The sequence below is a fragment of the Nonomuraea fuscirosea genome, from assembly GCF_003001935.1.
GTDB classification, from domain to species: Bacteria; Actinomycetota; Actinomycetes; order Streptosporangiales; family Streptosporangiaceae; genus Nonomuraea; species Nonomuraea fuscirosea.
Genome location: NZ_PVNG01000024.1, coordinates 54105 through 111630, shown reverse-complemented (window position 1 = coordinate 111630; position 57526 = coordinate 54105). Strand labels below are relative to the sequence as shown.

48 protein-coding genes and 3 tRNA genes (2 of these 51 only partly in view) are annotated in these 57526 nt (G+C 72.2%); 27 read left to right on the top strand and 24 right to left on the bottom strand.

The window, feature by feature from the left end; genetic code table 11:
- The 3 genes from B0I32_RS43500 to B0I32_RS56895 all read left to right on the top strand — a co-directional run.
- Nucleotides 1–985: the 3' portion of a glucoamylase family protein gene (locus tag B0I32_RS43500; protein WP_106249666.1), read on the top strand. Its footprint begins 539 nt before the window's first position; the window shows 985 of its 1524 coding nt (coding positions 540–1524); its start codon lies off the left edge, out of view; its stop codon occupies nt 983–985.
- A gap of 16 nt (nt 986–1001) precedes the next feature.
- Complete coding sequence (locus B0I32_RS43495; protein WP_106249664.1) at nt 1002–2777, top strand: GH39 family glycosyl hydrolase; 1776 nt, start codon at nt 1002–1004, stop codon at nt 2775–2777.
- 413 nt (nt 2778–3190) lie between these two features.
- Nucleotides 3191–11185 (top strand): CHAT domain-containing protein, encoded by a 7995-nt coding sequence (locus B0I32_RS56895; protein ID WP_146178522.1) that lies wholly within the window; start codon nt 3191–3193, stop codon nt 11183–11185.
- Here the strand turns inward: B0I32_RS56895 and B0I32_RS43475 are convergent.
- Complete coding sequence (locus B0I32_RS43475) at nt 11176–11625, bottom strand: hypothetical protein (protein WP_106249657.1); 450 nt, start codon at nt 11623–11625, stop codon at nt 11176–11178. The genes B0I32_RS56895 and B0I32_RS43475 overlap by 10 nt on opposite strands.
- Nucleotides 11626–11819: 194 nt before the next feature.
- Between B0I32_RS43475 and B0I32_RS43470 the strand changes: the two genes are divergently transcribed.
- Nucleotides 11820–12335 (top strand): adenylyl-sulfate kinase, encoded by a 516-nt coding sequence (locus tag B0I32_RS43470; RefSeq protein WP_106249655.1) that lies wholly within the window; start codon nt 11820–11822, stop codon nt 12333–12335.
- A gap of 10 nt (nt 12336–12345) precedes the next feature.
- Here B0I32_RS43470 and B0I32_RS43465 read toward each other — a convergent pair whose 3' ends face one another.
- The gene (locus B0I32_RS43465; RefSeq protein ID WP_106249654.1) at nt 12346–12894 is read right to left on the bottom strand and encodes a GNAT family N-acetyltransferase; all 549 of its coding nucleotides are present in this window, start codon (nt 12892–12894) and stop codon (nt 12346–12348) included.
- A 43-nt stretch (nt 12895–12937) separates the two neighbouring features.
- Nucleotides 12938–13645: a sirohydrochlorin chelatase gene (locus B0I32_RS43460; RefSeq protein WP_245956402.1), complete on the bottom strand. Its 708-nt coding sequence runs from the start codon at nt 13643–13645 to the stop codon at nt 12938–12940.
- 256 nt (nt 13646–13901) lie between these two features.
- Here B0I32_RS43460 and B0I32_RS43455 point away from each other — a divergent pair, with 256 nt between their 5' ends.
- On the top strand, nt 13902–15191 hold the full coding sequence (locus B0I32_RS43455; RefSeq protein WP_181308408.1) for an MFS transporter: 1290 nt from the start codon (nt 13902–13904) through the stop codon (nt 15189–15191).
- Here the strand turns inward: B0I32_RS43455 and B0I32_RS43450 are convergent.
- Together B0I32_RS43450 and B0I32_RS43445 are read right to left on the bottom strand one after the other, a co-directional pair.
- Nucleotides 15188–16120 (bottom strand): SPFH domain-containing protein, encoded by a 933-nt coding sequence (locus B0I32_RS43450; protein WP_106249648.1) that lies wholly within the window; start codon nt 16118–16120, stop codon nt 15188–15190. The genes B0I32_RS43455 and B0I32_RS43450 overlap by 4 nt on opposite strands.
- Nucleotides 16121–16203: 83 nt before the next feature.
- Complete coding sequence (locus tag B0I32_RS43445; protein WP_181308407.1) at nt 16204–17532, bottom strand: MFS transporter; 1329 nt, start codon at nt 17530–17532, stop codon at nt 16204–16206.
- Nucleotides 17533–17624: 92 nt separating this feature from the next.
- On the opposite strand from B0I32_RS43445, the gene B0I32_RS43440 reads away from it, so the two are divergent.
- From B0I32_RS43440 to B0I32_RS43420, 5 genes are all read left to right on the top strand, one after another.
- A complete protein-coding gene (locus tag B0I32_RS43440; protein ID WP_106249647.1) occupies nt 17625–18305 on the top strand; it encodes a GntR family transcriptional regulator in 681 nt (226 codons plus the stop codon).
- 11 nt (nt 18306–18316) lie between these two features.
- Nucleotides 18317–18679, top strand: coding sequence for a DUF2203 domain-containing protein (locus B0I32_RS43435; RefSeq protein WP_106249645.1), 363 nt, complete (start codon nt 18317–18319; stop codon nt 18677–18679).
- Between the two features lie 82 nt (nt 18680–18761).
- Nucleotides 18762–19763 (top strand): TolB-like translocation protein, encoded by a 1002-nt coding sequence (locus B0I32_RS43430; protein WP_106249644.1) that lies wholly within the window; start codon nt 18762–18764, stop codon nt 19761–19763.
- Nucleotides 19764–19768: 5 nt separating this feature from the next.
- Nucleotides 19769–20737, top strand: a complete 969-nt coding sequence (locus B0I32_RS43425) for a WD40 repeat domain-containing protein (protein ID WP_106249642.1) — start codon at nt 19769–19771, stop codon at nt 20735–20737.
- Between the two features lie 169 nt (nt 20738–20906).
- Nucleotides 20907–21452 (top strand): CGNR zinc finger domain-containing protein, encoded by a 546-nt coding sequence (locus B0I32_RS43420; RefSeq protein ID WP_342751837.1) that lies wholly within the window; start codon nt 20907–20909, stop codon nt 21450–21452.
- Nucleotides 21453–21568: 116 nt separating this feature from the next.
- On the opposite strand, the gene B0I32_RS43415 is transcribed toward B0I32_RS43420, so the two are convergent.
- Entirely contained in the window at nt 21569–22900 is a 1332-nt protein-coding gene (locus tag B0I32_RS43415; RefSeq protein WP_181308406.1) for an MFS transporter, read from the bottom strand.
- A gap of 230 nt (nt 22901–23130) precedes the next feature.
- A complete protein-coding gene (locus tag B0I32_RS43410; protein ID WP_106249639.1) occupies nt 23131–23889 on the bottom strand; it encodes a VOC family protein in 759 nt (252 codons plus the stop codon).
- Between the two features lie 179 nt (nt 23890–24068).
- On the opposite strand from B0I32_RS43410, the gene B0I32_RS43405 reads away from it, so the two are divergent.
- Complete coding sequence (locus tag B0I32_RS43405; protein ID WP_106249638.1) at nt 24069–24698, top strand: alpha-ketoglutarate-dependent dioxygenase AlkB; 630 nt, start codon at nt 24069–24071, stop codon at nt 24696–24698.
- 116 nt (nt 24699–24814) lie between these two features.
- Here B0I32_RS43405 and B0I32_RS43400 read toward each other — a convergent pair whose 3' ends face one another.
- The 4 genes from B0I32_RS43400 to B0I32_RS43385 form a co-directional block, all read right to left on the bottom strand.
- Nucleotides 24815–25870, bottom strand: coding sequence for a WD40/YVTN/BNR-like repeat-containing protein (locus tag B0I32_RS43400; protein WP_106249636.1), 1056 nt, complete (start codon nt 25868–25870; stop codon nt 24815–24817).
- Between the two features lie 10 nt (nt 25871–25880).
- Nucleotides 25881–26759, bottom strand: a complete 879-nt coding sequence (locus B0I32_RS43395; protein ID WP_106249635.1) for an alpha/beta fold hydrolase — start codon at nt 26757–26759, stop codon at nt 25881–25883.
- On the bottom strand, nt 26756–27304 hold the full coding sequence (locus B0I32_RS43390) for a GbsR/MarR family transcriptional regulator (protein ID WP_245956400.1): 549 nt from the start codon (nt 27302–27304) through the stop codon (nt 26756–26758). Before B0I32_RS43390 ends, B0I32_RS43395 begins: the two co-directional genes overlap by 4 nt.
- Nucleotides 27305–27376: 72 nt before the next feature.
- Nucleotides 27377–28228: a D-alanyl-D-alanine carboxypeptidase family protein gene (locus B0I32_RS43385; RefSeq protein ID WP_245956398.1), complete on the bottom strand. Its 852-nt coding sequence runs from the start codon at nt 28226–28228 to the stop codon at nt 27377–27379.
- A gap of 260 nt (nt 28229–28488) precedes the next feature.
- Between B0I32_RS43385 and B0I32_RS43380 the strand changes: the two genes are divergently transcribed.
- Together B0I32_RS43380 and B0I32_RS43375 are read left to right on the top strand one after the other, a co-directional pair.
- Entirely contained in the window at nt 28489–29181 is a 693-nt protein-coding gene (locus tag B0I32_RS43380; protein ID WP_106249631.1) for a DUF6348 family protein, read from the top strand.
- Between the two features lie 189 nt (nt 29182–29370).
- A complete protein-coding gene (locus B0I32_RS43375; protein ID WP_425438142.1) occupies nt 29371–30396 on the top strand; it encodes a LacI family DNA-binding transcriptional regulator in 1026 nt (341 codons plus the stop codon).
- 62 nt (nt 30397–30458) lie between these two features.
- Here B0I32_RS43375 and arfA read toward each other — a convergent pair whose 3' ends face one another.
- Entirely contained in the window at nt 30459–31949 is a 1491-nt protein-coding gene (gene arfA, locus B0I32_RS43370; RefSeq protein ID WP_106249630.1) for an arabinosylfuranosidase ArfA, read from the bottom strand.
- A 303-nt stretch (nt 31950–32252) separates the two neighbouring features.
- Between arfA and B0I32_RS43365 the strand changes: the two genes are divergently transcribed.
- The 3 genes from B0I32_RS43365 to B0I32_RS43355 are packed head-to-tail and all read left to right on the top strand — an operon-like array spanning nt 32253 to nt 35369.
- Entirely contained in the window at nt 32253–33584 is a 1332-nt protein-coding gene (locus B0I32_RS43365) for an extracellular solute-binding protein (protein ID WP_106249628.1), read from the top strand.
- A gap of 34 nt (nt 33585–33618) precedes the next feature.
- Nucleotides 33619–34539 (top strand): carbohydrate ABC transporter permease, encoded by a 921-nt coding sequence (locus B0I32_RS43360; protein WP_106249626.1) that lies wholly within the window; start codon nt 33619–33621, stop codon nt 34537–34539.
- Nucleotides 34536–35369: a carbohydrate ABC transporter permease gene (locus B0I32_RS43355; RefSeq protein ID WP_106249625.1), complete on the top strand. Its 834-nt coding sequence runs from the start codon at nt 34536–34538 to the stop codon at nt 35367–35369. The genes B0I32_RS43360 and B0I32_RS43355 overlap by 4 nt, the downstream gene beginning before the upstream one ends.
- A gap of 3 nt (nt 35370–35372) precedes the next feature.
- Here B0I32_RS43355 and B0I32_RS43350 read toward each other — a convergent pair whose 3' ends face one another.
- From B0I32_RS43350 to B0I32_RS43330, 5 genes are all read right to left on the bottom strand, one after another.
- Nucleotides 35373–36650 (bottom strand): hypothetical protein, encoded by a 1278-nt coding sequence (locus B0I32_RS43350; protein ID WP_106249623.1) that lies wholly within the window; start codon nt 36648–36650, stop codon nt 35373–35375.
- A gap of 49 nt (nt 36651–36699) precedes the next feature.
- Nucleotides 36700–36774: transfer RNA gene (locus B0I32_RS43345), tRNA-Val, on the bottom strand.
- 1 nt (nt 36775) lies between these two features.
- Nucleotides 36776–36849, bottom strand: a tRNA-Cys gene (locus B0I32_RS43340).
- A 19-nt stretch (nt 36850–36868) separates the two neighbouring features.
- Nucleotides 36869–36940, bottom strand: a tRNA-Gly gene (locus B0I32_RS43335).
- 58 nt (nt 36941–36998) lie between these two features.
- Nucleotides 36999–37634: an ACT domain-containing protein gene (locus tag B0I32_RS43330; RefSeq protein WP_106249621.1), complete on the bottom strand. Its 636-nt coding sequence runs from the start codon at nt 37632–37634 to the stop codon at nt 36999–37001.
- An 82-nt stretch (nt 37635–37716) separates the two neighbouring features.
- On the opposite strand from B0I32_RS43330, the gene dusB reads away from it, so the two are divergent.
- Nucleotides 37717–38823, top strand: a complete 1107-nt coding sequence (gene dusB / locus B0I32_RS43325) for a tRNA dihydrouridine synthase DusB (protein ID WP_245956396.1) — start codon at nt 37717–37719, stop codon at nt 38821–38823.
- 63 nt (nt 38824–38886) lie between these two features.
- Here dusB and B0I32_RS43320 read toward each other — a convergent pair whose 3' ends face one another.
- Entirely contained in the window at nt 38887–39666 is a 780-nt protein-coding gene (locus B0I32_RS43320) for a phytanoyl-CoA dioxygenase family protein (RefSeq protein WP_106249620.1), read from the bottom strand.
- Between the two features lie 41 nt (nt 39667–39707).
- On the opposite strand from B0I32_RS43320, the gene B0I32_RS43315 reads away from it, so the two are divergent.
- Nucleotides 39708–40664 (top strand): helix-turn-helix domain-containing protein, encoded by a 957-nt coding sequence (locus tag B0I32_RS43315; protein WP_219912308.1) that lies wholly within the window; start codon nt 39708–39710, stop codon nt 40662–40664.
- Between the two features lie 270 nt (nt 40665–40934).
- Nucleotides 40935–42467 (top strand): alkaline phosphatase D family protein, encoded by a 1533-nt coding sequence (locus B0I32_RS43310; protein WP_106249617.1) that lies wholly within the window; start codon nt 40935–40937, stop codon nt 42465–42467.
- 58 nt (nt 42468–42525) lie between these two features.
- Here the strand turns inward: B0I32_RS43310 and B0I32_RS43305 are convergent, their stop codons facing one another.
- Entirely contained in the window at nt 42526–43029 is a 504-nt protein-coding gene (locus tag B0I32_RS43305; protein WP_245956391.1) for a DUF2087 domain-containing protein, read from the bottom strand.
- Nucleotides 43030–43037: 8 nt separating this feature from the next.
- Here B0I32_RS43305 and B0I32_RS43300 point away from each other — a divergent pair, with 8 nt between their 5' ends.
- Nucleotides 43038–43601, top strand: a complete 564-nt coding sequence (locus tag B0I32_RS43300) for a hypothetical protein (RefSeq protein ID WP_146178521.1) — start codon at nt 43038–43040, stop codon at nt 43599–43601.
- A 230-nt stretch (nt 43602–43831) separates the two neighbouring features.
- Here B0I32_RS43300 and B0I32_RS43295 read toward each other — a convergent pair whose 3' ends face one another.
- Together B0I32_RS43295 and B0I32_RS43290 are read right to left on the bottom strand one after the other, a co-directional pair.
- Nucleotides 43832–46330: a DEAD/DEAH box helicase gene (locus tag B0I32_RS43295; protein WP_106249612.1), complete on the bottom strand. Its 2499-nt coding sequence runs from the start codon at nt 46328–46330 to the stop codon at nt 43832–43834.
- Nucleotides 46331–46455: 125 nt separating this feature from the next.
- Nucleotides 46456–47730: an acyltransferase family protein gene (locus B0I32_RS43290; protein WP_106249610.1), complete on the bottom strand. Its 1275-nt coding sequence runs from the start codon at nt 47728–47730 to the stop codon at nt 46456–46458.
- A 183-nt stretch (nt 47731–47913) separates the two neighbouring features.
- On the opposite strand from B0I32_RS43290, the gene B0I32_RS43285 reads away from it, so the two are divergent.
- Nucleotides 47914–49161 carry a sensor histidine kinase gene (locus B0I32_RS43285; RefSeq protein ID WP_106249839.1) on the top strand — a complete coding sequence of 416 codons (1248 nt, stop codon included), beginning with the start codon at nt 47914–47916 and terminating at the stop codon, nt 49159–49161.
- The gene (locus tag B0I32_RS43280; protein WP_106249608.1) at nt 49152–49799 is read left to right on the top strand and encodes a response regulator transcription factor; all 648 of its coding nucleotides are present in this window, start codon (nt 49152–49154) and stop codon (nt 49797–49799) included. Before B0I32_RS43285 ends, B0I32_RS43280 begins: the two co-directional genes overlap by 10 nt.
- Nucleotides 49800–49955: 156 nt before the next feature.
- Here B0I32_RS43280 and mihF read toward each other — a convergent pair whose 3' ends face one another.
- The 3 genes from mihF to B0I32_RS43265 form a co-directional block, all read right to left on the bottom strand.
- A complete protein-coding gene (mihF, locus tag B0I32_RS43275; RefSeq protein WP_043641121.1) occupies nt 49956–50261 on the bottom strand; it encodes an integration host factor, actinobacterial type in 306 nt (101 codons plus the stop codon).
- A gap of 103 nt (nt 50262–50364) precedes the next feature.
- Entirely contained in the window at nt 50365–50769 is a 405-nt protein-coding gene (locus tag B0I32_RS43270; protein ID WP_106249606.1) for a GlcG/HbpS family heme-binding protein, read from the bottom strand.
- Between the two features lie 108 nt (nt 50770–50877).
- On the bottom strand, nt 50878–52182 hold the full coding sequence (locus B0I32_RS43265; RefSeq protein ID WP_106249604.1) for an ROK family transcriptional regulator: 1305 nt from the start codon (nt 52180–52182) through the stop codon (nt 50878–50880).
- Between B0I32_RS43265 and B0I32_RS43260 the strand changes: the two genes are divergently transcribed.
- The 5 genes from B0I32_RS43260 to B0I32_RS43240 all read left to right on the top strand — a co-directional run.
- A complete protein-coding gene (locus B0I32_RS43260) occupies nt 52079–53494 on the top strand; it encodes an MFS transporter (RefSeq protein ID WP_281262662.1) in 1416 nt (471 codons plus the stop codon). The genes B0I32_RS43265 and B0I32_RS43260 overlap by 104 nt on opposite strands.
- 272 nt (nt 53495–53766) lie before the next feature.
- Nucleotides 53767–54831 carry a LacI family DNA-binding transcriptional regulator gene (locus B0I32_RS43255; RefSeq protein ID WP_106249600.1) on the top strand — a complete coding sequence of 355 codons (1065 nt, stop codon included), beginning with the start codon at nt 53767–53769 and terminating at the stop codon, nt 54829–54831.
- On the top strand, nt 54828–55742 hold the full coding sequence (locus tag B0I32_RS43250; RefSeq protein WP_219912307.1) for a carbohydrate ABC transporter permease: 915 nt from the start codon (nt 54828–54830) through the stop codon (nt 55740–55742). Before B0I32_RS43255 ends, B0I32_RS43250 begins: the two co-directional genes overlap by 4 nt.
- On the top strand, nt 55739–56557 hold the full coding sequence (locus tag B0I32_RS43245) for a carbohydrate ABC transporter permease (RefSeq protein ID WP_106249599.1): 819 nt from the start codon (nt 55739–55741) through the stop codon (nt 56555–56557). Before B0I32_RS43250 ends, B0I32_RS43245 begins: the two co-directional genes overlap by 4 nt.
- Before the next feature lie 10 nt (nt 56558–56567).
- Nucleotides 56568–57526: the 5' portion of an ABC transporter substrate-binding protein gene (locus B0I32_RS43240; RefSeq protein ID WP_106249597.1), read on the top strand. It continues 343 nt past the right edge of the window; the window shows 959 of its 1302 coding nt (coding positions 1–959); its start codon is at nt 56568–56570; its stop codon lies off the right edge, out of view.

The following is a 57526-nucleotide window of genomic DNA, read 5'->3' as shown; positions in this document are numbered from 1 at the left end:
CATGAACTTCCGCGCCTACTACGACCCGGCCGCCCGCCCCGACGCCGGCACCGGCCTGCTGCGCGGCGGCTTCTGGCCCGACCCGCCGGTCGAGTGCAACGTGGAGAGCGACTACGCCGGCACCGGCACCACCGTCTACTCCACCTGCCACCACTACGGCGCCCCCGCGGAGACCCGGATCGGCCAGTACGTGGGCATCGCGCTCGGCCAGCTGCCTCGCGAGAGCTACTTCGGCCCGTACCGCACCTTCCCCGACAACGGCTGCGACTTCGGCTGGCAGGAACAGAAGCCGGTCGGGTCGTGGAAGACCTACCTCGGCGTGAACGTCTGGGAGGGCACCTACGGCTACCGCGGCATGCGGTTCGTCCCCAACTGGGGCGGATCGATGTTCGAGGCGCTCATGCCCGACCTGGTCGTCCCCGAGGCCGAGTGGGCGCCGAAGAGCTGGGGCCGCAACCACCCGGTCTTCGTCCGCGCCCAGATCGAGCACGGCCTGAAGGAGGCCCGCTACGGCTACTGGGGCTTCTCCCCGTCCAACGACCCCCACGGCACCTACCGCGTCTACGGCGTCGACCCGCTCGGCATGGACGAGCCCGGCTACACCTCCGACGAGGAGGAGACCCGCGTCGACTACGGCTACGAGGGCTGCCGCCCCGCCCAGCCGCAGCCGGCGAGCTACGGGAACGGCGTGGTGACGCCGCACGCCAGCTTCCTGGCCCTCCCGTACGCCAGGAACGCCGCCCTGGCCAACCTGGCCAAGTTGCGGGCCGGCTTCGACGCCTACGGCCCCGGCGGCTTCTACGACGCGGTCGCGGTCCGCTCGGGGGCCGTGTCCAAGTGGTATCTGGCACTCGACCAGGGCATGGTCATGGGCGCCCTGGGCAACGTGCTCGCGAACGGCAACCTGCACCGCTACTTCGCCGGCTCCGGCGTGGAGCACCGGCTCCGGCCGGTGATGGCGATCGAGAATTGGGACGTGCGATGAATCGAGGCACCCGCCGATGAGTACGGCCGCGCACCGCGACTGGCAGGAACGCGTCGGACAGGCGTCCGGCGAGACGACCGTCCCCGTGCCCGCGCTGGAGGCCCCCACCGGCCTGCGCGCGGTCCCGGGGGCCGGGCACGTGACGCTCACCTGGGATCCCGTGCCCGAGGCGATCGGCTACCTCGTGCACAGGGACGGGGTGCGCGCCGTGCCGCCCGAGGTGGACGTGCCCGCGGTGCCGTCCTGCCGGTTCGTGGACACCGGCCACGGGGCGGCCGCCTACACGGTGGCCGCCGTCATCGGCGCGGACGCGACCGGGCCGTTCTCCCCGCCCGTCGAGGCCGCCCCACTGCCGGTCTCCGGCGCCGCCGCCGTCACTGTGCAGGTGGACGCGCGGCGGGTGACGCGTGAGCTGCCCCGGCCGTGGGCGTACATGGTGGGCTCTGAGCACCTGTCCCACCTGCTCAGCACCGACGAGAGCGGCGGCCGGCCCATCGGCGCGGAACTGGCCGACGCGCTGCGCCTCGTGCGCGAGCAGCTCGGCGTGCGCACGGTCAGGGCGCACGCCATCCTCGGCGACGACCTCGGCGTCTACAAGGAGGGCGAGCCGTACGACTTCTCCGGCGTGGACGCCGTCTACGACAAGGTCGTCTCGCTCGGGCTGCGGCCGATCGTGGAGCTCGGCTACATGCCCCGCGACCTGGCCGCCGACCCGTCCAGGACGGTCTTCGACTACGCGGCCGTCATCTCGCCCCCGAAGGACTTCGAGGCGTGGGGCGACCTGGTCAGGGCCCTCGTCGAGCACCTCGCCGCCCGCTACGGCATCCGCGAGCTGATCGACCACTGGGCCTTCGAGGTCTGGAACGAGCCGAACCTGTCCGTCTTCTGGTCCGGCACCCCCGAGGAGTACTTCCTGCTCTACGACGTCACCGCCGCCGCGGTGAAGAACGTCCACCCGGACCTGCGCGTCGGCGGCCCCTCCTCCGCCGCGAACGGCTGGGTCGAGGAACTGCTCGTGCACATCGCCGGATCGGGCGCGCCGCTCGACTTCGTCTCCACGCACACGTACGGGAACGCGCCGCTCGACTGGCGGCCCACGCTGGTCAGGCACGGCCACGACGTGCCCGTCTGGTGGACCGAGTGGGGGCCCACCCCGACCCACTTCCAGGGGATCGGGGACGGCGCGTTCGGGGCGGCGTTCGTGCTGCACGGCATGAAGTCGGCGGCCGGCCGCATCGAGGCGCTGTCGCACTGGGTGGCCTCGGACCACTTCGAGGAGGTGGGCCGGCCGCCCAGGCTCTTCCACGGCGGCTTCGGCCTGCTCACCGTCGGCAACCTGCGCAAGCCCCGCTTCCACGCCCTCGCCCTGGCCGAACGGCTCGGCGGCCTGGAGCTGGCGGCCGAGGCCGGGGGCGACGTGGGCGGGGTCGAGGTGTGGGCGGCCCGCCATGACGACGGCCGGGTGGGGGTGCTCGTCTGGAACGGCACCCTCAACAACGCCCAGGCGTCCGGGGCCGCCGAACTGGACCGATCGATCACGCTCACCGTCGAGGGGTTGGAGGGCTCGTACACGCTGACCCATCACCGCATCGACGCCGATCACACGAACGTGGAGGCGGCCTGGCAGGCGATGGGCGGCGGGGACTGGCCGCAGGGTGCGCAGTGGGAGGAACTGCGCGCTTGTGACGAGCTGGCCGAGCTGACCCCGCCCGCCACTGTCACCGGCCCCACGTTCACGATCACGTTCGAGTTGCCCATGCCGGGGGTGAGCTTCCTCGAACTGACCCCCTGAACCTGGCCACCTTTCACCGGCGTCCTGCGCCGGCACCTGTCACCGGCACCTGTCACCGGCACTCGTCACCGGCACTCTTCGTTGGCACTCGTGGCGGACACTCGCTGCCGAGACCCGCTGGTGGCACCCACTGCCGAGACTCACGGCCGGCGCCCACCGCCACCGCCTACCGCCGGCACCCACGGCGGGCACCCACCTCCGACACCCACGGCGGGCACCCACTTCCGACACCCACGGCGGGCACCCACCTCCGACACCCACCTCCGACACCCATCGCCAACGCCCACGGTCGGTACCCACCGTCGGCACCTACCGCGGGCACCCACCGCTGACGCCCACGGTCGGCGCCCTTCGCCGGCCCCTTAAACCGGCGGTTCTGTACGCGGGAGGCGCGCCGGTGAGAGCCTGTGCTAATGACCGATCCGGCCGAGGCGCTGGCCGCCCGCATCGAGCGGTTCGAGCAGGCCGCGGATCCCGAGCTGATCTGGGATCCCGCGGCGCTGGCCGAAGCCGAGCAGGCGATGCGGGCGTGCGCCGGCGACAGGACCGACGCCGCCGCCTGGCGGCTGATCGGCATGCTGCACCTGGCCCGCTACCGGCTCGACCAGCGCACCACGCAGGACGCCGCCGTGGCGGGCGCCTTCTTCGCCGCCGTGGCCGTGCTGGATCCCGGCCGCCTGCCGGAGAAGCTGCGCGGCTCCCGGCCGCCGGGCGAGTCGGCCGACACGTGGGCCGGGTTGGTGGAAGAGGTCTTCCAGCACGTGGACCCGGACGCCTACCGGCACGTGGGGTTGCTGATCCACGCCTTGGTCCGCCGGGCCATGGCCGACCCGGTGCCGGAGGTCTCCGACCGGCTCGGCCAGTTCCTGCTGCAGGAGTCCATGCGCGCCGCCGACCCCGCCTGGGCGCCGGGCGCGCTCGGGCTGGTCGGCGCGGGCCTGGTCCGCCAGTACACGCGCGGCGGGGAACGGCACGTCATCGCCGACGCGGTCCACATGCTGTTGCGGGCCGCGCTCGGGGCCCACGGCGACACCCTGTCCGCGGGCGAGTTGGCCGCCGCCTTGGGCCTGGCGGCGCCCGATGACGACGAGCTGGTCCGGGCGTACCTGGCGGCGGTCGAGACCCCGCCCGGCGGCCAGGACAGGTCACGGGCGCTGCTGACCCTCGTCGACCTCACCCAGGCGCGGGCCGCGGCGTCGTACGCGGACGAGGACCTGCTGGCGTTCATCAGGGTCGGGCAGTGCGCGCTGGACTTCTGGCACGAGCCGTGGGCCCATCCGGGGGTGCTGGCGCCGTACGCGGCGGGGCTGATCGAGTGGTTCGTCGTGACGGGGAACGAGAGCTCGCTGGAGGCCGGCCTGGAGATGCTGGACGCCCTGCACGTGACGCCGGACGAGACGGCGCGCGGACTCGGCACCGACCCCGTCGTCCGGCTCGGGCTCCTCGGCGACCGGCGCTGGCACCGCTACGGCGTCACCGGCGACCCCGCCGACCTGGACACGGCCATCTCCGTCATGCGCCGAGCCGCCGACCTCTCCACCGCCGGCCACTCCGGCCTCCGCCGTTCCGGTTCGGGTGGTTCGGGGACGGGCGGCTTCGCGCGGAGTTCTGGGCTGGGTGGGTCGGGAGCGCGCGGTGCCGAGCCGGGTGATGCAGGGCCAGGTGATTCCAGGCCGGAGGGTTCTGGGTCGCGCGGTTCCGCAGCGGGGGGCTCTCGGCCGGGCGGTTCTGCGTCGGGTCGCTCCCAGCCGGGCGGTGCTCAGCCGAACGACCCCCAGGGCAGCGACCGTCTGGAGAGCGACCGTCTGGAGAGCGACCGTCTGGAGAGCGACCCTCTAGGGAGCGACCGTCTTGGGAGCGACCGTCTGGAGAGCGGACCCCGGGGGAGCGACCGTCTGGAAAACGGTCCTCTGGCTAGCGGTCCGCTGGGGGGCGGTTCGTCGGCGAGCGGGCATCCCGACCGGCCACGGCTGCTCACCAACCTGGCGAACGCGCTGCTCAGGCGGGCTGTCGTGACCGGCGGCGACCCCACCGAACCGATCGCCGCCGCCCGCGCCGCCCTGGCCGCCCACGACGAGAAGGACCCGGCCAGGGCCACGACACTGCTGCTGCTCGCCCAGGCCCTCAGACTCGACCTCACCATGGCCAACGCCGACGAGGCCCTAGCCGTGCTGCGCGAGGCCCTGGGGGCGGGGGAGCGGCTGACGTTCCGGACGGAGGCGTACGGACTGGTGTCCGAGCTCCTGTGCTGGCGCGCCACCCAGACAGACGGCCGGCGCCGGGCCGACGACCTGCGCGAAGCCGTGCTGGCCGCCCGCCAGGGCGTCGAACTGGCCACCAAGGCCTCCCATGACCAGAGCCCCGCCCAACGCAAGCTGTGCCGCGCGTTATTGGCCCGCCACTCGGCCTACGGCGATCCCCGCGACCTCACCGAAGCCCTCGCCCTGGCCGACGCAGCCGACCTCACTGATCTGCCCGAACTAACCCAGGCCCTAGACACCACCCTCACCCCACCACCTCCCGCCACCGCCACCCCTGAAACCGCCACTCCTGGGACCGCCAGCTCTGCGACCGCCACCCCTGAAACCGCCACTCCTGGGACCGCCAGCTCTGCGACCGCCACCCCTGAAACCGCCACTCCTGGGACCGCCAGCTCTGCGACCGCCACCCCTGAAACCGCCACTCCTGGGACCGCCAGCTCTGCGACCGCCACCCCTGAAACCGCCACTCCTAGGACCGCCAGCTCTGCGACTGTCGGCCCTGGGACTGTCGGCCCTGGGACTGTCGGCCCTGGGACTGTCGGCCCTGGGACCGTCGGCTCTGAGACCGCCAGTCCTGGGATCACTGCTCCTGGGACTGTCGCTGCTGGGGCTGCTACCTCTGGGACCGTCGGCTCTGGGATCGCCACCCCTGGCCCGGTCACCGTCGCCCCTGGGACTGCTGCTCCTGGGCCTGCCACCCCAGGGACCGTCAGCTCTGGATCTGCCGCTCCTGGGATCGCCAGCTCTGGGACTGCAGCCCCTGGCCCGGTCACCGTCGCCCCTCTCACTGTCGATCCGGCGACTTCCGCCCCAGCCGCCTCGAAGGCCACCGCCGATCCAGCCACCTCCACCGGTCCGGCCATCTCCGCGTCGGCCACCGCCACCCCTGGGACGGCCAGTTCTGGGATCACCGCTCCTGGGATCGCCGCCTCAGGGACCGCCGGCTCTGGGACTGGCGCTCCTGGGATCGCCGGCTCTGGGACTGCCGCCCCTGGGAGCGCCGCCCCTGGGAGTGCCGTTCCTGGGACTGCCAGCTCTGCGACTGCTGCCCCTGGGACTGCCGCTCCTGGAACTGCCGCCTCAGGGACCGTCAGCTCTGGGACTGGCGCTCCTGGGAGCGTCGGCCCTGGGATCACGAGCCCTGTTGTCGACCCTGGCGTAGCTGACCCTGCCACTCCGGTTCCCGGCCTTTCGGCCTCTGCACCCCCAGCCCCAGGTGTTCCGGTCCCCATTGCCCCTGAGTCGGTCGCTTCAGGGCCGCTCACCCAACAGCCGCTCACCCAACAGTCGGTCGCCCCAGAGCCGGTCGTCCCAGAGCCGGTCGCACCCGAGTCGGTCCCATCGGGGCCGGCCACCTCGAGGCCCACCCCGACGAAGCCCGTCATGTCAGCTCCCGGAACGTCGGCCTCCACGTCGGTCCCGGAGAGGCCAACCTCCAGGGCCCCGGAGCGGCCGGCCTCCGCGGCAGCCCCGGAGGCCCCAGCTCTCGACGACTCAGCTTCCGACACCCCGGCGCCTTCCACGCCCTCCACTCATGCCCCCGGCCGGCGGCCGTCGTTGGTCGTGGATGAGCAGCTTGCGGTGGCCGCCACCGAGTTGGCCATGCGTTCTCCGGACGAGGACCTGGCGCTCAAGTTGCTGCGGCTGGCCGAGCTCAGGGCCGAGGGGAGCGGGGAGCGGGGCGAGTTTCTGCTGGGGACCGCACTGCGGCTGGCCGAGACGGGGCGCTCGCGTGCTGCGGGCGTGGTGCTGGAACGGGCGGCGGTGGCCTTCGAGGCGGCCGGGCTGCGGTCGCGGGCGGCGTACGCGCTGTCGCGGCTGGGAGCGGGTCACGAGGCGTCGGGGGAGCCGTCCCGTGCCCTGGAGGCGTACGAACGCTCGGCGGCCGTCTACCACGACCTCGACGACCCCGCAGCCGAGGCGCGCCAGTTCGGCCACATGGGCGCGCTCCTCCTGAGGACCGGCGACCCCGCCCGCGCCGTGGAGCACCACATGCGCGCCGTGGCCCGGTGCGAGGAGGCCGGACTGCCGGAGGACGAGGCGCGGCACCAGGACGCCGCGGCCGCGGCGCACCTGGCCGCCGGGAACCCGGAGGAGGCCGTCTCCTGCGCGGCCAGGTCACGCGCGCTCCACCTCGCGCTCGGCGAGAGCGTCGCCGCCGCCAAGGCGCTCGTCCACGCCGCCAGGGCGGCCGTCGACCAGGACGACCTCACCGCCTCCGCGGAACGCATGGCCGCCTGCGCCATCGAACTCGAGGCCGCCGGGGCGTGGGAGGAGGCGTGCGCGGCCCTCGACGCCCACGCCGTCCTGCTGTCCGGGCGAGGACATCCCGGCTACGCCGCCGCCTGCGAGACCAGGCTGGTGGAGGTCGTCCGGCGTAAGGGGCGGCGGCGCGAACCCGCCGACGAGTGGTACCGGATCGCGCAGCGCCGCCGTGGCCGCGGGGACGTCGACGGCGCCAGGGTCGCCTTCGACCTGGCCGAGCGCGAGTACGAGGCCATCGGACACCACGACGGAGCCGGGGCCGTCCGCTACAACCTGGGCTGCCTGGCGTACGCGGAGGGTGATGCGGAACGGGCGCTGGCGGCGTTCGGGGCGGCGGCGGAGGCGTTCGCCGGGCTGCGGTCGCGGGTGAAGGAGGCGGCGGCGCTGAGCATGCGCGCCGCCTGCCTGACGGCCCTCGACCGCGCCGAGGAAGCCCCGGACGACCTCGAACGGGCCCTGGAGCTGGCCGCCGCCGAGGGCGACCTGGAGACGCTGCTGATCGCCACCCTCGGCCGCGCCGCGGTGGACGTGGAGCTGGGCGAGCTCAGGGAGGCCGGTGAACGCCTGCAATCGGCGCTCGGCCTGGCCGCCGGGGACGCGCTCAAGGAAGCCGTCGTCCACGACCGCCTGGCCGCGCTCGCCGCCCGTACCGGAGACCTCGGAGCCCGCACGCGGGCCCTGGAGTCGGCCCTGGCGGGCTTCCGCGACGGGGGGCGGCACCGGCTGGCCGCGCTCGCCTCGATCAAGCTGGGCTTTGCTTTGGAGGCGCACGGCGAGTTCCGCCGGGCCAGGGCCGCGCTGGAGGAGGGCCTCACCGGTCTGGAGACGGCCGACGACGCGCTCGCTTCGGCGGGAGCGCCGTTCGAGATCATCGCGGCCATGGCGGGGGAGCTGGACGCCGCCGTCCTGTCCCGCCTGGCCGGCATCCAGCTCGATCTCGGCGACCTCACCCGCGGCCGCGCCACCCTGACCAGAGCTCTGGCCTCTCTCGGTACGGGCGGCCGGCGCGCGGAGGCGTCGGAACGCCTGCGCTCCTGGCTACGCCTGGCCGAGGCCGAGTCCGCCGGTGATCTCCCCACGGCCCGCGCCCTCGCCCAGACCTTCCTCACCAACCTCCCGCCCACCACCCCACCCGACCCAGGTAGGGCTTCGCGCGGCCCGATCATCGCTTCGCCTGGCTCGGGCGCAGTCCCAGCCGGCCCGACTACCGCTCCACTCGGCTCGACTACCGCTCCGCCCGGCCCGCCCACCGGTCTGCCCGGCCCCGCCGGTTCCGATGGCGACCGTGAGCTCGCCGACCGTTCCCATCTCCTGGCCAGGCTCTCGTTCTACTGCCGCGAGCTGGGCGACCTCCCCGCCGCCTACGACCATGCCGTTCAGGGGTACGAGCTGCGCGACGAACGGATCGTCGAACACCTGCGGAACATGGGCGCGGCGGCCACCGAGCTGGGCCGGGCGGAGGAGGCGGTCACCCGTCTGTCCAGGGCGGTCGAGCTGGCCCGCGACGAGGGCATCGCGTTCCCCGCCCACCTCGTCCAGTCCCTCGGCCTTCTCGCCGCCGCCCTCGCCGACCTGGGCCGCTGGTCCGAGGCCGCGCGGGCGTACGACGAGGGTCTCGCCCTGGTCGAGGCCCCCATCTGGCGCGCGCTCCGAGTCCCGCTGCTGACCGGTCGCGCCGACCTCCACCTCAAGCTCGGCGAGCTGAACGAGGCCGCCACCCGCTACCACGAGGCCATCGCGCTCGGCGAGGAACTGGGCGCCCCCGCCGGCCTCGCTTCCGCCTACGCCGGCCTGGCCCTGGTCCACGACCTGCGCGGAGAGCCCGCGCAGGGCCGCCCCTTCGCCGACCGGGCCCTGACTCTGGACCGAGCACACGGCCGCCACCGCAGCACGGTCCTGACCCTTCTCACCCTCGCCCGCCTGGAACGCGCCGCACGGACCGAGGAGGCGGCCAAGGGGGCGGAAGCGGCGTTGGATCGGGACGCGGAAGCGCGTTCAAGGGAGGCTCTGACCAGGACGGCGCAGCTTGAGCAGACATGGCTGGACGAAGCGCTCGTCCTGTCGCAGGAGATCGGTTTCCGCGCCGGAGAGGCCGTCGCGCTCGCCCACCTGGGCGCCCTCGACCTCGCCGCCGCCCACAATGTCCACAAGGCCCGCACCGCCGCCGACACCGCCGCCGACACCGCCGCCGCTGCCGACACTCACACGGAGGAAGACGCCGAGTCCCGCACTCGCGCCTACGCCGCCGCCCACCGTCGGTTGTCGGCGGCGATCGAGCTGCTGGCCGACCTGGGGCATGACCTGGAGCACGCCACCGCCTGCCACCACCGCTCGATCGCCGCCGAAGAGCTGGGCGACCTCCCCGCCGCCCTCGCCGACGCCGAACGAGCCCACGCCCTGGGCCACGAAGCCGCCCAAGACCGCGTGATCCGCCTCGCCACCCACCTGAACCAGGGCATGACCGCCTGGACCCACGCCGAACAGGCCGGACACCACACCCTCACCACCCACCTCGACCCGGAGCATCAGCCGCCTTCTCCCGGCATGCCCGCCACACCTTCCAGCCCCCAGGACTGGCCGGCTCCCTACGGCGTCCCTGCCGAGCTGCTGGAAACAGAGCGGCGAGTGATGAAGGCCGTTCGCACGCTCACGTCGGCCGCCCGCAACACCCGTGACCCGGAACGCGCCGCACACCTCATCCACCGCGCCCACGCCGCCCAAGCCGATCTGGACGGCCTCTGGACCCGCATGGAGCCCCTGGCCCCCGACCACGTCGCCCTGCGCCGAGGCACCCCGCCCAGCAGAGCCGAGCTCGACGCCCTCGTCAACGCCCCTGGGACCGGTGTGGTGACGGCGCTGCTCGGATTCCATGCCGGGGAAGAAACGGTGACCGTGCTGGCTCATCGCACCGGCTGGGCCGAGCCGCGGGCCTTTCCCACCGCGGTCGACCGCCCCCTCCTGGCCGAATTCCTGCGCACCGCGGACGGCCGCCGACCCGATCTGCTCGACATCGAGGCCCGCCGTCACCGCGCGGACCTCTGGCGCCGCCTGGCCGACCTCCTGCTGTCAGAGGCGGTCCGAGCCCTGGGTGACCACGTGGACCTGCTCCACCTGATCCCGCACGCCGCTCTGCACCGCATCCCGCTGCACGCCCTGGCCCCGGACGGCCGCCCGCTGCTCGAACGGTTCCCCGTCGCGTACGCCCCCTCCGCCGCCGCCCTGTCGAGGCTGGCGAAAAGGGCCCCGTCGCGTGGCGGCGACTCCCTGGTGCTCACCTTCACCCCGGATGCCGCCGAGCGCCCGGTGGTGGAGTCCGAGGCGCGGGACGCAGCCGCCCTGCTCGGCACCACCCACCGCCAGGCCACCACGAACGCCCTGGCCCGAAGCCCCCAGAACGGCTCGTGGCACGTGGTGCACCTGGCCTGCCGCGCCGTCGAGGATCCGGCCGACCCGTTCGCCGCGGGCATCCGCCTCGCCGACGGCCTCCGCACCGCCCGCGACCTCATGAGCACGCGCCTGGATGCCGGCCTCGTCCTCGTCACCGCCCACGAGACCACCCACCGGACGAGCCGCGAGCCCGCCTCCGAGACGGTGCACGGGGTCGGCCTGCACGACGGTCTGGCCGGCCTCGGGTACGGGTTGCTGCACGCCGGCGCCGGAGCCGTGGTGCTCTCGCTGTGGCCGGTGTCCGCCGAGATCACCCGCGCGCTCATGCGCGACCTGCACACCAGGCTCCGCGCGGGCGCCGGCCCGGCCCAGGCGCTGCGCGCCGCCGTACTCGGCCTGCGTGAGCTCTACGGATCCGCGGAACCGGAGCTGTGGGCGTCGTACGTGCTGGTCGGCCTGCCCGACGGCGTCCCGGCCACCGGCGACTACAGGTAGGACCTGGCGGCGCTCACCAGCTCGGCCGCCGCGTCGCGCGTGTCGACGTGGATGGCCAGCTCAGGAGTGCGTTCGCGCACGTCCTGGTCGCGGATCGCGAACACGGCCGGCGCCACCCCGACGTCGCCGTAGCGGCCGGTCACCGCCTGCCCGATCGCCCGGCGCACGTCGCGGACCACCTCGCGCGTGGTGTGGCCGGCGCCGGAGGCGGCGAGGTAGCCGAGCATGCCGGCGAAGCGCAGCTCGCCCTCGGCGGCGGGGCTCTGCTCGGGCAGCACGGGCCGATCCAGCCAGAACACCCGGCCCACCAGGAACGCCTCGTAGCCGTCGTCGCCGAGCACGCGCGCCGTCCCGGCGAGCAACTCGCCGAACTCGGCCAGCTCCGCCTCGGGCGGCAGGTCCGTGGTGACGAACAAGGGCACGATCAGCGAGTCGAGCATGTGACTATCCCTCCGTGAGGTGCCTCATCGTAGGATGCCCCACCGACAATCTCGGTGCTCGCCACACGCAGGACTGCGAAGGCCCACATGCAGGTCTCCGGAGAGGCTGTGTGAAGGCCCACATGCAGGTCCCGGCGAGGCCGTGCGAAGACCCACGCGCAGGTCCCGGCGAGGCCGTGCGTAGGATCGCGGGAATGGCGACGGCTCTTCTGATCACCGGCACCGTGGGCGCGGGCAAGACGACGGTGGCCGACTTCGCGGGCGACCTGCTCATCGAGGCGGGCGTGCCCAACGCGGTCATCGACCTCGACTGGCTCCGCCGGGCCTGGCCGGCGCCCCCGCGCGACCCGTACCACGGCACCCTGACCCTGCGCAACCTGCGCGCCGTCGCCGCGAACTTCGTGGCCGCCGGAGCCGAGCGGCTCGTGCTCGCGGGCGTCATTGAGAGCCGGCGGGAGCGGCTCGCCCACGAGGAGGCGCTCGGCGTCCCGCTCACGGTCTGCCGCGTGCACGTGGATCTCTCATTGGTACGCCGCCGGCTGCGCTCCCGCCACGCCCTCGACCCCAAGGCGCTTGACCGCCACCTCGAAAGGTCAGGGGAATTGCAGTCGATCCTCGACGCGGCCGGGGTGGACGACTACGCCGTGGACGGGACGCAGGGCACTCCCGAGGAGGTCGCCGCCCGCGTGTTGCGGGGCTGGCAGGCGTAGTAGAGGGCGATCAGCGTTCGATCCACTCGTCCTCCAGCGCCGAGTGCACGATCGAGTCGCGCCACCCCGCCGGCGTGTGCAGGTGGTGCCTGATGCGGCCCTCCTCGACCATCCCGGCCGTCAGCATCGCGAGCTGGGCGGGCAGGTTGGCAGGGGAGCGGGCGCCCCAGATGCGGTGCAGCCCGAGCTGCTTGAACCCGAACGACAGCAGCAGCCGGACGAGGTCGGTCCCGATCCCGCGCCCCCACTGGTCGCGGTGGAGCCCGAAGCCGATCTCGGCGCTGTGCGGGTGCTCGGCCTCGATCAGCAGGCGCGCGACCCCGATGATGTCGCAGCGCGCGTTGTCGACGACGGCCAGCACGTAGAGGCGGCGCGGCTCGGCCGCGGAAGCCTCGATGGCCTCGTCGACCAGCCGTTCGACCTCGCGCAGGCTGCGCGGCGGGAACGGCATGTGCTGGGTGGCGACGCGGTCGCCGTAGATGGCGTGCAGGGCGGGAGCGTCGGCCTCCGTGATGTCACGGAGGCCGAGACGATCGCCCTTGCGGACCACGCGGCGCATGCGCAGAAGGTAACGCGAGTCCCGTGATCTCTACAAGCCCTTGTCAAGTCGCGAGTTGACTTCCGTAAGCTCGGGCGACAAGTTCGGCGACGGCGCTGTGGGAGCCGAGCGGTTCCGCGTGGCCCGCCTCGATCGCCGCCGCGGCCTGTTCGACGACGCTCACGGGGGCCTCGTGGCCGATCATGCAGGGCGCGATGGCCAGCCGTTCCGCGCCCGCCGAGCGCAGCCGCTGGGCCGCCGCCGGCACGCCGGGGTCGCTGTCGAGCGAGGCGGCCACGACCGGCAGCGTGAGCCTGGAGGCCAGGAGCACCGCGGTGGCCTGCACGGCCTGCACGGCCCTGATCCCGCCCACGGTGCCGAGGATGACGCCGTCGACGGGGCTGGAGACGTTCAGCAGGCGGACGCGGTCGGCCCGCGCCAGGCCGCGCTCGGCCAGGCGGATGTGCAGGACCTCGGCCAGCAGCGGGTGCGGCCCCAGCGCCTCGGTCACCACCGCTCCCGTGCCCGCGGCGGCCACGGCCTTGCCGATCTCGGCCATCACGACGGGGTCGTCCCAGGTGAGCAGGGGTACGACGACGGCGTCGCGGCCGGCGGGCAGGGAGTCCGCGAGGTCGGTGACGCTCGTGAGGCGTACCTCGATCTGCGGATTGTCGACGCGGACCACTGCCGCTATCTCCTCGGCCACGCCGGTGACGCCGCCCGGTGTGGCGAGCACGAGCATCGGGGCGTCGGGGGGCAAGGACGTGGGCACGGGACGGCGGTGTCGGCCGCCGCCCGGCCGGGGGGAACGTTCTCGTACAGGCAGGCTCACAGGCGCGCAGTTTATGCCTATTCGACGGTGGGTGTTCCAGGAATCGATGGCGATTGCGTCACAACCCGGAGCGTGTGATCGAGATTACATCGTGATCTCGCGGCACATTGACTTACCCGTACAAAACGGAAAACCTGGGCGCACTAGAAACGCGTTCTAGAGCGACAGCACGCAGGACCGTCCCCGGAGGATGGGAATGAAGCCGTTCTATGTCCGCGAACTGAGTGTCTACCCGGTCGGCCGCCGCCGCATCCTGTTGCTGGCGGTCGCCGTACTGGCCAGCCTGGTGGCGAACTTCGAGACCACGCTCGCCACGATCCTGCCCCTCCTCATGACCGACCTCGGCATGTCCCTGACCGTCTACGGCCAGCTCGCCGCGCTGTCGGTGCTGGTGGGCGGGCTGTCGGCGGGTTTCGGCGGCATCCTGTCCGACCGCTGGGGCCGGGTCGCGATCCTCGTGCCCACCCTCACCGTCACCGCCGCCTGCAACTTCCTGCTGGCCACCGTGGACTCCGTCGCCGGGCTGTTCTGGGTGCGGTGCCTGATGCTGTTCATCGAGGGGGCGGGTATCACGATCACCGCCTCGCTGGTGCGCGACTTCTCGCCGCGCATGGGGCGGGCGCAGGCGTTCGCGTTCTGGACGTGGGGGCCGGTCGGGGCGGCGTTCCTGGCCTCGTTCATCGCGGGGTTCACGCTGCCGCTGTTCGGCAACGCGTGGCAGTCGCAGGCGATCATCATGGGCGTCGTGTCGCTGAGCATGTGCGCCGTGATCATCTGGAAGATCGCCGAGCCGTCCGGAGCGCTGCGGGCGCAGGTGATGGAGGCCGAGCAGGAGCTCGCGGTCGAGGGGGAGGCCGGCCACGGCCGGGTGCGCGAGCTGTTCAAGCACCCTCACCTCTGGGCCCACGTGCTCGGCAACACCGGCTGGCAGGTGCTCTACTGGACGTTCACCATCTTCGGCCAGACCATCCTGGCCACCGCCTTCGGCATGGACGCGGCCACGGCCAACCGGGTCGTCGCGCTGGGCATCGTGCTCAACGCCCTGGCGGTGGTGATCGTCGGCCGGGCGTCGGACCGGCTGCGGCTGCGCAAGCCGTTCACCGCCGTGGGCACCGTGCTCACCGCCGCCGCGCTGGCGTACTTCATCTCCCTGATCGGACCCGGCGTCTCCACCGGGCACGTCACCGCCGTCTACGCGCTGCTGTTCCTGTTCATGGGCGTCGCGTACGTGCCGTGGATGGCCAACTTCTCCGAGAACGCCGAGGACGTCGAGTCCCGCCTGCAGGGCTCGGCCCTGGGGCTGTGGGGCATGGTCGTCCGGGTGATGATCGTGGTCATGCTGATCGTCTCGCCGAGGGTGGTGGAGGCCGGCGGCTGGCAGCTCTGGCTGAGCGTGGCGCTGGCCGGCCAGGTCGTCTTCCTCGTCTCGATGGTCGCGTTCAAGGGCCGCTGGCGGGCCGCCAGGCCGCAAGGGGTCGAGGTCTAACGAGACGGTACGACCACCGCCTGCGGGTTGCCCGGCGCGTACACCGTGATCCCCTGCGGCAGTGACTTGAGCTTCTCGATCTCCGCGCAGGCCGGGCACTTGTCGTAGCCGTCCTGCCTGGCGCGGTTGGCCTCCGCCTCGGCCTTGGCCTGGGCCACCCGCGCCTGGGCCTCGGAGACGGCCGCCGAGGCCGACAGCGAGCGGTCCACCGCCTGCTGCACCTCGCCCGGCAGCGTCACCTTGACCAGCGTGAACCGCAGCCCGGTGAGGAAGTCCCCGCCCAGCGTGACGGGCAGGTCGCGGGCCAGCGAGGCGTTGACCGCGTTCTGCACCTCGGCGATGTTGGCGTTGCTGTCGCGCGGCTTGAGCGCGTTGCTCTCCAGCAGCGAGCAGGACGGCACCAGCTCCGCGCAGCGCATCGACCCGATCTGCCCGCGCAGCGCGTTGTCGATCACCGGCCGGACGGCCTGGCCGAAGAACGCGCTCCAGCCCTCGTCGCCGTCCCACGCGTAGAGCGAGCTGTCGTCCTGGGCGCGGAAGGTACGGGTGCCGTACTTGTCGTCGAACTTCTTGAGCGTCTCGTGGTCCAGGTTGAGGGTGAAGTAGAGGGTGCCCTCGATGCCCAGGTTCACACCGTCGCTGCTCGGCACCGTCACCACGTCCACGCCGAGCGTCGTCGCCCGCTTGGCGTCGGCGGTGATGGTGTAGAAGCGCTGCTGCGCCGGATAGAGGTGGACGGAGGACCACATCCCCGTCCAGGTGAGCCCCGAACCGGCGTCGATCACCTGGCGCACCCTGTTGTCGTCGAAGACCCCGCCGTCGCGGACGACGGCCACCTCGCCACCGCCGGTGCTCTCCAGCCCGCCGACGCCCCCGATGAGCAGGGGGATCACGATCAGAGCCGCCACCACGGCCAGTGCGATTCTCATCAGGACCCTTCCGCGCGGGCGGCGTCGGCAGCCGCCGCCCGCGGCTTGCGCGGCATTCCTGCGATGGTCGGAAGAACGACGGTTCAGGCGAACGGGCCCACCTGCGGGGCCTTGGGCGCGGCCTCGGGGGCGCTCTCCGCCAGGTCGAGGTCGCGGGTCTCAGGGGCGATGGCCAGGCCCACGGTCGTGACGGCCAGGGCGATCACCACGTAGATCGAGACCGCGATCGTGGACTGGTAGGACGCGAACAGCTGCAGCGCGATCACCGGCGCGAGGGCGCCGCCCACGATGCCGGCCACCTGGTAGCCCATGGACGCGCCGCTGTAGCGCAGGCGGGTGCTGAACAGCTCGGCGATGAAGGCGGCCTGCGGGCCGTACATCGCGGCGTGGGTGACCAGCGCCACCACCGCGGCCAGCGCGATCAGCGGGAAGGACTTGGTGTCGAGCAGCGGGAAGAAGACGAACACCCACACCGCCGCGCCGAGCACGCCCGCGAAGTAGACGGGACGGCGGCCGTACCGGTCGGACAGCGCGCCGGCCAGCGGGATCAGCGCCAGCTGCAGCGCCGAGCCGATGAGCACCGAGTTCAGCGCGTACGAGCGCGGCAGCTCCAGCACGGTGGTGATGTAGACGATGATGTACGCGGTGAACGTGTAGAACGCGACGTCCACCCCGATCCGCGCGGTGAAGGCCGACAGCAACGCGCGCGGGTGCGTGCGCAGCACCTCGACCAGCGGCATCCGCGCCTTGACGCCCTGCTGCTCGACCGCCTCGAACAGCGGCGACTCGGTGACCTTCAGCCGGACCCACAGGCCGACGAACACCAGCGCGCCCGACAGCAGGAACGGCACCCGCCAGCCCCACGACAGGAACGCCGCGTCGGTCATGACGAACGACATCAGCGCCAGCAGCCCCGTGGCCAGCACGTAGCCGGCGGGCACGCCGACCTGCGGCCAGCTCGCGTTGAAGCCGCGCCGCCGTCCGTCGCCGTGCTCCAGCGACATGATGACCGCGCCGCCCCACTCGCCGCCGAGGCCCAGGCCCTGCACGAAGCGGAGCACCGCCAGCAGGATCGGGGCCAGCACGCCCACGCTGGCGTACCCGGGCAGCACGCCGATGAGGAACGTCGAGACGCCCATCACCAGGAGCGTCACCACCAGCACCGTCTTGCGGCCGGCCCGGTCGCCGAAGTGGCCGAACACGATGCCGCCGAGCGGCCTGGCCACGAAGGCGACGGCGTTGGTGGTCAGGGACACCAGGACCGCGTTGAACGGGTCGAGGGAGGGGAAGAACAGCTTGGGGAAGACCAGGGTGGCCGCAGTGGTGTAGAGGAAGAAGTCGTACCACTCCAGCGACGTGCCGATCAGGCTGGCGAGAATCACCCGCCGGGTCTGTTGCGTGGAGCCTGACATCGATCGCTCCTTGAAATCGTGGGGGATATCTATCAACGTAAGGATCGTTGAACAATTCGACAAGAGGTTTGCTCCATGATTCCCTGTTAAATGTGGATAACGTGGTTGCCGATCTTTCTCAGGACCGGCCGCGGCTGGGGCGCAGCAGCACGGCGGAGCGCGTGGCCGACGTCCTGCGCGGCCGCATCAGCGAGGGTTACTTCCAGCCGGGGCAGCGGTTGTCGGAGGAGTCCATCTCGGAGGCGCTGGAGGTGTCGCGCAACACGCTGCGCGAGGCCTTCCGCCTGCTCGGCCACGAGGGTCTGCTCGACCACCGGCTCAACAGGGGCGTGTTCGTCCGCCTCCCGTCCGCCGAGGACGTCGCCGACCTCTACCAGGTGCGCCGCGTGCTGGAGGGCGCGGCCGTGCGGCGGGCCCCGGCCGAGCCGGCCCTGGCGCTGCTCAAGCAGGCCGTGCTCGACGCCGAGCAGGCCGCGGCGCGAGACGACTGGCAGGGCGTCGGCACCGCCAACATCCGCTTCCACCAGGCCCTGGTCTCGTTCAACCAGAGCCCGAGGATCGACGAGGCCATGCGCCAGCTCCTCGCCGAGCTGCGCCTCGTCTTCCACGTGATGGAAAACCCGCGCGCCTTCCACGAGCCGTTCGTCGACCGCAACCGCACGCTGCTCGGCCTGATCGAATCGGGCGAGTCCGAGCAGGCCGCCGCCTATCTGGACGACTACCTCGACCACGCCGAGCGGCTGCTCATCCACGCCTACGACCCCGACCGCTAACGTTGCCGCCCATGGACGACCGGATCTTCACCCTGGACGAGGCCCGCGCGCTGCTTCCCGCCGTGATGGAGGAGGCCGCCGTGGTGATCGCCGCCCGCGCCGACCTGGCCGAGATCGACTTCGCCCGCCGCACCGGCGGCGGATCGGAGCTGGGCGGCCTGCCCGAGCTCAAAGGACTGCAGGCCCGCATCGAGGAGATCCTGAGCGGGTGGAACGAGCGCGGCATCGAGGTCAAGGGCATCGCGCCCGTGCTCGTCGACTTCCCCTCGGTGCTCGACGGGTTCTCCGTACGGCTGTGCTGGATCGAGGGGGAACGGGAGCTCGGCTGGTACCACCGCACCGAGCTGGGCTTCGCCGGCCGCCGCCCGCTGTAGCCGGGCGCGACGTGTGGCCGATCCGTGATCAACCGAACACGCCGCGTCCGTGTCTAACGGGGTGAGCGAAAGGACCACACCCATGAGGCTCTCCTCGGCGGCCGCGGCGCTCCTCGCGCCGGCGGTCATCGGCGCGCTGGGGCTCGGCTCCGTCCCGGCCCAGGCGGACACCTCCGCGACGGCCGCCCGTACGGCTGTCCGGGCGGCCTGGATCAAGACTTGTTACGACGAGAAGCGGGAGGAGTCCTGGCCGTGCGGCACGTGGCGGCTGCTGCTGCGCGACGGCCGCCAGGTCGCCGTCCCGGCCGCCGCCGCGCGCGGCGTCGACGGCAAGGGCCGCAGGACCCGGCAGCCCGCCACGTTCGCGATCAGCGCGGACGGCCGCGTGCTGGCCTACGAACGCGCCCGTGACCACCGCCTGGTCGTCCAGCGGGCCGACGGCGGCCCGGCCACCGAGCTGCCCGCCTCCGCCAGGCCGCGAGGCGTCGGCAGTGACGAGCTGGCCCTCACCCTGTCGCCCTCGGGCCACCGCGTGCTGATCGACTACACCGACGACCCGGAACGCCTGCGTACCAAGATCATCACCGTCGCCACGGGCGGCATAACGACGCTGCCCGCCGTCTACTCGACCCAGGGCTTCAGCGCCGACGGCGACCAGGTGCTGGCCACCCGGACGATGAGCGACAACACCACCGCCATGTACGCCCTGCGCCCCGGCGGCGGCCTCCTCAAGCGCACCCCGCCCACGATCGTGGTCAACGGCGGCACCTACGCCCTCGACGCCGGCGGCACCACCGTCGGCTTCTTCACCGCCAGCCAGGACAAGCCGCCGAGGGCGCGCACCTACGACCTCGCGAGCGGCGAGCTGTCCGCCGGCGCGGACCTGCCGCTGCCCGCCGACGTGGCGCCGTACCTGGCGCGATGGAGCGGCGGCCGGCTCACGACTACGATCACGACGGACGACAGATCAGGAGCGACGGTGGTCAGGGTGCTCACGGTGGATCCGGCGAACGGCGCGGCCGAGCAGGCCGACAAGTACACGATCAACTCCGGATACCACGCCTACGTCCTCGCGGGGGAGTGAACCGCATGCGCATCAAGATCATCGCGGCTCTGACCACGGCGCTCGCCCTGGCCTGGCCGGCGACCGCCCAAGCCCACGTTTCCGGGCACGACCACGACAGCATCCGCTACGCCTCCATCAAGAGCTGCCCGATCAAGGGCGGCGGCGCCCGGCCGTGCGGCTCCTGGCGGCTCGTCATGCACAGCGGCGCCAGGAGCACCCTGCCCGACGCGCAGACGCTCGCGCTGGAGGCCGACGGCTCCACCAACCGTTACGTGCCGGCCCCCATCGCGGTCAGCGGGAACGGCCGGCGGGTGGCGTACTTCACCAAGAAGGGCCGCCTGGCGGTGCGGACGCTCGGCGGCGGGGTGCGCCTGCTGGCCGAGGACGCGCTGCCGAAGCGGGCCCAGTACGAGGTGACGCTGGTGCTGTCCGACGACGGCGCCCGGCTGGCCGCCTCCCCGCGCGGCGACAAGCCGGCCGGCGCGCGGATCTTCGACACGGCGACCGGTGAGCAGGTCGGCGTCCTTCCGCCCGAGGCGACGGTGGCCGGCTTCAGCGGCGACGGCGACGAACTGCTCGCCACCGTCCAGGCCGACGAGTCCGTCACCGAGCTGGTCGCCTACTCCGAGACCGGCGAGGAGCTGAACCGGACCACGCCGCCGCAGGTCATCGCGGCCAACCTGCCGGGGGCGCTGGCGGCCGACGGGCGTACTGCGGCGATCCTGGTGGCCGGGGCGAAGGCGCTTACGGTGACGTACGACATGGCGGGCGACCAGCTCGGGGAGCGCAGGCGGGTCAAGCTGCCGGCCGGGCACGTCCACATGCTCGACTGGACCGGCGACCACGAACTGACCGCCCACCTGCTCAGCGAGCCGGGCGGGAAGACCAGGATGACGATCGTCCGGATCGACACGGAGACCGGCACGGTCAAGCTCAGAGACCGCTACACGATCCTCCCCGACACCTTCGTCTTCGCCGCCTGCGGCGGCTGATCGGTCTGCGGCTGTTGGGCGGTTTGCGGCGATCGGACGGTCTGCGGCGGTGGGGCGGCTGACCCGAATACGGCGGCTGAGCGGTCGGCGACCTTACCGCCCCTGCCGGCTGACCGTCTTGCGGCGGTCGGGCGGCTGGGTGGCCGGTGACGGGACATACGCTTTGCTGGTGGAGGTTCACTCGACCAAGGCGATGGCCGCGCGGGCCGTCGACCTGTGCGTGGCGCTGCTGTACGAGCAGCCGTCGATCGAGTCGGTGTCGCGGGTCCTGCGGGCGTACGGCGAGCTCGGCGCTCCCGGCACGGGGGACCTCGGCCTGGGGGAGGACGACGTACGGGCGATGCGCGCGGCGGCGGCCCGGCTGCGCGAGGTGCTCGGCGCGGCCAGCCCCGGCGATGCGTCGGCCCTGCTCAACCGGCTGCTCGCGGAGTCGGCCAAGCCCCCCAGGCTGACCGACCACGGCGGCACGACGACCTGGCACGTCCACGTCGACAGCGGCGACGAGGCCCCGTGGGGTGAGTGGTTCCTGGCGTCGTCGGCGATGGCGCTGGCGGTGCTGCTGGCCGATCACCAGCGGGTGCCGGGCGGGCTGTGCGCTTCGGCGAGCTGCGGGCGCCCGTTCCTCGACCTGGGCGGCGGCAGCCCACGCCGCTACTGCAGCGCCCGCTGCGCCACCCGCGAACGCGTCGCCGCCCACCGAGCCCGCACCACCTGACTGAACGGGCACCCCACTTGGGAGCCCAACCGGCTACGTCCCCGCCACCGGCACAGATTCCACCCACCGGCGCGCCCACCGGCCGCCACCTGCCCGCGTCTCGCCGCTGCCGCGCCTCAGCCGGAGCGGCCGCGGGGCAGCAGGATCGCGGCGGCCGTCGCCTGGAGGGCCGCGCCGGCGAGCAGGGCGATGCCGACGTCGTACGCCGCCAGCGGGCCGGCCAGCGCGGAGCCGAGCGCGAACGAGGTGATCTTGACGCTGGCCGCCGTGGTGAACACCTGGCTGCGCAGCCGCGCGGGCGCCTCGCGGTGCCGTACGGCGAAGAGTGCCGTGAGCTGCGGGCCCTCACCCAGCCCTGCCACCGCGGCCCCCACGACCGCCACCCAGAACGTCCCGGAGACGGCGAGCACCACCATCCCCACCCCCAGCACCGCCGTCCCCGCCGCCTGCACCACATCCCAGAACCGCGCCCCAGGATCGTTCCCCGCCTGCTCGGCCCTGTTCCCTGAGTGCTCCGTCTGCTCGGCCAAGTCCCCAGCCTGCTCGGCCACGTCCCACGGTCGGGGCGCGTCGGCTCGGGCGGGGCTCCGGGGGCGGGTCAGGGCGGCGAGCACGGCGTTGGCGGTGAGGCCGGCGGCGGCGGTGACGGCCAGCAGCAGCGCGCCGTGGCCGCTCTGCCCGGTCAGCCGCTCACCCAGCACGGGCGCGGACACGACCAGCATGGCCAGCCCGCAGCACGACACCATCGACCCGACCGTGGCCCGCCGCAACGCCACGTTCCGCACGATCGCCGAGACCCCGGCCCGCACCTCGGCCCCCACCATCCCCACCTTGGCCCGAACGACCCGTGCGGGCAGCTCGCCCCGGCCTATGCCCCCGCGCACCCCATGGCCCGTACCTGCGCGAACCGCGAGGCCGCCGCGTGAGGGGAGGCCGAAGGCGGCCGGTAGTGCGGCGATCAGCAGCCCGGCGGACACCAGCACCGCCGCACCGCCCCCTCCGAAGGCAGCCACGGCCCCGACCAGTGCCGGGCCGGCCAGGCCGGCCACGTTGTAGCTCATCGAGTCCAGTGCCGTGGCCCGGCCCAGGCGTCCCGGACCGGCCACCAGGGGCAGTTGGGCCGTCCATCCGCCGGTGAGCGCGGGTCCCAGGAGTCCGGTCACGACCGCCAGCCCGATCACGACCGCGTCCGGTACCCGCCCCAGCAGGGCGAGGATCAGCAGCAGCCCGCCCGCGTACCCGAGCAGGCACGACGCCAGCAGCCGCCCCGGCCGCGCCGACCGGTCGAGCAGCACCCCGAGCAGCGGTCCTCCGGCGGCGGCCGAGACGGTCAGCCCGGCCAGCAACCACGACGCGGGCACCGGCGACCCGGTGACGGCCAGGCCCATCACGAGCAGGGCGGGCCCGGACATCTCGTCACCGGTGCGCGCGGCGACGGCTCCGGTCATGTAACGGAATAACACCGACAAGACGTTACAGGAAGTCGGCATGCCGATGTTAGGGGAGGGGTGTCACGGGAATGAGTACCCGCAGTCAAGCTCCCTGAGCTGGGGAAACCGCTCACGCCGGGGAGGGCCGGCCTGCGCGGGCTGCGTGCGCGCAGGCCGGCCCCACACCCCCGCCCAATCAGGTCACTCCCTCAATCCTCCGCCCGCTCGGGCCGGTGTCGCCCCGTCGCTCAGGCGGAGCTGGTGATGACCGCGAAGCGGGCGCCGAACGGGTCGGCGAGGTACGCGATCCGTCCCGCGCCCTCCGTCGTCGCCGGTGTGGCCCGTACGGTGGCGCCGAGCTCCTGCGCCCGCTCCACCGTCGCGTCGCAGTCGGTCACCTCGAAGTACGGCAGCCAGTGCGGCTCGTCGCCCGGCTCCAGGGTGGCGATGCCGGCCATCGCCGAGGACTCGCCTCCCTGGGCGGGCGAGATCACGGGGTAGGTGGCGTCGCCCATCGGCAGGTCCTCGATCCGCCAGCCGAAGACGGACTCGTAGAAGCCCCTGACCCGGCCGGGATCGGGCACGTGCAGCTCCACCCACCCGAGCGAGCCGGGCTCCGTGACCAGCCCGAGCCCCCGGGTCGCGCCCGGCTGCCAGACGGCGAACGACGCCCCGGCGGGATCGGCGAAGACCGCCATCCGGCCCTGGCCCTGGATGTCGAACGGCGCCGCCAGCACCTTGCCGCCCGCCTGCTCGACGGCCTTGGCGACGGTGTCGGCGTCGGGCGTGTGGAAGTAGGTCAGCCACGCGGCCGCGCCCCTGCTGGGGCTGATCCCGGCGACCGTTCTGCCGTCGACCTGGCAGAAGCGGTAGTCGCGGTGCTCGGGCCCGAGCGAGAGGGATCGCCAGCCGAACAGCCCGGTGTAGAAGGCGTCGGCCGCCTCCACGTCGGGGGCGGCGACGTCGAGCCAGCTGGGGGTGCCCGGAGTGAAGTCGGTGGTGAGCATGGCCTGCTCCTTCGCGTGACGAAGCGGCGGGTGGCCTCTTCACCTCTGGTGCGGTCGGAGGGGCGACGCCACTCGTATCCGGCGCTTCACAGCGTGACACGATCCGCCGATCGCCGCGAGCCATGCGACAGAATCGGTAAGTCGAATGGATGTTTGAACAATGGCATACACTCGACACCATGACAGCCGCGTTCCAAGCTTCTTTGCTCGATCTCGACACCGAGCTCGGGCTCGGTCCGCTCGACGGCGCCGTGCACCGGACCCACCTGGCTCACGGCGCCTGGATCGACCTGAGACAAGGCTGGCTGACGGGGGCCGACGCGCTGTTCGAGCGGCTGGCCGAGCGGGTGCCGTGGCGGGCGGAGAAGCGCCGCATGTACGACAAGGTCGTGGAGGTGCCGCGGCTGCTGAAGTTCTACGACGAGGGCGAGACCCTGCCCGACGCCGTCCTCGCCGACGCCAGGCGCGCGCTCGACGCCTACTACGGGCAGGAGCTCGGCGAGCCGTTCCGTACGGCCGGGCTCTGCTTCTACCGCGACGGCCGCGACAGCGTGGCCTGGCACGGTGACACGATCGGCCGGGGCAGCACGGAAGACACCATGGTCGCGATCATCTCGGTCGGCACCCCCCGCTCCCTGCTGCTGCGCCCGCGCGGCGGCGGCCCCTCGATCCGGCGCGACCTGGGGCACGGCGATCTCATCGTGATGGGCGGCAGCTGCCAGCGCACCTGGGAGCACGCCATCCCGAAGACCACCCGCCCGGCGGGCCCCCGCATCAGCATCCAGTTCCGCCCCCGGGGCGTCCGCTGACCGAGGGCCCCGCCCCGCGGGGGGTGTCTCCGCATGGACGCCCCGCGTGACGCGGGGCGCAGTCTCGGAGCGGGCGGCTGTCCCGGACACGATGCGGGAGTTGCCTCAGTGCGCGGTCACCTCAGCACGAGTCGTCCCACGCGGCCCTGTTCGCCGGAGGCCCAGCAGGTCAGGTCCCGGGTGCAGGACACCGTGTCGAACGAGCCGCCGTCGAACGTCTCCCAGCTCCTCCCGCCCGAATACGTCACGTCGCTCCCCGACGGCCCCACCGCGACGGCCGCGAACGGCAGGTGCGGCAGCCAGGCCACCCCTGACCGGTAGGCGGGCGGCGGCGCCGACGACGGGTGCCAGGTGCGGCCGCCGTCCCTGGTGACCGCCCCGGCGCTGGGCGACTGCTGGTCGGGACGGTAGTCGCCGCCGACCGCGATGCCCCGGTGGCGGTCGCGGAAGGCCAGCCCGAAGACGCCGCGCGCCGGATCGCCGGCCGGGACCGGCGTGTCGGCCACCGTCCACGTACGCCCGCGATCGCCCGAGTGGAACACCCGCGCCCGCTCCGCCCCGCCGGCGGCCAGCCAGACGTCACGGGAGCCTGAGGCGACCAGGCACTGCCCGCTCGCCGCGAACCCGGCCTCACCGGGCAGCGCCTCGGGCATCCCGTCCGCGGGCAGCACCCGCCAGCTGCGCCCGCCGTCGTCCGTGGCCAGGATCCGGAACCGGCCGTCCACGGGATCGCTCATCGCCAGCCCGTGGCGCCGGTCGAAGAAGGCCAGGCAGTCGTAGAAGGCCCGGGGCTCGTCGTTCCTGAACGTCTCCGCCCACGTGCGGCCCCCGTCCTCCGTCCGGTAGACGCGCGAGTCGGTGCCCTCGCCGATGGACAGCGCCACGGCCCGGTCGGCGTCGAACGCCTCGATGTCGCGGAACTGCAGCGTCTCCGTGCCGGGCGGGGAGACGTTCTGCCAGGTACGCCCGCCGTTCACGGTCCTGAGCACGACGCCGCCCGAGCCCGAGGCCCACACGACGTTCCCGCTGACCGGCGACAGGCCGCGCAGGCGCTCGGTCGTTCCCGTCTGCTTGAGCTCCCAGCCGAGCCGGGGCGGGCCGGCCTGGGCGGGTTGCGAGGCGGTGAGCACGAGGGCCGCTGACAGGACGCCTAACGCGTTGCGAAGCTTCATGTCGGGCAAACTAGCCCAAAGGATCAGCGCCGTCCATGGGCTGCAGGAACCCGGCGACGAGCGCGTTGACCTGGGCGGGCACCTGCCGGTTCGACCAGTGGCCGACGCCTCTGAGCAGCTCGAACCGGCCGCCGGGGATGAGCGCGGCGGCGTCCCGAGCCCGGGCGGGCGGAACGCCGACGTCCTTGTCGCCCTGGATGATCAGCGTGGGGCAGACGATCTCGCGCAGGCGCGGGCGCAGGTCGACGCGCATGCGCAGGGGGCCGATCGAGGCGTTCTGCCAGTCGGAGGAGCCCGCGCCGCCTTCCCTGACCTCCGCCTCGATCTCGTCGATGACGTCCTCGAAGTCCCGTACGGGTCCCGCGAACAGCGCCTTCCTGGCGAACCCGGCGATCCGCTCCCTGCTGCCCAGCATGGCCGTCGGCAGCACGCTGTTGAGCAGCGGCAGCTTCGCGGTGAGCCAGAGGGCCTGGTGCACGACGGGCGGGAACGACAGGATGCCGGCCGGTGCGAGCGCGACGAGCCGGTCCACCCGATCGGGATGCTCGATGGCGGTGGCCAGGGCGAGCGCGCCGCCCTGGGAGAGCCCGACGAGGGCGGCAGAACGCAGGCCGAACCGGTCGAGCACGTCGGTGACACAGCGCAGCATGCGCTCGTGGGTGACCCGGCCGCTCCACGGGCGGCTCCGGCCCTGCTTCGGCCAGTCGAGCGCGAGCACGTGGTGGCCGCCGGCCAGGACGGGGATGAGGTGCCGCCAGCTCAGCAGCGCGTTGTCCACCCCGGCTCCGCTCAGCAGCAGCACCGGCGGCGCGCCGGGCTCGCCGGCGCTGTGGACGTGCAGGCGGCCTTCCGGGCTGGCCAGGTACGTGCTGCGCAGCTCACCCGTCATGAGTCCTCCTCCCGAAGGCCGGCAGCGGGCCCGATCTCCTGCCCGCCGCCTCGCTCGATGTCCGCTCCGGCGCCGGGCCCGCCCAGCCGGGCGCGGTGGGTCTCCCATCGTCGCCAGAGCGCGGGCAGCTCGCCCTCCAGGAACCGGTACAGCTCGTGCACGTTCTCCAGCCGTTCCCGCCGGGTGGGGGAGCCGCCGGCGAGCACGCGCAGCCCGTTCTCGGTGATCTGCCGGAACGCGGCCGTCTTCGCGTAACGGGCGGCCAGCATCCGGCTCCAGCCGTCGGCCGCGATGCGGAAGTACTCCTGCCGCTCGCCCCGCCGCCGCACCCCCTCGACCAGCCCGCTCGGCGTCAGCAGCCGGGTCGCGCTGCTGATCGAGCTGCGGCTGGCCGCCAGCACGTCGGACAACTGGGCGGCGCTCTGCTCCGGAGGGTCGCTGATGAGCAGCCAGCCGATCACCCGGCCGGGGATCAGCGGCATGCCCTCACGCGCGAAGAACACCGCGACGTCGTCGACGAACTCCAGCTCTGCTTCCGTGGCCATATCTCCACATTACGGTCATTGCAGTCATGACTGCAATGACCGCATCAATGGCCCTCGACCCCATTCGTCCTGTCAGGCGGCCTCGCGCGCGGTCGCGCCCCAGGACAGCAGCTCCTGCGCCGTGTCGAACCGCCGGCTGGAGACGGACTCGTCGAGCAGTACGCCGACCAGCGTCCGGCCGTCCGACTCGCCGGCGAACGCCAGGCAGTAGCCCGCCGCCCGGGTGAACCCGGTCTTGAGCCCGATCGCCCCCGGCGTCGTCCTGAGCAGGCGGTTGGTGTTGCGCCACGCGTAGGAACGATGGCCGTCGCCGGCGTCGAGCTCGTGCCGGCGCGTGCCCGCCACCTGCTTGATCAGCGGAACGCGCAGCGCGGCGGCCGCGAGCACGGCCTGGTCTTCGGCGGTGGAGAAGCCGTCTCCGCGCGGCGTGGGCAGGCCGTCGGCGTTGACGTACTCGGTGTCGTTCATGCCGAGCTCGCGGGCCGTGGCGTTCATCTTGGCCACGAAACCCTTGACGCCGGGGCCGTACGTGCGGGCCAGCGCGTGGGCGGCGTCGGCGCCGGAGGGCAGCATCAGGCCGTACATGAGCTCGCCGACCGTGATCCGGTCGCCGGGGCGCAGGTCGGCGGTGGTGCCGCCGCCGTCCTCCGCGTACGCGACGTCCTCGCGCTTGATCCGGACGATGTCCGTGGGTTTGGCGTTCTTCAGCACCACGTAAGCGGTCATGGTCTTGGTGAGGCTGGCGATGGGCATCCGTTCGCCGCCGTTCTTGTCCAGCAGTACGGCGCCGGAGGCGGCGTCCATCAGGTACGCGGCGCTGCCGCGGACGGTGGGGGCGTCGTCGACGGTGACGGCCCGGGCGAGGGCTGGCGAGGCATGCGCGGGCGCGGTGAGTCCTGTGACCAGGGCAAGAGCGCCTGCCATGGCAGCCAGAAAAGCTTTCCGGTTACGCATTGGCCCAGAGTGCCGCCGGACTTGGCATGCTCTTGCCACAATGCACGACATTTCGTGACAAAGCGGACAGAAAGGTCGATATAGCCGGATAATTCCGTAGGGTAAATCTTTTGCCGAAGAGAGGGGCGGTGACGCGAATGTGCCCCCGGCGGGCACGTGGCGTAGGCACGCGAGATGATCAACACGACTAGCCTGGCAGGTGTCGAGGGATCGCGACCGAGGGGTGGGGCATGGACGGCGTACGGCCGGCGGACGACGTGGTGCTCGGCATGGTCGCCGCGCGCCTGAGCGCGGCCATGGGGCGGCCGTGGGAGGTCCGCGACGGCCTGGCCAAGGGTCCCGGCAGGGTCGCGGTGCGGCTCGGCGGCGGCGACGGCCACACCGCCGAGCCCGGCCACCTCGACCTCGACTTCGTGCTCGACGTCGAGCACCCGGAACACGCCACGATCGCCGACTGCGTGGCCGGCTACGGCGCCACCACCGAGGAGGCCGTCGAGCGGGCCGTGCAGGTGTGGCTGGGCACCACCGGCAGCGCGCTGCTGGAGCTCCTCGTCCAGGACGGCTCCCACGCCGGCCACTTCGCCTCCGGCGACCCCGACGGCTTCCCCGGCCGGCACGCCATCCACGGCGGCATCACCGGCTGGGGCACGGGCGACGACCACGACGCCGTCCAGCGGTGGGCCGTCCAGCACGTGCTGCTGCCGCATTTGGCCCCGGAGCTGAAGGGCACGTTCGAACGGGACGAGCTCGTGGGCGTCAAGGCGTTCTTCGGCGGCGGCGAGGGCGCCGAGACCGCCGAGATCCGGGTCAACGGCGAGCACCACGAGGCGGGCTCGCGGGCGCTGGCCGAGCTCGACTGGCCGCGCCCGGCCAACGGCGTCTCCTACGCCCGCACGTTCGTCCTCCTCGTCCACGAAGACTGAGAAGCCGCCGCGAGGACTGATCTCGCCACGCGGGCTGATCTCGCCGCGAGGACTGATCTCGTCACGACGCAGATTTCCGCACGCGAGGCGTACGCCCGCGCGGAGATCCGCACGCTCGCGTCCGCGCATGTTTGATCGCGCGCGAGCCCCCTCCGCCTGTTAGCGTTACCGCTGAGGGGGTGAGCCGCGGTGAAAGCCAAACCCGGCCGGCCGGCGGTGCTCATGGACGTCGCCGTACTCGCCGGAGTCTCCACGATGACCGTCTCGCGGGTGCTCAACTCGCCCGACCTCGTCCGCGCCGAGACCAGGGCCAGGGTGCTGGCCGCCGTGCGCGAGCTCGACTACCGGCCCAACCAGGCCGCCCGCCAGCTCGTCACCGGCCGCTCCGGCGTGCTCGGCGTGGTCAGCATCGACACCACCCTCTACGGCCCCGCCTCCACCCTCTACTGCATCGAGCAGGCCGCCAGGCACGCCGGCTACAACGTCAGCATCGCCAGCCTCAGCTCACTCAACCGCAGGTCGATGGAGGAGGGCGTGCAGCGGCTGCGCACCCAGGCGGTCGACGGCGTGATCATCGTCGCGCCGCACGAGTCGGCCGCCGACGGGCTGCGCCACCTGCCGCCCGAGATGCCGGTGGTCGCGGTGGACGCCGGCGACGACATCCCCGTGCCCGTGGCGAAGGTGGACCAGGCCGCAGGAGCCGCCCGGGTGACGCGACACCTGCTCAGCCTCGGCCACCGCAGTGTCTGGCACGTGGCGGGGCCCGCCGACTGGCTCGACGCCAACGACCGGATCGAGGGCTGGCGCGGCGTCCTGGAGGCGGCCGGAAGGCCGGTGCCCGACGTGCTGCGCGGCGACTGGAGCGCCCGCTCCGGCTACCAGCTCGGCCGCCGCCTGGCCGGGGACCCCGAGGTCAGCGCCGTGTTCGTGGCCAACGACCAGATGGCGCTCGGCGTGCTGAGGGCGCTGCGCGAGGCCGGGCGGCGGGTGCCCGAGGACGTGAGCGTGGCGGGCTTCGACGACATCCCCGAGTCGGCGTACTTCTGGCCGCCGCTCACCACCGTGCGCCAGGACTTCGGCGCGGTCGGCAGGCACGCCTTCCACCTGCTGCTCGACCGGATGGCGGGCGCCGAGCCCGAGGCGCGCCGGCTGATCGAGCCCGAACTGGTCGTCCGCGAGAGCACCGGCGCCGCCCCCGGCGCTACGCCCGTCTGATCACGTTCCACGAGAGCACCGGCGCCACCTCAGCCCGATCACGTTCCACGAGAGCACCGGCGCTACCCCAGCCTGATCACGTTCCACGAGACCGGCGGCAGCAGGACGCGTGCCGGGTCGTGCTCGACGTCCGGGTTCGGCCTGGGCGCGATCCGGCCGGGATCGTCGGCCGTGTTGCGGGCGTAGACGTCGGGGTCGGTGAGCGTGGTGGCCTCGACGATCCGCACCCCGCCGAGCGCCCGCGTGTCGATCTCCAGCGACATCGGCGTGTCCGCCGAGCGGTTGACGGCGAACAGCGTCGTGCTCTCCCCGTCGTGCGTGGCCACCGCGTCCATCAGCGGCACCTCGCCGTACGCCTTCGTCTCGTACGCCGGCGCGACCGGCTCCACCCGCAGCACGTCGCCGGCCGCGTACCGGGAGGCCTGCGCGAACGGGTGGAAGGTCGTCTGCCGCCACGCCCGCCCGCCCGGCTCGGTCATGATCGGCGCGATCACGTTCACCAGCTGAGCCAGCGACGCGGCGGTCACCCGGTCGCTGTTGCGCAGCAGCGAGATCAGCAGGCCGCCGAAGGCCACCGCGTCGGCCAGGTGGTACTGGTCCTCCAGCAGCGGCGGCGCCACCGGCCAGTCCTCGGGGGTGCCGGTGTCGTGGAAGCGCGACTGGTACCAGACGTTCCACTCGTCGAAGGAGATGTTGATCTTCTTGCGGGACTTCAGCCGGGCCCCGACGTGGTCGGCGGTGGCCACGACCGAGGCGATGAAGTAGTCCATGTCGGTCGAGCAGGCCAGGAAACTACCGAGATCGCCGTCCTTCTCCTGGTAGTAGGCGTGGCAGGAGATGTGGTCCACCAGGTCGTAGGTCTCCTCCAGCACCTCGGCCTCCCACGAGCCGAACGTGGGCATGCTGGAGCTCGAACTGCCGCAGGCCACCAGCTCCAGGCCCGGGTCCACCATGCGCATGGCGCGGGCGGTCTCGGCGGCCAGCCGGCCGTACTCGCGGGCCGTCTTGTGGCCGGTCTGCCAGGGGCCGTCCAGCTCGTTGCCCAGGCACCACATCCTGATGCCGTGCGGCTCCTTGGCGCCGTTCGCGATCCGCTGGTCGGACAGCGCGGTGCCGGACGGGTGGTTGCAGTATTCGAGCAGGTCGAGGGCTTCGGCGATGCCGCGCGTGCCGAGGTTGACGGCCATCATGGGCTCCACACCGGCCCGGCGGCACCAGCGGACGAACTCGTCCACGCCGACCTCGTTCGTCTCGGTGCTGTGCCAGGCCAGGTCGAGCCGGCGCGGGCGTTCGGCGACTGGCCCGACGCCGTCCTCCCACCGGTAGCCGGAGACGAAGTTGCCGCCGGGGTAGCGGACGGTGGACACGCCGAGCTCCCTGGTCAGGTCGAGCACGTCGCGGCGGAAACCGTCCTCGTCGGCCGTCGGATGGCCCGGCTCGTAGATGCCGGTGTACACGCAGCGCCCGAGATGTTCCACGAACGTGCCGAAGGTGCGCCGGTGGACGGGGGCGACCTTGAAGGCGGGATCGAGGGTGAGCTTGGCGTGATGCACGGAGGGCCTCTCCTGGGGTTTCGCGGGCGTTACGTGGTCCCGATTGTTAGCGTTATCACAGGCGCGGGTCAAGGGGCCGGAGGTGCGGTCGGGGTCGCCGCAACCGGTTGCGGGCGGGCCCTTGACAGCCTGCTTGTTACCGCTAACACTCGGGTAACCCCGCTGAAACAACGGGGTCCGCGCGGCGACCTCCGCGACCCGGAGTGCTCGCCCACCAGCGCCTCCGTGAGAGAGGCGCCGATCACGCCTGCCTTAGTCCTCCGGTGTCAACGAGAACATAGCTGGTGCAGGAAGAGGCCCCCAGTGCACGGTCCCCCCGACATCACCCGACGGCACCTTCTCGGCGGCAGCCTGGCCCTGCTCGGCGCCGCCGCCACGGGCTGCGCCATCCCCATGGGGCTCGGCTCGTCCCAGACCCGCGTCAAGTACTGGCACTTCCTCGGCGCGAGTGACGGCATCATCATGAACAAGATGGTCGGGGCGTTCGCGAAGGACAATCCCGACATCTTCGTCGAGGAGAACGTCCTCCAATGGGGTGAGCCCTTCTACACGAAGGTCGCGATGGCCGGCGCGGGCGGCCGCTCGCCCGACCTGGCCAGCTTCCACCTGGCCCGGCTGGCCGGGATCGGCGCCGGCCAGATCCTCGACCCGATCGACGTCAAGCTGCTGGAGGAGGCCGGGCTGCGCGGCGCCGACTTCAGCCCGCCCATCTGGGAACGCGCCCACCTCGACGGCGTCCTGTACGCGATCCCCTTCGACGCCCACCCGATGGTCGAGTACTACAACACCGACATCTGCCAGAAGGCCGGGCTGCTCGGCCCCGACGGCAAGCTCGCGCCCACCAACGGCGTGGACGAGCTGATCGCCCGGCTCACCAAGGCCAAGGACGTGATGGGCGGCAAGCCCCCGCTGGCCTTCGACGCGCTCGGCCTGGGCACCGTCGGGCCGTGGCGGGTGTGGTATTCGCTCTACCCGCAGAGCGGCGGCACCCTCGTCTCGGACGACGGCACCACGGTCACCATCGACGACGCCAAGGCGCTGGAGGCCCTGCGGCTCATGCAGCGCCTCGGCAAGGAAGGGCTGTGCGACTGGCGTACCGACTACGGCGCCTCCGTCGCTAAGTTCACCAACGGCGAGGCGGCGTTCCTGTGGAACGGCGACTGGGAGACCACCGGGCTCAAGGAACGCGGGACACCGTTCAGCATGACCCGCTTCCCCACCGTCTTCGGCACCGGCGCGGCGCAGGCCGACTGCCACGCGTTCGTGCTGCCGCACCAGCGCGCCCGCGACCCCGAGGTCGAGCGGGCCACCTACCGCTTCATCGCCTACCTGGTCAAGAACAGCGCCGACTGGGCGGTGGCCGGGCACGTGCCCGCGTACCTGCCGGCGCTGGAGGAGCCCGACTACCTGGCGCTGCAGCCGCAGTCGGAGTACCGCTCGGTCATCACCGAGGTCGCGCTCGACCCGCAGGTGTGGTTCGCCGGGTCGGCCTCGCGGATGTGGATCGAGTTCGGCGAGGCGTTCTCCCCGGTCATCGCCGGGACGCGTACCCCCGAGGAAGGGCTGGCCGCGGCGAAGGCGTCGCTCAACCGGCTGATGTCCGCCCCGAACCCCTTCCCCGAGGAGCGCTCATGACCGGGCCGGCCGTGGAATCGACCAAGGAGGGCTCATGACCACCACCGTCGCGGCCCCCGCGACCGCCGGCCCCGTCGCCAAGGCCAAGGTCCGGCGCGGCTGGACCCAGCACGGGCTGCTCTTCGTGGGGCCCTTCCTGCTGATCTACCTGGCCTTCCTGGTCTGGCCGACCATCCTCGGCTTCCAGATGAGCCTGTCCAGCGTCAACATCGCCGGCGGCAACAACCACTTCATCGGGTTCGACAACTACGCCGAGGCGTTCGCCGACCCGCGCATGTGGCGCTCACTGTGGAACACGCTCGTCTTCACCGTGCTGAGCACGATCCCGCTGGTGCTGCTCGGCCTGGTGCTCGCGCTGCTGGTGCACAACGTGCGCTTCGTGCAGTGGCTGTGGCGGCTGTCGTTCTTCGGGCCGTTCCTGCTGCCGTCGGCCGTGATCGCCATCCTGTGGCTGCAGATGATCTACCCGCCCGACTACGGCCTGCTCAACGGCACGCTCGGCACCGACATCCTGTGGCTGGGCGACCCGTCCACGGCCATGTGGTCGATCGTGCTGACCACCGTCTGGTGGACGGTCGGCTTCAACTTCCTGCTCTACCTCGCCGCGCTCCAGTCGATCCCCACGCACCTGTACGAGGCCGCCGACATCGACGGCGCCTCGGGCTGGGACAAGCTGCGCTCCATCACGCTGCCGCTGCTGCGCCGCACGACGGTGCTCATCGTGGTGCTGCAACTGGTCGCCTCGCTCAAGGTCTTCGACCAGATCTACCTCATGACCGGCGGCGGGCCGCAGGACGCCACCCGGCCCATCATCGAGTACGCCTACGACGTCGGCTTCACCGGTTACCGCATCGGCTACGCCTCGGCCGTGTCGTACATCCTGTTCGTCCTGATCGTCATCGTCTCCCTGGCGCAGCTCCGGCTGTTCCGCAAGCGCGAGGAGGTCGCGTCGTGACCAAGCGGTTCAGCTTCAGCCAGCTCGTCCTGCTGGTGGCCGAGCTGGTGCTGGCGGTGATCTGGCTCGCGCCCATCGCCTGGGCCGTCGCCACCTCGCTCAAGCCCGAGTCCGAGACCACCAAGCTGCCGCTGGAGTGGATCGGCAGCCGGATCACCTTCGACTCCTACGCGCTCGTCCTGGAGACCGGCGGCATCGTCAAGTGGGCGATCAACTCCACCGTCACGTCCGTGATCGTCACGTTCCTCACCGTGCTGTTCTCGGCGATGGCCGCGTACGGGTTCGCACGCACGCAGTTCAAGGGCCAGCGGGTGCTGCTCGGCCTGATCCTGGCCGGCATCATGATCCCGCCGCAGGTGCTGATGGCGCCGTTGTTCGCCGAGATGGTCTCGCTGGGCCTGGTGGACACCTGGTGGGCGATCATCCTGCCGCAGGTGGCGGCGCCGCTGATCGTCTACATCCTGTTCAAGTTCTTCCAGGACGTGCCGCCCGAGCTCGAACAGGCCGCCTTCGTGGACGGGGCCGGGCGCTGGCGGGTGTTCTTCACCATCGTCCTGCCCTTGTCGCGGCCGGTGCTGGCGGCGGTGTCGATCTTCACCTTCATCAACACCTGGAACAACTTCCTCTGGCCGTTCCTCGTCTCCACCGATCCGAACACGATGACGCTGCCGGTGGGGCTGGCGAACGTGGTGCAGGGGACGTTCGGCCTCCGGTACGCGCAGATCATGGCCTCCGTGGTCCTGGCCGGGCTGCCGCTGCTGTTCGTGTTCGTCCTGTTCCAGCGCCAGATCGTCCGGGGCGTGGCCCACACGGGCCTGGCCGGCCAGTGACGTTCAGCGGCTCAGGAAGGCCGCCAGCTTCTCGCGTCCGTCCGGGACGCCCCAGTGCCGCAGGATCTCCAGGAGGTTGAGCCAGCTCCACGCCTCGTCGCCGAGCCCGGCGACCGCCTCCAGGGCGTCCCGCTGCAGGGCGGTGAGAGTGTGCGGGGCGGGGGCGCCGGGCCGGTCGAAGACGGTGTCCATGAGGTCGCCGACGATCGGGAACGCGTGCTCGCCGTCGGCCCCGGCCAGCCTGGCGATCAGCGCCGAGGCCCGGGCGGGGGCGTCGGCGGGCAGGCGACGGCGGCTGACCCGGGTGGCGAGGGTGGCGAGGTCGCCGTCACCGTACGGGAGCGGGGTGGGGCCGGTGACGGTGAGCAGCCGGCGCACCTCGTCCCCGGCCTCGGGGACGGCGGCTTCGCCGCGCAGGTTGACCAAGGAGAGCGCGGCACAGGCCCGGACCAGCTCGTCGGCGTCACCGAGCCGCGCCACGACCTCGTCGTGCCGGGCGAGGCCGCCGGGGTGAGAGAGGCCGTCCTGGGAGGGGCTGTCGTCGCGCGAAGGACCGTCCGGGGAGAGATCGCCGTCGTGGGGGAGCAGTGAGAGGCCGAACAGCGCCGTCGCCACGGACACCGGGTCGGGGTCGGCGCGGACCAGCGCGGCGAGCGCCGGAGCGACCGTCGCCGCCTCCTCGGGAAACCACGACACCACGTACGCGGCCGAGGTTCTGACGGACGGGTCGGCGTCGGCGAGCAGCGCCAGCAGCCGAGGCACGGCGGCGCGTACCGCGTCGTAGGAGGCCAGCTGCGCGTCGTCGGCGGCGCGCTCGCGGTCGTGGTCGTAGGTGCGGCGGACGTGGTCGCGATCCCACCGCTCGGCGTCGCCCACCGCGTCGGCGGCCCACCGGTCGAGCGCGTCCTCCGCTTCTGGCCTGCTCCTGGACTGCACGATCGCGCTCTCGGCCCGCCAGTGCGCGATGCCGACACCCTCCGGCAGGTGGGCCTCGTCGTAACCGAGGGCGAGCGCGGCCAGGAGGTAGAGGATCAGGTCACGGTCGGGTACGGCGGGACGCACGGCCAGCCGGACCAGGAACGGCACCGCGTACGGGGTGGCCTGGAAACGATTGCCCTGGTGGAAGACGTTGGTGTAGAGCTCACCGAGCGCCTCGGCGCGAAGGCCGGGATCGTCGGAGGCGAGGGCCCGCAGCAGGCCGGGAACGTCGCCGGCCGAGCCGTAGGCGTGTCTCAGCCCGGCCCAGTCGATCTGGTCGAGCTCGGCTAACGGATCATCCATACGCGAGAGCGTAGCGGCCTCGCGCCCGCAGGATGATCGGAGAATGAACTGGTGGACGATACTGGGATTGAACCAGTGACCTCTTCCGTGTCAGGGAAGCGCTCTCCCGCTGAGCTAATCGTCCTTGGAGGTGGCGACGGGATTCGAACCCGTGTGGACGGCTTTGCAGGCCGCTGCCTCGCCTCTCGGCCACGCCACCGAGTCGAACCTCATCTCCGAGCGGAAGACGGGATTCGAACCCGCGACCCTCACCTTGGCAAGGTGATGCTCTACCACTGAGCCACTTCCGCGTTGCCGCATGCACAACTCTAGCGGTTTTTCGGAGCGGATGCTGCCGCCGGCCAGGAGTCAGGCGTGGAGGCGGCGGGCCAGGCTGTGCTCGGTGGCGGGGAGGCTGAGGAAGATCTCCAGGATCCTGGTGAGCCGGTGGACCTCGATGCGGTGGAAGGCCGGGCCCTCGGACCGGGCCAGGACGAGGGAGAGGGCCAGCGGCGGCAGCGGGGCGTGCACGGCGTGCAGGCCGTCGTCCAGAGTCAGAGCCTCGGGGCGGGCCGGCGGCTCCAGGGGGACGGCCGGGTCGTGGGGCGCGCGCCAGCTCGCGTGGACGACGCGGCGCCCGGCGACGGCGGCGGCCCAGTCGGCGCTGAACAGGGCCGGCAGCGAGTCCACCAGCGTGGTCAGCGCCCGGTCTCCCGCCGTGGTGAGGTATTTGAGGACCTCCAGCTCCGGGTACGTGCCCGGCGCCTCGCGGGTGGGCCAGACGCTGACGGCCGTCACGCCGTCGACGCCTTGCAGGCTCCTGACCAGGGTCTGCGTGGGTGTGCCCGCCGGGCAGCAGACCGTGATGTCGTCGACGGCCCGGCCCTCGCCCCGGTCGAGGACGGTCACCTGGGTGATGTCGGCCCCCGCCGCCCCCAGGACCTTGGTCACCTGGGCCAGGGACCCGGGCCGGTCGGGCAGTTCGACGCGGACTCGAAGAAGCATCCGTCCCCCTCACCGAAGATGCCGGATCACAGACTATCGGCCGAATACCGTTCACAGCCTGACCTGCGCTACAACTGACGGGGTGAAGATTGGGCCGATTGGGGTGTGGCCGCCGGTGGTGCTGGCGCCGATGGCGGGCATCACGAACGCGCCGTTCCGGGTGCTCTGCCGCGAGCAGGGCGCCGGCCTGTTCGTGTGCGAGATGATCACGACCAGGGCCCTCGTCGAACGCAATCCGAAGACGCTGCGGATGATCAGGTTCGCCGAGTCCGAGCAACCCAGAAGCATCCAGCTGTACGGCGTCGACCCCACCATCGTGGGCCGGGCGGTCCGGATGATCGCCGAAGAGGACCTGGCCGACCACATCGACCTCAACTTCGGCTGCCCCGTGCCCAAGGTGACCAGGCGCGGGGGCGGGTCGGCGCTGCCGTACAAGCGGAATCTGCTGCGGCGGATCCTGCGCGAGGCGGTCGCGAACGCCGGGTCGCTGCCCGTGACGATGAAGATGCGCAAGGGCATCGACGACGACCACCTGACCTACCTGGACGCCGGGCGGATCGCCGCCGAGGAGGGCGTCGCCGCGATCGCGCTGCACGCCCGCACGGCGAAGCAGCACTACGGAGGCGTGGCCGACTGGGCGGCCATCGCCCGGCTGAAGGAGGCCGTCCCCGAGATCCCCGTGCTGGGCAACGGCGACATCTGGTCCGCCGACGACGCCGTCGCCATGGTGCGGCGCACCGGGTGCGACGGCGTCGTCGTCGGGCGGGGCTGCCTGGGGCGGCCGTGGCTGTTCAAGGACCTCCAGTACGCCTTCGACGGCAGCTCCGAGCGGGTCAGGCCGACGCTCGGCGAGGTGGCCGACGTGATGGCCAGGCACGCCGAGGGGCTGACCGAGTGCTTCGACATCGAGCGGTACGCGGTGGCCGACTTCCGCAAGCATGTCGGGTGGTACCTGAAGGGGTTCACGGTCGGGAGCGAGCTGCGGCGTGAGCTGGCCACGGCCGAGTCGCTCGACGGGCTGCGGGAGGGGCTGGCCAAGCTGGAGCGCGACCAGCCGTGGCCGCCGAACACCGACACGCCCCGGGGCAAGTCGGGCGAACGGTCCAAGGTGCTGCTGCCTGACGGGTGGCTGGACGACCCCTGGGACTGCCCCATCCCCGACGACGAGTCGGACGTCTCCGGCGGCTGAGCCCAGGCCCGTCAGGGTGGAGGCGGGTTCGGTCGAGCTGGTGCGGGCTCAGTTCGGGTCGGCTCAGTGGGGGCCGGTGATCTCCGTGCCGCAGGGGCCGCCGCCGACCGACGCTTCGAGCCGTACGGGCTCGCCGGTCATCGTCAGCGTCGGGTAGTACTCGGCGATCCGCTCCGCCGAGCGGCCGGCGTAGTGACAGATGAAGCTGCGCCGGAAGCGGTCCGGCGTGCCGTTGGGCTCCGAGCCGTGCACCAGGCTGCCGTTGAAGAACAGCACGTCGCCCGGGTCCATGTCCACGGGGACCTTCTCCAGGCCAGGCGGCGGCGGCACGTACTCCCTGGTGAACGAGACGCCCTGGTCGGCCTCCTCCGGGCAGAACAGGTCCATCAGGTGCGTGCCGGGAACGACCTCCAGGCCGCCGTTGGCCCGGTCCACCCGGTCGAGCGCCACCCACGCGGCCACGCAGGTGCCCGGCTCGACCCGGAGATAGAAGTTGTCCTGGTGCAGCGCCTGCCCCCTGGCGCCCGGCGGCTTGAAGTAGAACATGCTCTGGGCTGCTATGGGCTCCTCCCCGAGCAGTTCGCGCAGGATCGCGGCGACGCGGGCGTCGAGCAGGTAGCGTAGCGCCACGTCGCTCACCTGGTGCGGGTGCATGATCCGGGGGTAGTCGCGCAGGATGTCGTACGGCCGGCCCGGCTCCTGCGGCTGAGGCGTGAAGTGCCCCGGGATCGGGCCCTTGGCGTGCATGGTCATGAACGCGTCACGCAGCTCGGCCACCTCCTCGGGGGCGAGGAGACCGGGCACCAGCGTGTACCCCTGCTCGTGGAAGTCGTTGTACCTCATGCCCTTCACGGTAGGCGGACGGGATGTGCGACGGTATGCCCATGACCGCTGAGGACCTGTCTGTTCCTGCTGCCGAGCTGATGATCGTGGGCCACTACGACAGGGCGCCCGGCTACGCGACCCGCCGCCCCGGCGGCTCGCCGAGCTGGCTGCTGCTGTGGACCGAGGCTGGGGCCGGAGCGGTCGAGCAGGGCGGGGCGGCGTTCGAGGTGGGGGAGGGGGACCTGGCGGTGCTGCGGTCGGGGGTGGCCCAGCACTACCGGGTCCGGCAGGGGGCGGAGCGGTGGCGGTTCTGGTGGGTGCACTTCCAGCCCCGGGCGAGCTGGGCGGCCTGGCTGGGCCCGTACGCCAGAGAGGGCGGATGCCACCTGGTGGCCGGCGTGCCCCGGGCCGTGCACCCCCGGATCGACCTGGCCTTCCAGCGGGCCCTCCAGGACGCCCGCTGGACACCGGACATGGCCTCATCGGCCACCGCGGGGTCTGACGCGGTCGGCCCGAACCCCGCGGGCATGCCTGATCCGACCGCGGCGGCCGACCCGGACGGTGGGGCGCGGGTGCCGGCGGTGGTGGTGGGCGGGGCGGCGCGGGAGCTGGTCCTGGGGGCTGTGGCGGAGGTGCTGGTGCTGGCCACCGCGTCCGCGCGGCCCGAGGGGAAGGGCGAGGAGGGGGACGAGCGGGTACGCCGCGTCCTGGCGCGGATCGCGGCCGAGCCGGGCGCGCCGCACTCGGTCGCCTCGCTCGCCCGTACGGTCGCGCTCTCCCCGTCCCGCTTCGCCCACCTGTTCGCCGAAGAGACCGGCCAGACGCCGATGCAGGCGGTGCGCCGGGCCCGGGTGCGGCACGCGGCGAGCCTGCTGGAGGTGACGGACATGGACGTCGGCCAGGTGGCGGCGGCCTCGGGCTTCGTCAGCCCGTTCCACTTCAGCCGCGCCTTCAGACGGGAGTACGGCCTCCCACCCCGCGACTACCGCGCCCGCCTCCGCCCCGCCGGCGACTGAGAGACGTCCTCGCCCGGCTCGCAGTCGACGGCTGATCCCGCCCTGTGCGCCCACCCTCTGATCGACGTGCCGCTCCCCGCCGGTTGACTTCGTACCAAGGGCTCCAGCGCGCCGGAGTTGTGGCGAAGGTTCATCCGGGCTTCAGCGGAAAGTCCCCTTCTGCACGCTCTCCGCAACCCGCCGCACGTCAGGCTGTCCGCGCAGGCACCCGCCACCCCCGACGTTCACCGCGATCGGCGTCCGCATCCCCGTTCCCCGGTAAGGACCCCCATGCTCACTCGGCGTGCGCTTCTCGCCGGGAGCGCGAGCCTGGCCGTTGCCGGCGTGACCGCCCCGAGGGCCGTCCGCGCGGCCGCCCGGCGTTCCCCGCTGCGCGATCCCTTCCGGCTCGGCGTCGCCTCCGGCGAGCCCGCCCCTGACGGCATGGTGGTGTGGACCCGCCTGGCCACGGATCCGCTGGCGCCGGACGGGCTGGGCGGGATGCCGCGCCGCCCGGTGCCCGTGGAGTGGCAGCTGGCCGAGGACGAGAACTTCCGCCGCGTCGTCCGGCACGGCACCGAGACCGCCCGCCCCGAGGCGGCACACAGCGTCCACGTCGAGCTCGAAGGACTGGAGCCCGGCGCCGAGTACTTCTACCGGTTCCGCGCCGCCGGTGAGCTGTCCGAGACCGGCCGCACCCTGACCGCCCCGGCCCCGGGCACCCGCAGCCGGGCGCTCAACCTGTCGTTCACCTCCTGCGCCGACTACCAGAGCGGCTATTTCACCGCCTACCGCCGGATGGCCGAGGACCACCCCGACCTGATCGCCTTCCTCGGTGACTACATCTACGAGTACGGCGACTACGAGCACCCCGTCCGCGACCAGGCCGGCGGCGAGTGCCTCGACCTGGCCGGCTACCGCCTGCGCCACGCCCAGCACAAGACCGACCCCGACCTGCGCGCGGCCCACGCCATCGCCCCCTGGGCCGTGGTCTGGGACGACCACGACGTGCGGAACGCCTGGGCCGGCGACGTCTCCAGGAAGCGCAGGGCGGCGGCGTTCCGCGCGTACTACGAGAACATGCCGCTGCGCCGCGCGCAGCGGCCGGTCGGGGCGGCGCTCAGGCTGTACCGCAGCATCCGCTGGGGCGCGGTGGCGAACCTGCACCTGCTCGACACCCGCCAGTACCGCGACCCGTACGCGTGCGCCGGCCGCGCCGGCCGCGCCGGCACCGTCGGCCCCGACTGCGCCGAACGCCTCGCGCCCGCCCGCACCATCCTCGGGCAGGAGCAGCAGACCTGGCTCGACGCCCAGCTCAGGGAGTCGCACGCCACCTGGGACCTGCTCGGCCAGCAGGTGTTCATGATGGAGATGGACTGGGTCCGCGGCCCGGCCCAGGGCTGGTCCAACGAGGGCTGGGACGGCTACGTCGCCTCCCGCGACCACCTGGCCGCCACCGTCGGCGCCCACCGGCGCAACGCCGTCGTGCTGACCGGCGACGTGCACTCCCACTGGGCCGGCCGGATCAGCCGCGACCAGCGCGACCCCGGCTCGAAGCCCGTGGCCGTCGAACTCGTCACCACCTCGGTCACCAGCGCCGGCGACGGCCTCGACGAGTATCCCGACACGCCGGACCTGCTCGCCGGGAATCCGCACGTCCGGTTCTTCAACGGCCGCCGCGGCTACGTCAGGACCAGGATCAGCCGGCGGGAGATGAAGGTCGACTTCCGCTCACTGGCCTACGTGACGCGACCGGACGCTCCCGCCCGTACCTCCGGCTCCTTCGCGATCGAGCCGGGCGACCCGGCACTCAACCCCGCCTGACCTCGCGAGAACCCGCCTGATCTCGCCGAGAACTCGCCTGATCCCGCAGGGAACCCGCCTAGATCTCCACGTGGCCGCCGCTGCGCCAGTAGACGTTGCCCTCGCGGGACAGCAGCTCCTCGTCCACCAGGTAGCGGCGCAGTGCCGCGTAGTCGTCGTGGAAGGCCCGCAGCGCCACGTTCACGTCCTTCTCCGCGTACCGCACGCCGGGCTCGAAGACCCCCGCGATGTAGTGCAGCACGACCAGCCGCTTGTCCCGCCGGATCGCCGTGGTCGTCAGCCGCCCGTCCACCAGGAAGGTGCGCAGCACCCGCTCCTCGGCGCTCAGCTCCTCGGCCGGTTCGGCGTGCGCCCGCAGCAGGTCGCGGAAGCGTTCCGGGGTGGCGCGCCAGGTGCCGTTCTCGTCGCGTTCGGCCAGGCCGCCGCTGGCCAGCTTGTGCAGACACTTGGGGGAGAGCCCGTCGGTGGTTCCGAGCACCAGGGAGGCGAACGTCTTGAGAGTCTCGTCCTGGTAGAGGAGTCCGAGAACGCGCCTGATGTCTTCGTCGTTCACTCGTACCATTTTGTCCCATGATCACAGCACTGTTGCTCGCAGCCGCCGTCGCCGTCCCGAACAACTTCCTCCTGTACGAGAAGGCCGCCGCCAAGAAGGACGCCAACCCCGAGACGAGCTGGTCGGCCAGCGGAAGGCGAACGGCCCCGCTCGTCGTCAACCCGTGCCAGAAAGCCGGGTTAGGCCAGCGCGGCCGGACCTCGGCCAGGACGCTCATCTACACGGCGGTGCCCGACTACGCCAAGTCGGAGCAGGTCGTCCTCTACCGGTCCGCGGCCGCCGCGGGCAAGGCCCTGCGTGACCTGCGGGCGGCGGTGAAGTCCTGCGGCACCTCCGGTTACCGCTACTCCTCGGCATCGATCACCCTCGGCGACACCGGGCTGTCGGTCACCGGGCAGGCGTACCAGGGCGGGAAGCCGGCCATCGGCGGCGAGCGGGCGATCGTGACCCGGCGCGCGAACGCCCTGATCCTCTACACCGTGTCCGGCGAGTGGAGCAAGCCGGCCAAGGCCGACTTCAGGCAGCAGACGAAGGACACCAGGCGCATGCTCGCCAAGATCTGCGCCATCGCCGGATGCTGACGCCCGCGCCGGTGACGACGCCGGCGGACGAGCTGAAAGCGGGGCCGGTGACGAGGCCGGCGGACGTGCCGGCGGCGGGGCCGGTGACGAGGGAATGTCTCGATCTTGAGACATGGTCATGACACGACCTCGACGTTCGGCGAAGGAGAATCAATCGACAGGCCTGTGCCGGAGCGCCCTTGCCAGTCCGTTCCGGCACAGGGCTTGTCGTCTCTTCTCACCAGGTCGCCCTACAGGCGGTTGAGCCCCTGGACGTGCAGCACCGCACGGCCCTCCTCGTCGGAGGCGGCCAGGTCGACCTGGGCGTCGATGCCCCAGTCGCCGTCACCGGCCGGATCCTTGACCGTCTGGCGCACCTTCCAGAGGCCGCTCTCCTCCTCGATGCGCAGCAGCGCGGGCCCGCGCGCGTCGGCGTCGGTGTGGATCTCCTCGTGCTCGTCGTAGTAGGCGTCCAGCGCCGCGCCCCAGTCGACGTCGGGGGCGAGCTCCTCCAGCTCGGCCTCCTTCTCCAGCGCGCACAGCTCGACCAGCCGGAACATGGCGTTGCGCACCAGCACGCGGAAGGCCCGCGGGTTGGCGGTGACCGGGCGTACCTTGGCCTCCAGCTGCTGATGCTCCTCCAGCGCCGTGGCCGGGTTGGTGAGCTTCTCCCACTCGTCGATCAGCGAGGAGTCGACCTGGCGGACCAGCTCGCCGAGCCACTCGATCAGGTCGACCAGGTCGTCGGTCTTGAGGTGCTCGGGCACCGTGCGCGACAGCGTGCGGTAGGCGTCGGCCAGGTAGCGCAGCACCGTGCCCTCGGAGCGCGCCAGCTCGTAGAACTGGATGTACTCGCCGAACGTCATCGCCCGCTCGTACATGTCGCGGATCACCGACTTCGGGCTGACCGTGTAGTCGCCCACCCACGGGTGGCCGCGCCGGTAGGTCTCGTACGCCCCGAGCAGCAGGTCGTCGAGCGGCATCGGGTACATGACCTCGGCGAGCTGCTCCATGCGCTCTTCGTACTCGATCCCGTCGGCCTTCATCTGCGCGACGGCCTCGCCCCTGGCCTTCTTCAGCTGGGCGGACAGGATCTGGCGCGGGTCGTCGAGGATGGACTCCACGATCGAGACCATGTCGAGCGCGTACGCCGGCGACTCGCGGTCGAGCAGGTCGAACGCGGCCAGCGCGAACGTCGACAGCGCCTGGTTGAGCGCGAAGTCCTCCTGCAGCTCGATCGTCAGCCGGGCCCGCCGGCCCTGCTCGTCCGGCTCGGCGAACTGCTCGACGATGCCGCCGGCCAGCAGCGAACGGTAGATGGCGATGGCCTGGCTGATGTGCCGGCGCTGCCACTTGCGGTCCTCGTGGTTGTCGGTCAGCAGGTGCTTCATCGCCTGGAAGCAGTCGCCCGGCCGGTTGATCACCGCGAGCAGCATGGCGTTGCTGACCTTGAACCGGGAGTTGAGCGGCTCCGGCTCGGCCTCCTGGAGTTTGGTGAAAGTGTCCTCGCTCCAGCCGACGAAGCCCTCCGGCGGCTTCTTGCGGGCGTAGCCGCGCCGCCGCTTGGGATCGTCGCCGATCTTGGCCAGCGCCTTGGCGTTCTCGATGTCGTGCTCGGGGGCCTGGCAGGCGACGTAGCCGATGGTGTCGAAGCCCGCCCGGCCCGCGCGGCCGGCGATCTGGTGGAACTCGCGGGCCCGCAGCCGCCGCACCTTGTTGCCGTCGTACTTGGACAGGGCCGTGAACAGCACCGTCCTGATCGGCACGTTGACGCCGACGCCCAGCGTGTCGGTGCCGCAGATGACCTTCAGCAGCCCGGCCTGGGCCAGCCGCTCGACCAGGCGCCGGTATTTCGGCAGCATGCCCGCGTGGTGCACGCCGATGCCGTGCTTGACCAGCCGCGACAGCGCCCGGCCGAAGCGGGTGGTGAAGCGGAAGCCGCCGATCATGGTGGCGATGGCCTCCTTCTCGGCCTTGGTCGCCATGTTGATCGACATCAGCGCCTGGGCCCGCTCCATCGCCGCGGCCTGGGTGAAGTGGACGACGTAGACCGGCGCCTGACCGGTCGAGAGCATCTCCTCCAGCGTCTCGTGCAGCGGGGTCATCCGGTAGGAGTAGATCAGCGGCACCGGCCGCTCGGCGTGCTTGACCACCGACGTCGGCCGCCCGGTGCGCCGGGTCAGGTCGCGCTCGAACATGGACACGTCGCCGAGCGTGGCCGACATCAGCACGAACTGGACGTTCGGCAGCTCCAGCAGCGGCACCTGCCAGGCCCAGCCCCGGTCCGGCTCGGCGTAGAAGTGGAACTCGTCCATGACGACCTGGCCGATGTCGGCCGCCGCCCCGTCGCGCAGCGCCACGTTGGCCAGGATCTCGGCCGTGCAGCAGATGATCGGCGCGCCCGGGTTGACGCTGGCGTCGCCGGTCATCATGCCGACGTTCTCCGTGCCGAAGATGGCGCACAGGTCGAAGAACTTCTCCGACACCAGCGCCTTGATCGGCGCGGTGTAGAAGGTACGCATGTCGCGCGTCAGCGCGGTGAAGTGGGCGCCCGCGGCGACCAGCGACTTGCCCGAGCCCGTCGGCGTGGCCAGGATCAGGTTGCTGCCGGAGACCACCTCGATGAGGGCCTCCTCCTGGGCGGGATAGAGCGTGAGCCCCCGCTCGGCGTTCCAGGCGACGAACGCGTCGAAGATGGCGTCCGGATCGGCGTCGATGTCTTCGGGCAGGCGGTCAAGGAGAAGGCTCACACACCTATCCTGCCGAAGTTTGCCGGGTGGTCGAACCGGTCACGCCCAACTCGGTCAGGCGACCTCGCCGCCGGCGCCGATATCCGGCCGTCCGGGGCGCGCCCGCGAGCCACCGCCCGCAGTCGTCAGGTGCGTGCGCGGGGCACGGTCAGCAGCAGCCCGCCGAGGAGCGCGAAGACCGCCAGGAACGGGCCGCCGCCGGGCGCGAAGCCGCCCACGGTCAGCGTGAGCACCCCCGCGCCGACCAGCCCGGCCGCCGTGAGCGTGCCCCGCCAGCCGGCCGCGCCGAACGGCAGCGCGGGCGGCGTCTCGAACCTGGCGAACCCCTTCAGCAGCGGCCACAGCACCAGGCAGAGCAGCCCGAACCAGATCGGCCAGCCGAGGAACCACAGCACGCTGCCCGGCCGCGGCGTGTCCACGCTCAGCAGCACCACCACGACCCCGGTCACCGTGAACAGGGCCGGCATGTGCCACAGGTACACCGTCATGATCCGCGGGCTCGCCCAGTCCAGCAGGCGGGCCGGCGCCAGCCGTACCAGCGCGGGACGCAGCAGCGTGGCCAGGCCGACCTGCCCGAGGCCGACGGCGAGCATGGCCAGCGTGGGCGGGGCCATGTTGGACACCTCCGCGCCCGGCAGGCCGATCATGCTGCCCGGGTAGGGCCCCTGGGCCACCAGCAGCGCCGCCGCCCCGAAGCCGCCCGCGGCCAGCAGCCACGGGTGCCGCAGCCGGCCGCCGGCGTAGAAGAAGCCGAGCTGGTGCACGGCCAGCCAGACGAACACCACGTTCACGTAACCCAGGGCGTCCACCCCGGACGAGAAGCGCACCACGTCCGTCAGCACCGCCCCGGCCGACAGGACGACGGGGACGCGCCAGCCGTACCGCTCGTGCAGCCGCAGCGCGTACGGCGTGACCGTCACGGCGATCAGGTACACGGCCAGGAACCACAGCAGCTGCCCCGTCAGCTGCGCGCCCACCCCGAGCGGCTGAGCCGGCACGCCCCAGCTGAGCAGCACGTGCGGCAGGGGGATCCACACCGCGGCCAGCGGCAGCAGCGGCCAGGCCAGGCGGCGCAGCCGGACCGCCAGCCACAGCGGCGCGGGCTTGGCCGAGCGGCCGAAGCTGATCGCGTTCGCCGCACCGCCCGCGAAGAACACCAGCGGCATCACCTGGCTGATCCAGGTCACCACCCACACCCCGGGAGTCGACAACGCGTTGCCCGTCGTCAGCCGGCCGTCCTCGTACGTCAGCACCGGGATCGTCCAGTGCTGCAGCACGATGAGCGCCATCCCGGCCACCCGCAGCAGGTCGATGAAGGGATCGCGGCCCGCCGGGCGCGCGTCCGCCGGGCCGCGCGGCCTCGCGGGCGCGGCAGTGGGGCGATCCAGCAGGGCGGTCATGGGGAGCCTCGATTCCTGGGGAGCGGATGGCTCAAGGCTCCCGCCCAGGAGGCTCGCGCACATTGCCGCGAGCCGCCGTCCTGAGGTCGAGATCACACCACCGGGCCGGGTAGGGCTGGCCCTACCCCCATACACCGGCGCACCCGCTCGTCCGCGAAGCCGCCGCGACATACGGTGGTGGCCATGCGCTCACTGACGAGGCGTGTCCTTCTCGACACCCGCTACACGCTGGTCGGTTTCCCGACCACTCTCATCGGCTTCGTGCTCATGATCGCGGGATTCGCGGCAGGGGTGGGCACGGCGGTCGTGTGGATCGGCGTGCCGCTGCTGGCCGGCACGCTGATGGTGGCGCGGGGCTTCGCCGACGCCGAGCGCGGCTGGCTCTCCGACGTGCTGCGCAGGCCGCCCGTACGGCCGCGCTACAAGCCGGCGCCGCCCGGCGCGGGCCGCTTCCGCCGCCTCATCAACCCGCTGACCAGCGGGCAGTCCTGGCTCGACCTGCTGCACGGCATACTCAACCTGCCGTTCGCGATCATCGCGTTCGTGCTCACCGTGGTGTTCTGGGCGATTCCCGTCGCCGGGCTCACCTATCCCCTGTACGGCCTCGTCACCTCCCGCATCCCCGGCAACACCGAACTGCCCGAGCTGCTCGGCCTGGGCGACTCCTACGGCGTCAACGTGATCTTCTACGTCTCGATCGGCCTGGTCTTCACGCTGCTCATGCCGTTCGTGGTCCGCGGCGCCGCGCTGCTGCGCTCCGGTCTCGGCCGGGCCCTGCTGACCGGCGTGGCCGAGCTGCAGGAGCGCATCGACGACCTGGCCCAGGGCCGCGCCGCCGCCGTCTCCGCCGAGGCCAACGCGCTGCGCAAGCTGGAGCGCGACATCCACGACGGGCCGCAGCAGCGGCTGGTGTCGCTGGCCATGGAGCTGTCCAGGGCGCAGCGGCAGCTGGCCAAGGACCCCGACGCCGCGCGGGCCACGCTCACCGCCGCGATCGGCGCCACCCGCGAGACGCTCGACGAGCTGCGCGCCCTCTCGCGCGGCATCGCCCCGCCGATCCTGTCCGACCGCGGCCTCGCGCCCGCGCTGGCCGCCCTCGCGGGCCGCTGCACGGTCCCCGTCGACCTCGACGTGCAGACCGTCGAGCGCTACCAGGCCGCGGTGGAGAACGCCGTCTACTTCGTCTGCGCCGAGACCCTGACCAACGTGGCCAAGCACAGCCGCGCCACCGTCTGCACGATCCAGCTCGTCCGCATCGGTGACGTCCTCATGCTGACGATCGGGGATGATGGGGTCGGCGGCGCGCACGTCGCCAAGGGACATGGGCTCGCCGGGCTCGCCGACCGGCTCCGCGCCGTCGACGGGGAGCTGACCGTGCAGTCGCCCGACGGCGGGCCCACGATGATCGTGGCGGAGGTGCCGTGCGGGTAGTCGTGGCCGATGACGCGGTTCTGATCAGGGAGGGCCTGGTCAGGTTGCTGGAGGAGTTCGGCTGCGAGGTGGTGGCCACGGTCGGTGACGGTGACGCGCTCGTCGCCGCGGTGGCCGAGCACAAACCGGACGTCTCGGTGGTGGACGTACGCATGCCGCCGTCGTTCACCGACGAGGGGCTCAAGGCGGCGGTCGAGGCCCGGCGCCGGGTGCCCGGCACGCCGGTGCTGATCCTCTCGCAGTACGTCGAGGTCTCCTATGCCGACGACCTGCTGGCCGACGCCCGTGGCGCGGTCGGCTACCTGCTGAAGGACCGGGTCGTCGACGTGGAGGAGTTCCTGGAGGGGCTGCGGCGGGTGGCCGCCGGCGGAACCGTCTTCGATCCTCAGGTGGTGTCGCAGTTGATGGTGCGCAGGCGCAAGGACGACCCGCTGGCCGAGCTCACGCCGCGCGAGCGCGAGGTGCTCGGCCTGATGGCCGAGGGGAAGTCGAATCCGGCCATCGGGCGGCAGCTCGTGATCAGCGACGGGGCCGTGGAGAAGCACATCAGAAGCATCTTCAGCAAGCTCGGCCTCTACGCGGAGGACAGTGACCAGCATCGCCGGGTGCTCGCCGTCCTGACCTACCTGCGTTCGTGATCACGTTCCCGGCCGCCCTGACCTGACGTTCACGTGACCTCCCGGCTGGCCCGCCGGTCGAGCGGGGCGGCTCCGCCCGCCGGTCCCTCCTGGCCAGTGAGAGGGTCGCTGGCCGGTCCGCGCGCCGCTACGCGCGGACCTGGCCGCTCGGGGGGTCTACCCGAGCGCGTCGACCAGCTTCTTGCGCTGCTGGGCGCCCAGGCCGCCGAGGCGGCGCTTCTCGTCGACGCCCGCCTCCTCCATCAGCGCGGTGGCCTTGGCCGGACCGACGCCCTTGACGGCGCGGAGCGCCTGCGACACCTTGATCTTCTTCGCGATGTCGTCGTCGCGCTCGAGCAGCTGAGCGAACGTCAGCTCGCCGGCCTTGACCTTCGCCAGCAGCGCCGTGCGCGCGGCACGGGCCTCGGCGGCCTTGGCCAGAGCGGCTTGACGCTGCTCGGGGGTGAGAGTGGGAAGTGCCATCTCTGTTCTCTCCTCGGGGAGTTGAGCGTTCGGGTTCTGTTACCCGTGGTGCAGTGGCTAATCATGGCGGATACCAGCGGTTCGTGTTGCGGAAAGTGCGTGGTCAGCGTCCGGACCACGCTGATGCGCCCGCTTCCGCGCACGCCACGTCCTGCGCGATCGTGCCTCCGCTGACCCCTATGCCACCGACCACGCGTTCCGTCTCACCGTAGCCCGACCAGAGCGGCAGGCCGCCGCCGAAGCAGACGAAACCCGCTCCGGCCAGGCCCGCGAGCTCGCCGTCCGCCGCGGCCAGCGCGGGCAGCTCCGAGGTGGGCCTGCGCAGGGCCACCGAGGTGTACGCCTTGCCCCGCGCGAGGACAGGACCGGAGATCTCCGCACCGTCCATACGCTGGAAGGACACCAGATTTCCGCCGTCGTCCACGATCGCCACGGAGATCCGGGCGCCCTCGCGGTACGCCTGCTTGACGGCTGCCTCCGTCATGCGGAGCGCGAGTTCGAGATTCACGCGGTTCGCCCCTCGGATCATGATTCTTTCGCGCCTTGGCCCTCCCCATGCGTACCCGGGCCGGCCCGGCCCGTGCAAGATCGCCTATGCGGGTACGGAGGTGTGGAGTCACAGGGGCTTATGTCGGGCCAGGGTGGAATACGTCACACTTTGTCGGTCGGGCGTGTCGCGAGCCTGGTCAGGGTGGTTTTTCCGCCAGAGTTCGAGCCCCTCGGGTGTGAGGAAGTGGTCGAAGACCGACTCCATCGCGCCCAGGAGCGAGCCGCGCCAGCCGAGGGCCGAGCCCTCGATCCGCGGCGGCCGGTCGCGGCGGATCGCCATCAGGCCGGGCTCGCAGGCCGCCATGAGGGCCTGTCCGGCCCGCTGCAGCAGTTCCACGCCGTGGCCCGACAGTGTCACCACCTCCGGGTCGTGCGCGTTCACCAGGGCCGCCACGCCGCGTCCCAGGGCCCTGGCGTTGGCCTCCACCGCCTCCCCGTTCGTCGCCAGCACCCGCTCGGCCTGCTCGCGTCCCCTGCCGCCGCCGTGGGCCAGGCCGACATCGCGCAGGAGGGCGTTGGCGCCGACGTCCATGCCCCAGCAACCGGTGGCGCCGCAGGGGCAGGGACGGTCTCCGCCGGAGAGCGGCATGTGGCCGAACTCGGCGCCGGCGCCGCTCGCCCCGGGGACCGGCCGGCCGTCCACGACCAGCACGCCGCCCAGGTCGAAGTCCACGTGCAGGTGCAGGCCCACCCGGACGTCACGCAGGTGGCCGCGCCGCGCCTCGGCCAGCGCGGCGAGGACGGTGTCGTTGCCGATGACGGGCGTACCGGGCCGGGGCTCGCCGGGCCGGGCGCCGGTTTCGCCGGGCTCGAAGGCGGGCGCGCCGGGCTGGGCGGCGGGCCCGTCGGGCAGGTTCAGCAGGGCCGGGACGTCGACCGAGCGCCAGCCCAGGTGGGCGATGTCCACCAGGCCGCCGTGGCGGATCGGGCCGGCCAGGGCGACGCCGACACCCACGACCCGGTGGCCGAGCCGCCGCCGGTGCGCCGCCACGGCCTCGCCCAGCGGCCCGAGCGTGCCCTGCGGCGTGCCGTCGTGCGGGCGCACGTCCAGCACCGTGACCCGGCCGCCGAGCTCGCACGCCGCCAGCTCCCAGGCGTCCTCGCGCACGTCGGCGGCCAGCGCCACCGGGCCGTGCGGATGCGGCCCAGGCACCTGCGTCGGCCGGCCCCGCGCGTGGCCGGGGGCCGGCTCCTCGTGCAGCAGCCCGGCCTCGGCCAGGCCGGCCACCAGCACCGAGGCCGTGCCCCTGGCCAGCCGCAGATCGCGGGTGAGCTGGGATCTGGTGCGCACGGCACCGGAGTCGTGCACGGCGCGCAGCAGCCTGACCCGGTTGTGCGCGCGAAGCTCGCCACTCGTTGTAGCTCCATTCACGGGAACAGTTTATGCTCTAGCCGTGAACAAAAGCCTCACTGACGCAAAACGGGCTCGTGTCGGAGTTTTCGGATTCTTCTTTCTCGCCGGTCTTGTCATGGGTCTGTGGGCGGCCGGGCTGCCGTCGCTGAACGACCGGCTCGACCTCGGCCCCGCCCGGCTCGGCAGCGTCCTGCTGCTGATCTCCGGCGGGGCGCTGGTGTCGATGCTGGTGGCCGGGCCGCTGGTGGACCGGTGGTCGAGCCGGCGGGTGTGCTGGTTCGGCGGGCCCATCTCCGGCCTGGTGCTGCTCGGGCCGGCGCTGGCGTCCTCGTACTGGCAGCTGGCGGTACTGGCCGTGCTCTTCGGCATGGGGCTCGGCGTGACCGAGGTCGGCATGAACGCCCATTCCGTCGAGGTCGAACGGATCTACCGGCGGCCGATCATCTCCGCCTTCCACGGCACCTGGAGCCTCGGCGGGGCCGCCGGCGGCGGGATCACCTCCCTCGTGCTCAAGGCCGGGCTGGACGCGCAGTGGCTGCTGATCGTGGCGGCGATCGTGGTGCCGTTCCTGTACCTGCCGGCCGCGCGGCTGCTGCTCCCCGACACGGCGGGGGCCGGCTCCGCCTCAGGGTCCTCCGGCTCGCCGGGTGCGCCGGGCGAGTCGCTGCGCTGGGGGCTGATCGCCCTGCTCGGGCTGGCCGCGTTCGCCGGGCACCTGAGCGAGGGGGCGGCCATCGACTGGGCCGCGCTGCACGCCCGCTGGGTGCTGGAGACCGATCCGGCCATGGCGCCGCTGGCGTACACGATCTTCTCCGTCGCCATGACCACCGTGCGGCTGCTGGGCGACCCGATCAGGGCCAGGCTCGGCTCCGTGCGGACCATCCAGCTCGCCGGGCTCTTCGCCACCGCCGGGTACGTCCTCGTGCTCGTCTCGCCGCTGACCGGGGCGGCCGTACGGGTCGCGTGCGCCTGGACCGGGTGGGCGCTGGTCGGCGTCGGGCTGGCCACGGTGGTGCCGGTGCTGTTCAGCGCGGTCGGCGCGGCCGGCGGCCGGGTCGGGCGGGCCCTGGCGATGGTGACGGCGTTCGGGTACACCGGGCTGCTGCTGGGGCCGGCCGTGCTCGGGTACGTGGCCGAGTCGACGTCGCTGCCGGTGGCCCTGTTCATCCCGGCGGTGCTCGCCGCGGTGGTGACGCTCACCGGCTCCCCGGCCATCCGCGCCCTGCTCCGCCTCTCGACGTCCCCCGCCCAGGACACCGCCCCCGAAGCGGCGGCCGGCCCGGCCGGGGAGCGAGGACACGAGCCGGAACCGGAACCCGCCCGCGACTGATCGTCGCTCCGCCCCGATCCGCTCTGGCCTGTGCGGGTCGCTTGAGGCGAGGGTGCTGTCACGTCCTGCCCGTCCTATCTGCCGCACATCTGCCCGTCACGTCCCGGTCCGCTCGCGGCCGGGTCGTGGCGGGATTTGTGCTGATGGCCGCTGACCTGGTGTTATGTGATCGTGACTTGACCTGCAAGTTACATCCAGGTTTCATGTCCTCCACGCGGTAAACGTTTACAGACGGATGGCCGTAAACGTTTACTCACGATGGAAGGACAGCCTTGGCCGACGGACCCACGATCAACACGATCGCCGAGCGCGCCGGTGTCTCGATCGCCTCCGTATCGCGGGTCCTCAACGGCCTGCCGACCAGGCAGGAGACCGTGCGCAAGGTGATGGCCGCCGCGGACGAGCTCGGTTACGTGCGCAACGCCGTGGCCAGATCCCTCAAGTCGCGCCGCACCCACCAGGTCGCCTTCGCCATGGCCGACGTCGGCAACCCCGCCTACCTGGCCATGCTGCGCGAGATCCAGCCGGTGCTGAAGGCCGCCGGATACCGGCTCGTGCTGCACTCGACCGACGCGGTGGTGGAGGACGAGATCGCCGTGCTGCACAGCCTCGGTGAGCGCTACGTGGACGGGCTGATCATGGTTCCGCTGCGGGTCACCGACGCCCATCTGCAGATGCTGGCCGCGGCCAGGGCCCCCGTCGTGATCATCGGCTCGGTGCCCGAGGGCACCCCCGTCGACAACGTACGGGCCGACTCGCGCACCGGCGTCAGGCTGGCGCTCGACCACCTCCACGCGCTCGGCCGCCGCCGCATCGCCCTGGTCAACGGCCCGCTCGACACCGTGCCCGGCGCCGCCCGCGGCGCCGCGTACCGGGAGGCGCTGGGAGACCTCGGCCTGCCCTACGACGAGGACCTCGTCCGCATCGGCGACTTCTACCGCGCCGACGGTGCCCGCGCGGTGGCCGGACTGCTCGCCGCCAGGCCCGACATCGACGCGCTGATGTGCGCCAACGACCTGATCGCGCTCGGCGCGCTCGACGTGCTGCGCGCCTTGGGCCGGCGGGTGCCCCAGGACGTGGCCGTGGTCGGCATGGACGACACCGACCTCGCCGCCGCCTCGTGGCCGTCGCTGACGAGCGTCTCGCTCGGGTCCGCGGAACGCGGCAAGGCCGCCGCCGAACTGCTGCTCGAACGGCTCCAGGGCGGCGAGCGCGAGCCCCGGCTGGTCACCGTGCCGCCCCGCCTCGCGGTCCGGGCCTCCACGGCCGGCCCGGCGTACGCGGGCGGAAAGTACGCCGACGGAAAGGACGCGGACGGGCAGGAGGACGGCGCGTGACGGCCACCGAGACGAGAGCGGCGCCGCCCCGGCGGTCGCGGGCCAGACGCCGCGGGCCCTCGCGCAAGACGCGGGAGATGTGGCTGCTGATGCTGCCGGCGATGGTGCCGGTGCTGCTGTTCAGCATGGGCCCGCTGCTGTACGGCATCGGCCTGGCCTTCACCGACGCCCGCAACACCCGCGTCCACCAGACCGAGTTCGTCGGCCTGGAGAACTTCACCGCGCTGCTGGCCGACGACGAGTTCTGGTCCTCGTTCCGGATCGGCGCGATCTGGTCCGTCTCCGTGACCGTGCTGCAGTTCGTCGCCGCGCTCGGCCTGGCGCTGCTGCTCAACGAGAAGCTGCGCGGCCGGGCCGTGGCCCGGGTGCTGTCGGTGGTGCCGTGGGCGATGCCGCCGGTGGTCATCGGCCTGATGTGGAAGCTCGTCTACCACCCCGACGCGGGCATACTGAACGACCTGCTCGGCACGCACGTCAACTGGCTGGCCGACTTCTCGCTCGCCCTGCCCGCGATCATCGTGGTGGGTGTCTGGGCGGGCATGCCGCAGACCACGGTCGTGCTGCTCGCGGGCCTGCAGAACGTGCCCAAGGAGCTCTACGAGGCCGGTGAGATGGACGGCGCGGGCTCCTGGCGGCGCTTCTGGAGCATCACGCTGCCGCAGCTCAGGCCGGTCATCGTGGCGATCACCTCGCTCGACTTCGTGTGGAACATTAACCAGTTCGGCCTGGTCTACGTGCTCACGCAGGGCGGGCCGGGAGGGCGCACGCGGCTGCCGATGCTGTTCGCGTACGAGGAGGCGTTCCGCTACCGCATGGCCGGTTACGCCTCGATGCTCGGCCTCGCCATGGCGATCGTCGTGCTCGCGGTGCTCGGGCTGTACCTGTGGCGGCAGATGAGGGAGGCCAGGTGAAACGCGTTTCACAGTACGTGGCGCTGGTCGCGTACGTCGTCTTCCTGGCGTTCCCGCTGCTGTGGCTGCTGTCCACGGCGCTGAAGACGCCCCAGGAGATGGCGCTGACGGAGCCGACGTGGATCCCGCGCGAGCCCACGCTGGCCAACTTCACCGACGCGTTCGGGGAGCAGGACCTGGTCGGGGCGGCGGCGCGGAGCCTGGTGGTGGCGCTGTTCGCCAGCGTGATCACCGTGGTGATCTCGCTGCCCGCCTCCTACGCCATGGCCCGTTACCGGGGGCTGGTCAACAAGATCGCGATCGGGTGGGTGCTGGTCAGCCAGGTGTTCCCGTTCATCCTGATCATCATCCCGCTCTTCATGATCCTGCGGGACCTGGACCTGGTGAACACGCTGCCCGGCCTGGTGGTGGTGCACGTGACGTTCACGCTGCCGTTCGCGCTGTGGATGCTGCAGGGGTACGTCCGCGCCGTGCCGCCCGAGCTGGAGGAGGCCGCGTCGGTGGACGGCGCGAGCCGCCTGCGCTCGATCGTCAGCGTGGTCGCCCCGCTGCTCGCGCCGGGCGTGGTGGCCACCCTGCTGTTCTCGTTCATCTCGTCCTGGAACGAGTTCATGTTCGCCCTCGTGATCTTGCAGGACCCCGACGTCATGACGCTCCCGCTCACGCTGGTGAGGTTCACCGGCCCCGAGGGGGTGGCCAGGCTCGGGCCGCTGGCCGCGGCGTCGCTCATGGCGACGATCCCCAGCCTGATCTTCTTCGCAATCATCCAGCGGCGACTGAAGTCCGGCCTGATGGCCGGCGCCGTCAAGGGCTAGGAGGCCTCATATGCGAATCAAGTCCGCTCTGGCGGCGGCGGCCGTCCTCACGCTCGCCGCCGCGTGCGGAGGGGGCGGCGGCGAGTCGTCGTCCTCGCCCGGCGCGCCCGTCAAGCTCGACTTCCTCAGCCTGGCCTGGCAGAAGGAGTCCGTCGCCGCGAACAAGCAGATCGTGGACGAGTGGAACAAGGCCAACCCCGGCATCCAGGTCACCTACGTCCAGGGCAGCTGGGACAACGTCAACGACCAGCTCGTCACCCAGTTCGCCGGCGGCACCGCGCCCGACGTCATCCACAACGACTCGCCCGCCCTGGCCGGCTTCGCCTCCGACGGCTACCTGCTCGACCTCGGTGCCAAGCTGCCCGCCGAGCTGAAGAGCGACATCCCGCAGACCGCCTGGGACACCGTCACCTTCGACGGCGGCAAGGGCGAGCAGGGCGTGTACGGCGTGCCGTTCCTCCAGGAGTCGCAGGTCATCATCGCCAACAAGAAGCTGCTCGACGACTCGGGCGTGCGCGTCCCCGCCGCGGGTGACCCGTGGACGTGGGACGAGTTCTCCGCGGCGGCCAAGAAGATGACCAAGGGCGGCACGTTCGGCGTGGCCTGGCCGATGAAGTCGCCGGTCAACAAGACGCTCAACCTGGCGCTCAACTTCGGCGGCACCTTCTTCCAGACCGCCGGCGGCAAGACCACCGTCAAGGTCGGCCCCGAGGAGCGCGAGGTGCTCCAGCGCATCCACGACCAGCTCTACAAGGACAAGTCCGCCGACCCGGCCGCGCTCGGCCAGGGCACCGCGGACCCGCTGCCCGCCTTCTACAAGGGCAAGTTCGCGCTGCTGCCGACCGGCGTCTACCTGCGCCAGCAGGTCGCCGAGCAGGCGCCCGACGGGTTCGAGTGGGTGACGCTGCCCGCGCCCAAGGGCACCAGCGCCCAGCAGGGCGCGGTCTCGCAGACGCTGTCGATCGCGCA

Excerpts from the sequence above, each read along its gene's own strand:
- B0I32_RS43495 (WP_106249664.1), top strand. The coding sequence starts at position 1,002 with ATGAGTACGGCCGCGCACCGCGACTGGCAGGAACGCGTCGGACAGGCG.
- B0I32_RS56895 (WP_146178522.1), top strand. The coding sequence starts at position 3,191 with ATGACCGATCCGGCCGAGGCGCTGGCCGCCCGCATCGAGCGGTTCGAG.
- B0I32_RS43475 (WP_106249657.1), bottom strand. The coding sequence starts at position 11,625 with ATGCTCGACTCGCTGATCGTGCCCTTGTTCGTCACCACGGACCTGCCG.
- B0I32_RS43470 (WP_106249655.1), top strand. The coding sequence starts at position 11,820 with ATGGCGACGGCTCTTCTGATCACCGGCACCGTGGGCGCGGGCAAGACG.
- B0I32_RS43465 (WP_106249654.1), bottom strand. The coding sequence starts at position 12,894 with ATGCGCCGCGTGGTCCGCAAGGGCGATCGTCTCGGCCTCCGTGACATC.
- B0I32_RS43455 (WP_181308408.1), top strand. The coding sequence starts at position 13,902 with ATGAAGCCGTTCTATGTCCGCGAACTGAGTGTCTACCCGGTCGGCCGC.
- B0I32_RS43450 (WP_106249648.1), bottom strand. The coding sequence starts at position 16,120 with ATGAGAATCGCACTGGCCGTGGTGGCGGCTCTGATCGTGATCCCCCTG.
- B0I32_RS43445 (WP_181308407.1), bottom strand. The coding sequence starts at position 17,532 with ATGTCAGGCTCCACGCAACAGACCCGGCGGGTGATTCTCGCCAGCCTG.
- B0I32_RS43435 (WP_106249645.1), top strand. The coding sequence starts at position 18,317 with ATGGACGACCGGATCTTCACCCTGGACGAGGCCCGCGCGCTGCTTCCC.
- B0I32_RS43430 (WP_106249644.1), top strand. The coding sequence starts at position 18,762 with ATGAGGCTCTCCTCGGCGGCCGCGGCGCTCCTCGCGCCGGCGGTCATC.
- B0I32_RS43425 (WP_106249642.1), top strand. The coding sequence starts at position 19,769 with ATGCGCATCAAGATCATCGCGGCTCTGACCACGGCGCTCGCCCTGGCC.
- B0I32_RS43415 (WP_181308406.1), bottom strand. The coding sequence starts at position 22,900 with ATGACCGGAGCCGTCGCCGCGCGCACCGGTGACGAGATGTCCGGGCCC.
- B0I32_RS43410 (WP_106249639.1), bottom strand. The coding sequence starts at position 23,889 with ATGCTCACCACCGACTTCACTCCGGGCACCCCCAGCTGGCTCGACGTC.
- B0I32_RS43405 (WP_106249638.1), top strand. The coding sequence starts at position 24,069 with ATGACAGCCGCGTTCCAAGCTTCTTTGCTCGATCTCGACACCGAGCTC.
- B0I32_RS43400 (WP_106249636.1), bottom strand. The coding sequence starts at position 25,870 with ATGAAGCTTCGCAACGCGTTAGGCGTCCTGTCAGCGGCCCTCGTGCTC.
- B0I32_RS43395 (WP_106249635.1), bottom strand. The coding sequence starts at position 26,759 with ATGACGGGTGAGCTGCGCAGCACGTACCTGGCCAGCCCGGAAGGCCGC.
- B0I32_RS43390 (WP_245956400.1), bottom strand. The coding sequence starts at position 27,304 with ATGGCCACGGAAGCAGAGCTGGAGTTCGTCGACGACGTCGCGGTGTTC.
- B0I32_RS43385 (WP_245956398.1), bottom strand. The coding sequence starts at position 28,228 with ATGGCAGGCGCTCTTGCCCTGGTCACAGGACTCACCGCGCCCGCGCAT.
- B0I32_RS43380 (WP_106249631.1), top strand. The coding sequence starts at position 28,489 with ATGGACGGCGTACGGCCGGCGGACGACGTGGTGCTCGGCATGGTCGCC.
- B0I32_RS43360 (WP_106249626.1), top strand. The coding sequence starts at position 33,619 with ATGACCACCACCGTCGCGGCCCCCGCGACCGCCGGCCCCGTCGCCAAG.
- B0I32_RS43350 (WP_106249623.1), bottom strand. The coding sequence starts at position 36,650 with ATGGATGATCCGTTAGCCGAGCTCGACCAGATCGACTGGGCCGGGCTG.
- B0I32_RS43330 (WP_106249621.1), bottom strand. The coding sequence starts at position 37,634 with ATGCTTCTTCGAGTCCGCGTCGAACTGCCCGACCGGCCCGGGTCCCTG.
- B0I32_RS43320 (WP_106249620.1), bottom strand. The coding sequence starts at position 39,666 with ATGAGGTACAACGACTTCCACGAGCAGGGGTACACGCTGGTGCCCGGT.
- B0I32_RS43315 (WP_219912308.1), top strand. The coding sequence starts at position 39,708 with ATGACCGCTGAGGACCTGTCTGTTCCTGCTGCCGAGCTGATGATCGTG.
- B0I32_RS43310 (WP_106249617.1), top strand. The coding sequence starts at position 40,935 with ATGCTCACTCGGCGTGCGCTTCTCGCCGGGAGCGCGAGCCTGGCCGTT.
- B0I32_RS43305 (WP_245956391.1), bottom strand. The coding sequence starts at position 43,029 with ATGGTACGAGTGAACGACGAAGACATCAGGCGCGTTCTCGGACTCCTC.
- B0I32_RS43300 (WP_146178521.1), top strand. The coding sequence starts at position 43,038 with ATGATCACAGCACTGTTGCTCGCAGCCGCCGTCGCCGTCCCGAACAAC.
- B0I32_RS43290 (WP_106249610.1), bottom strand. The coding sequence starts at position 47,730 with ATGACCGCCCTGCTGGATCGCCCCACTGCCGCGCCCGCGAGGCCGCGC.
- B0I32_RS43285 (WP_106249839.1), top strand. The coding sequence starts at position 47,914 with ATGCGCTCACTGACGAGGCGTGTCCTTCTCGACACCCGCTACACGCTG.
- mihF (WP_043641121.1), bottom strand. The coding sequence starts at position 50,261 with ATGGCACTTCCCACTCTCACCCCCGAGCAGCGTCAAGCCGCTCTGGCC.